This window comes from Curtobacterium sp. 8I-2 (assembly GCF_902506155.1).
Lineage (GTDB): Bacteria > Actinomycetota > Actinomycetes > Actinomycetales > Microbacteriaceae > Curtobacterium > Curtobacterium poinsettiae.
The window spans coordinates 1-56,267 of sequence record NZ_LR732830.1 but is presented as its reverse complement, the minus strand read 5'-3'; the positions used below and the strand labels follow the sequence as shown (position 1 = coordinate 56,267).

Sequence of the window (56,267 nt, the reverse complement as noted above, 5' to 3'; positions counted from 1 at the left end):
GGGTAGACACGCCCCTCCCGGCCGCTAGGCGGTAAACCGCCTTCTCGGCAAAAAACGAGGAGGGGACAAGGAGAACGGAAATGAAGTTGATGGGTATTCGAGCGACCGCAGATGGTGCGGTTGAGGGCGTCGTCGTGAACGCGGCGCAGTCGACCCTGCAGGGCACGCGGGAGCAGATCGGGTGCCGCCTGGTGGACGTGGTTCGCCTCGACGGCCGGATCGATGCGTGGATCGATGACGAGGGTATGTACGCGGGGGGCCGCAACGACCTCGCCACCGTCGCGGCGGTTGCTCTCGGGCGTTCCCGGGCGGCGTCGCCGCTGTACGGGACGGTCCTGTTCCTGACCTACGACGAAGCCGGGGACACCCGGTCGCTGTCGCCGGATCAGTACACGGCCGTCATGCGCGCCTTCCAGCACGCGTCCGCCGCGCTCACCGCGGCGCTTCGCCAGCAGTAACACCCAGCAGTCCCACCCATAGAAAAGACCGGGTGCGGAGTTCCCGACAACCACTAATTGCCAGGACCCGCACCCGGTCACTACCGGAAAGCGTAGCAAACGACATGACCATGACCGAGAACACCCAGACCACCACCGCCGCCGAGGGCATCGACCTGGTGCACGTCCCCGCAGCGGACGTGGTGATCGAGAACAACGTCCGCACCGCGGCCGACCTCGACCCCGCGTTCCTGGCCTCCGTGAAGCGTCACGGGGTACTCCTGCCGAGCATCGGCTACCGGAACGCTGACGGGGCCGTGGTGGTCCGCGACGGGCAGATGCGCGTCCTCGCCGCCCGCGAGGCGGCCGTCACCGTCCCCGTGTTCGTCACCGCCCGTGACGACAGCACCGCAGCGCGGATCGTGGAGCAGTTGGTCGCCAACGAGCGCCGTACGGCGCTGACCGACGGGGACCGGCTCAACGCCTACCGGCAGTTGGAACTCGCCGGACTCTCCGTCGCCGGGATCGCCCGCGAAACCGGCACCAACAAGGAGCAGGTGAAGGCGACCCTGACGGTGGCGAAGTCGGAGGCCGCGACCGCCGCGGTGATCGACCGGCAGGTGTCGTTCGACGCGGCCCTGCTGCTGGCCGAGTTCGACGGCGACGAGGAAGCCACGGCGGACCTGAACGAGTACATCAGCGAGGGCAACGACGACGAACTGCAGTTCGTCGCCCAGCAGCACCGCAACCGGAAGATCGCCGAAGCGGAAGCCGTCAAGGTGGCGGACCAGCACCGGGAGCAGGGCGTCACCGTCCTGGACGATGACGCCACCGGGTGGAAGTACCTCGACACCCTGTCCGACGAGGCGGTGTCCGAGGACGACCCGTGGGCCACGCTCGCCGCGATCGAACCGGACGCCCACACCGCCTGCCCGGGGCATGCCGTGTTCGTGCGGCCCCTCGGTGACAGCGCGGTAGTGACGGCCGTGTGCACCACCCCGGAGCAGCACACCGCCCGGCACCCCTACGACCGCCCCGCGGCCGAGTTGACGCCGGAGCAGGAAGCCGAGCGCGCGGCCGAAGCCGAAGCCGCGGAAGCCCGCCGGGAGCGGAACAATCGCCTGCAGGACGAGTGGACCGCCGCACGCGAGGTTCGGCGGACCTGGCTCGCTGGACTTGTCGGCTCGAAGACGCTCCCGAAGGACGCCGCACGGTGGACCGCGTCCGTGCTGATCGGCGCGACGAAGGACTACTACTACGGCAACCGGGTTCGCGCCACCGACCTGCTGGGGGTTCCGGAGGACGCCGACCCGGCCGAGTGGGCCAGCAAGCGCCCCGGGAAGGCGCAGCACGTCGCGTTCGCGTTCGCCCTCGCCGAGGTCGAATCGGGCGTCGGCCGGTACGGGTGGAGCATGGCGGACACCGTGGCGGTGCCGTACCTCAACCAGTTGGTCGCGTGGGGCTACACCCTCTCCCACGTCGAGCAGATCGTCACCGGCGCCGCCTCCGCCGACGACGAGGAACCCGCCGCAGTCGAGGCCACGGAAGCCACAGAGGACACCGCGAACACCGATCAGGACGCCGAAGCGGACACGGCTACCGAGTAGGTGAACCGGCGTGGGGGTCGCAGCCAGCGGCCCCCACGCCCACCCAGCGCCGGTTCGTGCCCCATCCCGACCCGAACATGTCCCATCCCGGCCCGCAGGTGTCCCATCGGGCCGTCCTGGTGTCCGTGGGCTGCGCGACGGCTCCGCCGCCGCGGCAAGGGGCTCCGCCCCCTCCCCGACCCCGGCGCTGCTCGACGGAGCTCGCAGCGCGACGACACCGCAGAGCGGCGCCGCGATCAAGAGCGCTCAGGGGGAGACGAGATCCCCGCTGGGCGACGTCGACTCACGCCGGCGGGTGATCCAGGCAAGCTGATGCTCGTCGCAGAACCGGCCCGGCAGCTCGTCGCCCGTGTCGAGGTCGACCGGTTCCCAAGCCTCCGGTTCCGCCGGGTCGGTGCACCCGTCGACGTAGCAGGGGACCAGGTCAGCCGGCTGCACCCAGAACGAGTGAAGGACTTCGATCGTCCGAGCAACGCCTGAGTCGACGCCGGCGGGTGCGGATTCCGGGGGAGTGGTGTCGTCCTGCTCGAGCAGGACGTCGATCGGGTTGCCCTGGTTCCTGGGCCGGCCCTTCCGCGCACCGCGGCGGGTTCTCATGCTCCGGATGCTGCCAGCAGCACCGGCACCCGCCATGCCGGACCCGCCGGAGCCAGGTACGTCCAGAGCTTCCGGCCAGAGGCCGGGAGTCGCTTCGCTCCGGGTGGAACCGGCTTCGCCGGCACTGTCTGGGCCTCCGGCCCGTTTCTTTGCCGTGAAGCCTTCGGCAGCGTACGTCCGTCCGGGTTCCGCGCAAGCGGCAAGCCGCCGGATCCTCCGAGATTTTCGGCACGCGGTCGCTTCGCTCCCTTATTTCGCGCCGAAATTCTCTCCCCCTCCGCCCTTCGGGCCGCACTACACCCTCCCGTCCTAGCGGCGACAAGTCGCCTTCACGGCAAAAAAACGAGAGGGAGAGGAAGAACAAATGCGATATCAGATCGAAACAATTGTCACCGCGGTCAGTAAGGCGGACGACGCAACGGAAGCGAGGACGGCGGCACTGCGAGAGCGGGAGGCGGAACTCAAGACCGCCGCGTCGCTGGGCTGGACGCTCACGAACACGGCCGTCCTGGAGGGCATCGAACTCGCGACGTTCGTCGACACGATCACCTACACGCCACCCGCGGAGTGATCCAACGCGGGAGGGGACAACCGGTAATTGCCCCCTCCCGCTCCACCCATCATCACCGATCACACCCACCGAAGGGCACCCCATGACCAGCACCATCATCCCGACCAAGGACGTCGCCGCCCTGCTCCGGAAGGAACTGCGAACCACGTTCCCCGGTGTCCGCTTCTCGGTGCGCTGCTCCACCGGCACAGCGTCCGCGTGGATCAACGTCCACCACGAGGACGGCCCCACCAGCGCCCAGGTCGACGACATTTGCGGCAAGTACGAGGGCCGCTCGTTCGACGGCATGACCGACACCTACACCGACCACGGGACCACCCTGGTTGCCGGGAAACCGGGGGAGATGCCGACCGAAGTCCTGTACGGCTGCGACGGCATCAACACCTCACGCGACTTCACCGCCGCCGGGCACCTCGCTGCACAGCGGATCATCCGCGAGTCCAGCAACATGCCGCACCTGATCCTCTGCGACGACGCCGGCGAGCTCGTCGAGGGCCGCGACATCACCGGTGGGCAGGGCTGCGAGTTCAACGACGGACACCACGCCTGGGACCGTCCGCAACTCCCGGCATGGTCCGCGGTCCGGTTCCTGCTGCAGCACACCGACCTCACCTCCACCCCGGCCCACGCGTAGCCGGACGGGCCGCGCCGCCGATAGCGACGGCGACGCGGCCCCTTTCCCACAGGGTGCGACCGCCGACCAAGCGGGCACCCGGCCACGGAGCCTAGAGAGGAACGCCCCTCATGCACATCACCTACGAACGCCCCGCCACCATCGGCGAGCAGATCGACCCGGCAGCTCCCGCCGCGGACCTCGACCCGACCGGCGCCGAGTGCGCAGCGACGACGTACGACGTCGGCGGCCTCGAATGGCACTGCAGCCGCCGCCCGAACCACACCGACGACGAACACCGCGCCGCATTCGACGTCCACGGCGGCGGCCCCACCGGTGAAGTCGGCTTCGCCTGGCAGTACGAGTGGGGCGGGGCCGGACACGGCCCGTCCTCCACCGAACCCATGACCACGGTCACCGTCACTGTGTCGTTCCCGTCGACGGCATGGACGAACGAGCAACTGCCCGACGCGATCGCCGACGAGATCCGATCCGTGTTCTGGGAGTGCGACCACGACGACGTCACCGTGGCCACCACCGCGACCAGTACCCCGCACCCCGTCACGGGCTGAGCCGCGGCCGGCGGTGGGGGTCTCCGACATCGTGAAAAGCGCCGGGACGACACAGCCAGAGAATGCATGGAACGCTATTCCTGTCGGGTGGCAGTAATAGCAGCACGGCGTTCATGCTCCGGGGGATTCCCAGCCCTCCCGCTGTTATCGATGCCCCAGCCGTACGTTCGTAAACGTCATGCCCTGGTGCCAAACAATGCGCATGCATACGATGACAACAGGTGTGCCGACCGGCAGAAAAAGGTTCAAAGAATGTGCGGAAAAGGGTACCGATATAGGCCCGCGCGTTATAGAATAGAAGCATGCAACGGGGGAGGGGCCCCCGGCATCACAAACTTTACGAAAAGGTGATTTCGATGAGCATCACGGTTTACACCAAGTCCGGGTTCTGCGGCATGTGCAAGGCCACCGAGCGCGCTCTCGACTCCGCCGGCATCGAGTACACCGAGGTGATCCTCGACGACGTCGACCAGGCGCAGATCGAAGAGTGGAAGACCACCCTCGGCACCAACGCCCCGATCGTCGTCACCGACACGGAGACCGGCTCCTGGAGCGGGTTCCGCCCCGACAATATCGGCGAACTCGCCTCGAGCGCGGCCGCGTGATGACGATGACCCTCGAGCGTCAGACCACCGGCCGCCCTGACATCGTGCAGCAGTCCGCCCGCGACGCCGTCGACGAGCTCTACGCAGGTGACACCGTGGCCGCGTTCCGCGCGATCGACGCCGCCACCGCTGACCCGACCGAGCACGTCCGCGAGTGGGAACTCACCGACGAGCAGCGGCAGGTGTGGGAGGCCGGCTACATGGTCGGGTTCCAGATGGCCACCCCAAAGCTCATGGCCGAGGTCCTCGAACTGCGGGCCCGCCTCGAGCAGGCCGAGCACGACGCAGACCGGTACTACGCCGAGATGTGCCGTCGCCCTGCCCCCGCAGAGCCGACCGCGTCGGGTCCGACGTTCGCGGAGATCTCCCGCGCCCGCGGTGAGGACGACCGTGCCGCCCGCCACGAAGCGACGATGGACCGCATGTTCCCCCAGTACGCCGGCGCACGCGCCTGAGCACGGAGACTAGAACCATGAACACCGCGGCAGAGCTCCCCGCGTATGACACCGACACGTGGGCCGTGTGTTCCGGCGTTCCAGAACCACTTCGAGGGCTCGCGTCGTGACCTCGCTGTGGCAGCAGACGAAAGCAACGACCAACGGCAGGGCGGGGCTTGCGGCGTTTCTGGTAGAGCTCGCGTTCATGCTCGCGGGTGCGGCACTGTTCTGCATCGCCATGGTCGTCGGCGCTGTCACCCTCGCCGTGATCGCGGGCGCTTGCACTCTGGTGCTGGCGCTTCTCACTCCTGCCGTCACTGCGTACGCGCAGGGGTACCGGCGAACTCCCGATGCGGATGCAGTGTTGGGATCAGCTGAAGGCATCTGGCACGTCACAGCCAGGCGGTGGGAGGTCGGCGACTCCGTCACCCTCGACCATCGCCGGTGTCGTCTGCGGTCCTGCGTACAGCGCGCCGACCGCCCGTTCGCGCTACCTCGTCGCGCGGTCTACTTCTTCACCACCGACCCGGCGCACGCGCACGTGCTCGGCAACGTTGCCCGTAGCCGCGCACGCTACGTCTACCGCCTCACTGACCCGAGGACCGACGGGGACATGTTCTCCCGCGGCATCGCGGTCGCAGTAACTGGAGACGTACGCGCCGTGATCGCCGAGCGGCACGAGTGGGGCGAGTGATGGCCGGACCGCACCCCACGCCCGCCGTCGACCGCTTCTTCTCCCACGTGGAGCAGGGCCCGTCGTCGTCGGACTGTTGGATCTGGACTGGCGCTGTCGGTGACGACGGCTACGGCCGGTTCTGGGTGCCGCAGCCGGGCGGTGGCCAGCGGGCAATGCGGCCGCAGCGGTGGCTCTACGAGCACCTCACCGGCATCGCCTTGCACCCGTCGACGCTGCTCCTGCATACGTGCGACGTGCCGCTGTGCGTGCACGTCGACGTCGACTCTGCGGTGTCGCATCTGGCGCCGGGGACGCACCGGGGGAACATGCTCGAGCGGGTGCAGCGCGGCCGGCACCGGAACGGTGCGACCGCGATCCGGATGGCCGGACTGAAACGCAGCGAACGGGTCGCGCTGTCCCGCGAGCTCCGCGCCGCATTCCGCGATCACGGCTGGGACGAGGCCGCGATCCGCGCGTGCCGGACCGGCATCGCGTCGGACACTCCCACGCTCTGGTAGCCCCGACCCCTAACGGTCAGAAGCCCCACCCCGGCCCCCGGCGACAGCCGACGCGGCTGCTCGGTGGGCGGCGGTGTGGGCTGGGCACAGGTCGGTCCAGCTGGGGGAGCGGTCGGCGGTCGTCCACCCGTGCTCGCGTGCGTAGGCGCGTGCTTCGGTGCGGCTGCTGTTGTCGTCGACGCCGGCCATTGGGACGACGACCTGGTCGCAGCCAGCCTCGTCGCAGGTGATAACCATCGCAGCCCGTGCGCCCATCGTCACCCTCCTACATCACTGCGGTTTTGAGCACTGCACTGCTAACGGCTAGCAGGCAGTCCTCGCCTTTGGTGCTACGCGACCTCGTCGGGCTCGACTCTGACTTCGACCTTCTTGTCGCCGTGCCAGCGCTCGATGGTGAAGAGCACTTTGTACTCGCCCCACGACGCCTTCGTGACAACGCCCTTCGAGCCCTTCGGGATGTGCTCACGCAGTAGCCCGCCGATGTCCTTGACCGCGACCACTGTGTCGCCGGCGCTCATTTTTGCCATGGTGTCCCCCTCGTTTTGTACTTCTATCGGACGTGGTCTGGTGCGCGTCACACGCGTTCGATCTCGCCGTCCGGGATCCACCGGAAGACGGTGCGTCCGGTCATGACTCCGTCGACGCGGCCGGGGTGTCCGAACGACGGGAATGGCTCAGCGGTGAGGGCGACGAATGCTCCGCCGGCGGCGTCGATACCGGCGCCGAGCCGCGGGTTGGCATCGGACGTGAAGGTGTCGACGAGGATCGTCGCAGACACCTCGTCCCGCGCCAGCCGCACGGTCACCGGTAGCGCCTTCTCGTCAGTAGTGTCGCCCCCTGCGAGTGCGTCATCGAATGAGCGGAACCCGCGGCTCTCGTAATACGCGAGTGAGTCACCCCAACCGCCATCGACCCGGGTCAGGGAGAAGACGTCGCAGCTCGGCTTCACGACGATGACCGGCAGGTAGGCCCGTCGGTTGAAGAGCTTGTTCAGGAGGCCAGGTGGGCGGCCGTCGATAACGAACGCGCCCGCAAGCCAGGTCGACGGCGGGACGATGAGCACGCCTGTGCCGGGGAGCACTCCACCACCGCATGTCGCGTGGATCGCGGCGACGACCGGGTTCAGTTCTGACTTCTGCGCACTCAGCCGGAGGGGACCAGTGCCGAGCTGCTTGCCACACATGAGGCAGTCGCCGACCGGTTCAACGGTCCGCTCCAGCGAAGCACGAGTCTCATCGCCGATCAGTCGTTCGATGGCCGGGTCCTGCACGAACCGTGCGGCACTCATGCTGCCTCCTCGTGAGGGTCGTCTCGCTCGACGTCGTCAGGCGCACCGGCCGCGCCTCCGTTGCTCGCCGTCACCGCTACCGGGGCCGCGCTCGCGCCGAGCTCGCGCAGTCGGCGCACTTCCGCCGCCGGAATGTCAAGCAGCTGGGCGATGCGCGGGTTGGTTTCCTTCAGCTCCACGAGCGCCTGGATTGCGAGTGCGCGGTCGAGGTCGATCGCGTCGAGCTTGGCGAGGAGTTCGTCGCGTGCGTCGTTGGCGTCGAAGAACGTTGATGCGGCGTCTTCGATCGCGGCGTCACGTTGGGCGCGCTCTGCATCGAGCTCTGCCCGGCGCTGACGTGCTCGTTCTCGGTTGTCCTTCTTGGTACTGGTTCGAGCCATGGTCCTGTCCTCTCGTCCGTCCCCTCAACGAGTTCCAGCGTCCGCAACGGTTGCTCCTCGTGGTGCTTCCGCAGTCTGACCGTCCGCCTACTCTGAACACTATCGAACTTACACACCTCTTGCACTAACAGTGTGTGGCCCTCCAAAAGCCGCTACGGTGGGTGTGTGGGAGGAGGTGATCGCTCGTGATGACGGTGCACGTCCTGCACGCAGGTGACGGATACTCATATCTGACGAACCAGGTTGCGGCGGGCGATCAGCAGGTCCGGCGAAGCGAAGACCTCACGGACTACTACACCGCTGAGGGTGCCAAGCCCGGCCAGTGGTGGGGCAACGGCCTGGCCTCCCTGGGGGTGTCCGGGCAGGTGTCCGCAGAGCAGATGCAGGCCCTCTTCGGAGAGGGGCTGCGCCCTGACGCAACCGCCTTCATCCAGGAGCAGATCGCCGCCGGCGCGTCCGCCTCCGAGGCCATCGACGCTGCCCGGCTGGGCCGTCGGTTCATGACCACGAACGACCCCGACACCGAGTGGCAGGTGCAGATCCACGCCGCGTCCGTCGCGTTCGAGCGGGACAACCACCGCGCCCCTGCCGACGCCGAACTGTCCGGCATCAAGGCCGACGTCGCGTTCGCCATGCTGCAGAAGTCACTGCGTCGCCCGGCCACGTCGGACGAGGTGTCCTGGTTCGTCGCGCTCCGTGTTCCGGACTGGAAGCAGCAGGTCTCCCGCGGCTACCAGGGGTTCCGCGACGAGGTCGGCCGGAACCCCGAGACCGGTCCGGAACGCGACCTGGTGAAGCACAACCTCGCCGCCGATCACCTGCGCGGTGCGCTCGGCCGCGAGGCCACGGCAGGTGAGGTCGCACGGTTCCTGACCGAGCGCGGCACCCCGCCTCGCCAGCCGGTCGCGGGCTACGACCTGGTGTTCAGCCCGGTCAAGTCGGTCTCCCTGCTGTGGGCGTTGGCGGACCGGAACGACCCCCGTGAGGCGCACATCGCACGTGAGGTGCACGCTTCCCACGAGGCTGCATGGCAGGGTGCGATGACGTTCTTGCAGGAGGAAGCAGCGTTCACCCGCACCGGCGCCGGCGGCGTCGCGCAGGTCGAAACGAAGGGCCTCCTTGTCGCTGCGTTCGAGCACCGCGACTCCCGCACCGGTGACCCCGACCTGCACACCCACGTCGCCGTCTCGACGAAGGTCGAGGGCGTCGATGGGAAGTGGCGATCGCTCGATGGGCGCATGCTGCACCGCCTCGGCGTCGCTGCCTCCGAGCGGTACAACTCCCTTGTCGAGGAGGAGCTGCGGAACCGTCTCGGTGTGCAGTTCGTCGACGAGTCCCGGGGCGCTGGCAAGCGTGACGTTCGCGAGATCATGGGCGTCGATCGCAGCCTCCGCGAGGGCTTCTCTTCACGCCGCGTCGGGATCGAGCAGGCGTACGCGGAGCTCGTCGACGAGTACGTGGCCGCCCACGGCCACACCCCGCCGAAGAACATCCAGCACAAGCTCTACGAGCAGGCGAACCTCGCCACCCGTGACCACAAAGCACCGCCGTCGTCGGAGCAGGACCAGGTCACCGAGTGGCGTCGTTCTGCCTCCGAGAAGGTGCATGTCGACGGGTGGGCGGCGGGCATCGTCGCTCAGTCGAACGCGATGCCGGCGCAGGATCTGCTTGCCGGGCAGAGCGTGCAGCAGCTCGGGAATCTGGTCGTCACGCGGGTTGAGCAGGACCGCTCGACGTGGAAGGACTCGCACCTGCAGGCCGAGGCAGAGCGCGTCGCGCGCCGCGTCGCGCAGGCCAGCGGGCAGGACGTCCAGGCCCTCACCCGCGACATCACCGCCGCCGCGGTGCAGCGGTCGATCTCCCTCACTCCGCCGGAGCTGAACCCCACGCCGGCGCAGCTGCAGCGCAGCAACGGTGAGAGCGTCTTCCGGATCCACCGTGCCGAGGAGTTCACTTCCGAGAAGACCCTCCGCACCGAAGATGCGATCCTCCATGCTGCCCGCACCCGGGGTGGTTTCGCGATGGAGCAGCAGGCGTTCGACGACGCGATGCGTCGGTTCAACGACCGCGCGATCGCCGACGGACAGCACGAGCTCAACGCCGGCCAGATCAAGCTGGCACGGCAGTTCGCGACCGGTGGCCACCGGATCGAGACCGGTATCGGCCCTGCCGGCACCGGCAAGACCACCGCCATGCGCGCCACGATCTACGCCGTCGAGGCGGGCGGCGGGCGCGTCCTCGCGCTCGGAACCACCGGCAAGGCAGCGGAAGTTCTCGGCCGCGAGCTCGGCACGACCGCGGACACCGCAGACATGCTCCTGCAGGCCCACGCCAACGCGAAGCGCAGCGGACGACCGGTGGCAGAGCAGCACCGCATCGACGCGAACACGCTCCTCCTCGTCGACGAAGCATCCATGGCCGGCACACCGCTCATGGGACGTCTCCTCGCCCTCGCTGACGAGCACGGCGCCGCGCTCCGTCCCCTCGGCGACCCCGCGCAGCACGGCGCCATCGGCGCCGGCGGTGTCCTGCGCCTCCTCGAGCGCGAGACCGACGTCACCCGCCTGGAAGAGGTGCACCGCTTCACCGGCGAGCACGCCACCGCTGAAGCCGCCGCCTCCCTGAAACTCCGCACCGGCGACACCACCGGCCTCGACTTCTACATCGAGCGCGGCCGGGTGTTCGCCGGCACCCGCGACGAAGTCATGGACCGGATCTACACCGACTGGCACGCCGACACGACCGCCGGGAAGTCGTCGCTGATGATCGCCGGCACCAACGAGGAAGTGTCCGCGCTGAACGCCCGGGCCCGCGCCGACCGCGTCGCGCAAGGCCAGGTGCAGGAGGACGGCCGGCTTCTCGCCGACGGGAACACCGTCGGCACCGGAGACATCATCCTGACCCGCAACACGGACCGATCGCTTCGGGTGAACCAAGGCAAGGACTGGGTCACCAACAACGCCATGTGGACCGTGACGGCCGTCGGCCCGTACGGCGTGATGGCGAAGTCGCACGTACACGGCGGCACCGTCACGCTTCCGCTCGAGTACGTCGACGAGCACGTACAGCTCGGCTACGCACGCACCAGCCACGGCACCCAGGGCGACACCGTCTCGACCGGCGGGGCGGTGATCGACCCGGACCGCACCACCCGCGAAGAGCTCTACGTCGACAGCACCCGCGCCAAGGAGCAGAACCGCCTCTACGTCGTCATCGACAAGCCACTCGACTCCTCCGGCCACACCGACGACGAGCGGGAGAACTCGATCCGGGGCGCCCTCGAGCAGGTCCTCGGCCGCGAGGGCGCGACCAAGAGCGCCACCGAGACGCTGCGGGCCGAGCAGGACAACGCGCACTCCCTCACGACGCTGCTGCCGCAGTACGACCACGGCCGCGTCGCAGCACTCGACCCGAAGGCACTCGAGCGCGCCGAGAAGGCCGTCTGCGACGCGCTTCCCGCTGAGCTCGCCGGGAACATCATCAACGACGAAGCCTGGTCGACATTCGCCGCGCGCCTCGTCGACCACGATCTCGCCGGCACCGCACTCCACACTCGGCTGCAGGGACTTGTCCGTCCACGGGATCTCGACGAGATCTCCCCGATCCAGTCGCCGGCGCGCGTCTACTGGTACCGGCTCGGACCGGTCACCGCGATCGGCACCGACCTCGAACCCGTGCCAGGGCTGCCCAAGTGGGTGACGCCGTTCAACGACCGCATCGGCGAACCCGAGGTCCGGACCTGGCTCCACGGCCAGCAGGAGCTGATGCGCGACCGCATCACCTCCCTCGTCGACCAGGTCGTTGCCGAACCGCCGGCGTGGGCGGAACCATTCGGGCAGATCCCCGCGGACCCCGCGCAGGCGGAGCGGTGGCGGGAGAACATGGGCCGTATCGTCGCGTACCGGGAAGCGTTCGAGGTCCCCGCGAGCGAAGCCGTCCTCAGCGAGGAACCCCGCGGCTCCCACGCCGTCCAGGCATGGAAGGACGCCCGCGCAGCAGGGCTCGACATCCGTACCCAGCAGGACCGCCTGGCGCGTGAGCAGGCGTCCGCGGAAGCCCTCGAGCGCATGGGCATCGACCCGACCGCACGCACGGCCGCGACGTCGACCGCCACGCTGCCCGAGACGGCGGTCGTCGTCGACGTCGACCGGCTCCTCGAGCAGAGGCCGGCCTGGTTGGCGCAGTACGGCATGCAACCGGCCGACGGCGACGCACGCGACACCTGGCGCGAGCAGGTCGCCACCGTCGCCACGTACCGCGACGCCAACGGCATCCCCGACGAGGCCTACCGCCTTCCAGACCCGGGAATGGTCGACCGCGACAGCCGGCACGCGTTCGCGGAAGCGGACCAGGCCCACGAGGACCTCCGCCGCACCGGATGGATGCGCGATCGCGACGGCGCCGAACGGAACACCGCCGGCCCCGTTCCCGTGGCCGAGACGACTGTCGAAGCGGCCCCGCCGGCGACCGACCGCACCGCGGCCGCGGACGCCCCCGAGCGCGCCGCAGGCGTGCCCAAGGCCGTCAGCCCCGGCGACGGTCCTGCGGATCCTCCGGTGGCCACTCCCGCGGTGGAACCCGTCGAGAAGCCGGCGACGCCGGCGACGCCGGCGACGCCGGCGCCGGCGCCGACGCCGGCGTCGGCCGCCGACGAGGTCGCACGGCTCGCCGCCGAGCTCCGTGCACGGCAGACGGCAGCGCAGCAGGCTGACCAGACCGCCGAGCAGCGTGCCGCCGCTGCCGCGGCTGCGCAGGAGCGCGCCGAGCAGGTCCGCAGGCAGCAGGAAGCCGCCGAACGACAGCGGCAGCAGCAGGACCAGCGCCGGGGACCCCGCCTCTGACCAGCGGCACCAACGCCGAGCAGGCCGCACGCGCCGCGGTCATCATCCGCCCGCCGACGGGTCCTCGCCCGGAACGACACGCCCAACGTGCATCACGGCGAGGGGGCGTGCAATTCGCATTCCCTGTTAGGTGCCTCGACTCATCCGGGGGCACTTCCGCAGAAACACGCGGATCGGCCGTTATTGAGTCGAGCTAAAGGCCCCAAGGGGATGTACCCGGGTACAAGACTTTCTTGCACAACCCTCCTCCGATGTGCGGGGGCGGCTGTATCTTAGGAATGCACCTGGTGCAGCAGAACGCCCCAGCACTCGGCTGGGGCGGCTGCTCTAACAAGCCCAGTGGTACGCCTTCACTTGTCACGGCGGAGCGTACCGCTGGCGGAAAGTTCCACGTCATGACTGTGTTCAGCCCTGAACCGGGTCCGATTCCGTGGCTCCACCGTACTACACGCGTCCGCGGATGCCTACGTTATTACGGTTTGAAAATCACGAACGAGTTCGTGCAAATCATAACCGTCATAACTTCCATAGTTACCGCCGCGTCTTACGCGTACGCAGCGTGGAACTGGTTGGAAAACATCCATACGGTGTGGTGAACGTAGACAACGAGACGCCCCGTGCAAACTGCACGGGGCGTCTCCCGTTGTTTCTCCCGCCTGTAAAACGTCGCGGTTCCGTCCCAACTACGGCAGCGTGATCGGTCCGGTCGGAGCGCTATGGAGGTCAGCGGCCGTCGGCGCGTCCGCCGCCGGCGCCGCGTCGTCATCGGCGAGCTCGCCGGCGAGGAACGCCCGTGCGTCGTCGTCGACGTCGACGTTCCGGCTCCGTGGTTTGATCTCGCCGTTCGGGAACAGCGCGAGCGCTCTGATGCGATCGAGTGCGGGCCAGAGGATGTGTTCGTGCCAGTCCGCGAGGTCCCGGCTCGGCTCGGTCTTGTAGTCGGTGTAGACCGCCTGGTGGGCGACCATCACGCCGGTGAGGATCTCCACCGCGATCGGGTTCTCGAACCAGCGGGCCGCGAACGGGTACGTTTCCGCGCTGAGGTGCCGGAGGTACCGGTCCGTCAGGTACGTGACGAACGCGGTCAGTTCGCCCGCGAGTGCCTGCCGTCGCTCATCGTTCACGCGGTCCCAGGCCCAGGGGCCGCCGGCGTCCTCTTCGGCGGTCTCGGAGACGGCGCCCGCGGTCCCGACAGCGGGTCCGTCGTCTTCGCCGGTGTCGCGGCTGGCCCAGTCCTTGAACATGGGCACGACGAGCTGCTCGAGTGCGTGGATCCGGTCCTCCGGCGTCAGCGGCGTTCCGCTCTCGCCGGTGTTCTCGCCCTGCTCCGGTGCTGCGCCGTCGACGTCGCTCATGCTGCGATCCCTTCCTGCTCGAAGGCCCAGTTCTGGCCCTCTTCGATCGCAGCTTTGTCGTCCTCTTCCCACCAGCCGGGCAGGTCGACGATCGCGACCGGCAGCTCTCGGTAGAACAGCATCCCCTTGCCGGGCTCGAGCTGACGGATCGCGCCGGCGGTCATCACGCGTTCCTTGATCGTCGACGTCGACGTGGACATGCCGTTGACCGACTCAGTGGTGCCGATGCGTTCGGCTTCCTTCTCCGCGCACAGCTTCGACAGGCTCTCCAGATAGTCGTCGTCCTTGATCCCGCCCAGGACCATCAGGATGTTCGAGGACTTCAGGATCTTGTTCCCGCCGGCCTTCCCCCATCGGGTCTCGGCGTCCTTGGGGTCCTGGTGGAACGACCACGTGATGATGCCGCGGTCGCCGCCGTCGGTGACGAGCGCCGGCAAGCCCGGGATCGGGGCGATGTTCGCGACCTCGTCGAGGACCAGCGTCAACGGCTTCGGCAGGCGTCCGTTGCGGTACTTCGTCGCGTGCGCCTTCGCGCGCCGCTCGATCGTGGACACCAGCGCGGTGATGACGGGCGCCGCGAGCGATGCTTCTCCAGACTCGCTGAGCAGGTAGAGCGTGTCGGTCGACTCGAGGAACGCGTCGACGTCGAACACCGGGTCGCCGTCCTTCGGGCAGACGGCGTCGAGGATCTCCTCGAGCGCCAGGGTCTCCAACGCCAGGCGGAGAGTCATGTCGGTGCTGTCGACCGTGTCGTGAGCCTCGGATCGGCAGAACCGACGCAGGTCGGACAGCCACCCCGGGTTCGCGTCCGGGTGCTCCCGCAGTACGTCGTAGGGGGTGTCGATCGAGAAGTCCTTCGACCACAGCACGACGTCGCGCATCGAGTGGCCACCCAGTGCTGCTGCGTGCAGCAGGCACTGCAGCACGTTCTGCGCGGTGCCAGCGAAGAACTTCGCGTTGCCGGCATCCGCGAGCGGACGGGCCGCGATGATCGTCTTCGCCCGCCGGGTGGCCTCTTTCGCGGACTCGCACCCGGCGACGATGTCCCACTTCACCCGGGTCGGCCAGTTCGTCACGCCCTCCGGGTCGAACACGTGCACGGTGCCGACTTTGGCCCGGAGCCAGGCCGTGAGCCGGACGACGTCGGGCTTCGTCGACGTCGACACGACCGGACCGAACGCCTTGAGGATCAGCCGGATGACCAGGCGCATCGTCTTGCCGGACCGGGGTGGTGCTACGACGGTGGCCACGTCCTCGGTCGTCGCGCGGATCGGGTGGTCACCCATGTAGGCGTAGGGCGCGGTCGTCTCGACCTTGTACCCGATCTCGGCGCGGTCCTGCAGCTCCTGCACGCCGGCGAAACCTTCCTCCGCCTTCGGCTTCGACGGCCCGAACACCTTGTGCCAGATCGCCGGGAGGGCGAACCAGAGCACCATGAGGATCACCACGGCGACGATGACGGCGCCGATGGCGAACACGATGCCGCTCTCCGGCATCCGGAACCGGCCCTTCAACGCGTCCATGGCGACGTCGAGCGGGTTCCACGACAGATCCCGCACCTTCGGATCCTGGACGGATGCGATGTGCAGTCCGGTCCAAGCCGCGACCACCACGACGGCGAGCCACACGTACACCTGCACCGTGGCACAGAGTTCCTTGAGCGTGTCCATCAGCGGTTCGCTTTCTTGTCGAAGAACGACACCCTGCCGGCGGCGGGTGCTGGTTCGGATGATGCGGCTCCAGGACCGGCCGGTGGCCGCGTCCTCGCGATGGCGCCGGGGCCGGGCTCGGCGAGCAGTTCGGGCAGGTCGGCGGCGGCGATCTCCCGGTTGTCGATCCACCACCGCGCCGCCGTCACACGGCGCGCTGCCTCGAGCACGTCCCGCTGGAACACCGCCGCGTCGACCAGGTTCGTTTCGACGAGCTCGCGGAACGATGCCCGCAGGAACTCCTGCCGGATCCGCACCGCCCACCGCACGGCGCCGTCGTTGCCGATCAACTCGGGCATGCCATCCCGCTCGGCTTCCGCGCGGAACTCGGCATCCTCCGCGGCCCGCTGTTCCGCTTCGCACGCGGGGCACTGACGGTTCTTCGCGAACCACCGCGCCGTGCCTGCACGCTGGCCGGCGGGCTTGTTGGAGAGGTTCTTACGGACGGTGTGCCCGCAGGTGTGGGTGATGTCCCACTCCGTGGGGATCGGGGTCATAGGAGGTCCTCCAGCTGCCATTCCCAGTCGATGCGGTTGAACTCGGCGACGACGAGCGCGTTGCCGGCGATGAGGAGGGCGATGCCGAGCAGCGCCCACACCGCTTGAGCGGTCAGGTGCAGCTCCGGTTCCGTCGCAGGGCCGCCCGGAAGTAGCTGCACGACGGGCAGCCCCACCAGGGTGGCGGCGATCCCGCAGACGGCGCCGAGGAGCAGACACAGCCGCGCGATCGCCAGGCGACCACGCCGCACCGTCGCCCGCGGCTCAGGGACTGTCGGCCGCTTCATGCGATCGCCGCCAGCAGGAGGAAGAACAGCGCGGTCATCACGCCGTAGACGCCGGCGATCGACGCGGCGGCGACGAACGGCTTCGGCGCTGTGGCACTGATCGCCGTTCCGGCGCCGACGCAGATTGCCGCCACGCCCGCGATCCACCAGGCGGTGGCGGTGTCGTTGGCCGGAACGGCCCGCATCGCGGCGCCCCAGTACGGCACGTAGGACTGCCACCCTGCGCGGAACGACTCGATCCCGCAGCCGATGCCGGCGATCATGGGCGCCGCGGCGAGGACGAGGAACACCAGGCGGGTGCGGGTCAACCCGAACCGCGGTGCGTCGGAGGGAGCCGTGTCAACGGGCTTGTCGGTCATCGTCATGTCCTTCAGCTGCAGGTTGCCAGGGTGCGTGCGAGCGCGTGCTCGTCGGCGGTGGCGATCGACAGGTGCCACTTCGTGGCCACGGTCACGAACGACACCGCGTAGCTGCAGGCGTCGGCCGTGTTCGCCGGCATCCACTCCGCGGGCCCGGAGTCGGACTTCTCTTCGTTCGCGGGCCCGTCGACGGCGACCAGGTTCGTCGCTTGGTCGTTGGCGAACAGCTCCCGCTGTTCGGCCGTCCACGATGCGGCGCCGTGCCGCCACGCGTAGGACAACGGGACGCGGTGGTCGATCTGCACGGCCACGCTCGACGTCGGCCCGCGGTTGAAGGCGATCGTGCGGCCCGTGTACGGGTCGTGGAGCGTCCCGGAGAGCACCACGCACCCGTTGGTGCCCGGCTTCGTGACGACGGCCGTCAGGTCGCGCCGGAGGACGTCGTTGCGGGTGTCGCAGCCGTTGCGGTCGACGTCGGCCCACGCCGGCCCGAACGCGTCGCGGTCGTAGCGCGCCGGCACGTACGCGTCGGAGATCTCCAGCGTGCGGAGATCTCGCAGCGCCTCGGCCGCGGACACCGTGCTCGAGGGGGAAGGCTGTCCCGTCGACGTCGACCAGATCTCGCCGGTCGCGGTCGTGGGGTGCACGTAGGGTGCGGCGATCGTGCCGACAGCCGCGGCCGCGAACAGGGCGGCCGCTGTGACGAGCTGCTGTTTCGTGCGGCGTCTCACTGGGGGTCCCCTTCCCGGGCATCGTGGTGGTCCTGCGGTGCGGTGACGTCGTGGAGGATCTGCCGCACCCGCGATGGGGAGAGGCCGGCTTCCTGCGCGACTCGGTGGTGGCCGACCGTCAGGGCGGCCTCGGCGATCGCGAGGTCGCGTGCTTCTCGGGCGGCCTTGTACGCGGCGACGGTCCGGTGGACTTCGTCAACCCCGCCCGTGACAGCGCCGACGATCTTCCCCACGACGCTCACCAGACCCGCACCGTCATCGGCTGCCCGGCACCGGCGCAGGACACCACGAACGAGTTGACGGTCATCGGGTACGCAGAGCCGTACGCGGTGTGCAGCCACTGCTCCGCCCACGTCAACACCTCATCGAGGGTGCTGAGCTCCGTGGCATGCTCGTGCACCTGCAGGTCCTCGATGACGTGCGAGCCGGAGCGGAGCACCCACTCGCCAAGAGCAGGCGTCTGCTCGAGGATGAGCTTCTCCCACGCCTCCATGCCCGGGTGGTCCTCGAGGACGTTGGTGCGGTCGGAGAGCCGTCCGCGGAACACCACGCGGCCACCGCGAAGGTCCGGGCCTGGGCCCGTCGCCGGCACGTCCGCGGCGTCGATGACGGGGCCGGTCCAGACCGACAGCGCCGGGAGGTCGCGGGAGCCCTCCGGGTCGAACGGGTCGACTTCCTGGCTCGCACGGAACCGGCACACGGGCTGGCGCGTGTGGAGGTGGTCGAGCGCATCCCCGACGGTGCGGCGCGGCAGCCGCAGCATCGTTCGGCCACGCTGGCCGTCTTCGTCGTACCAGCGGTCGAGGACGAGCACCTGGTCGACGTCATCCCGGTCAGGGAACACGGTGTAGTCCGGCCACGCTTCGCCCTGGAGCGGTGAGTACGACCGCCCTGCTGCGGCGGTCAGCCCGCCCCAGCTGATGGGTGTGTGCTCCTGCAGCTGGTCGAGGATCTCGAACGTGACGGTGCCTGCGTCGAGCGGCATGGTCAGGGTGCTCATGAGGCGTCCTTGCCGATGGTCAAGGGCTCCGTGGTGGAGCCGAGGTCGATGTGCTGGTGCGAGCACGGGTCTTCGAACTGGCGGAAGTTCTCCAGCGGCGTGTTCGGCCGGCACTGCACCTGGCCCGCTTGGGAGCCCTTCGGCATCACGGTGTCGAGCCACTTCAGGAACTCGATGTCCTGCTTTCCGGAGCCGAGGAGCACGTTCCCGCCGACGGTGTTGAAGTCCACGGCCACGGCCGGGTTCTTGCAGTGCAGCGACCCGGACTCGCAGTGCGTGCCGATCCCGACGCACGGACGGTTCATGTCGCTGATCTGCACGGAGCCGTACTTGTTGAGCGCCGCGACGAGCAGCTGCAAGATCCGGGTGTCGACCTGGCAGCCGTCCTTGGTCGTCCCGTCGACGATGGGCAGGATCTCCTGCTCCACCATCTGCGGGTGGTACGTGTCCGTGAAGGTGCCCTTCTCCCACGCAGCCTTGAGGGTCTTCGCAAGCTCGACCTGGTCGCCGGAGACGTCGCAGCCGGACGTGGTCGCAGCGCCGGTGACGGCAGCGACCATCTGCTGCGCGTCGGTCCAGAACTTCGCGTAGTGGTACGGGTCGGCGTTGACCTGCACCTTGTGGGCGGCGAGCGTCGGCTCGAGCGTCTCCCAGTCCGGCACCTTGACCAGCTTCGCCAGGAACGCCTTCGCAGCCTTCTCCGGGTTCAGCCGGTCGGCGCGCTCTCCGTAGCTGTCGTCCTGCTGCAGCACGCCGATGGTGGTGTTGTCGACGGCGTCGCCGTGGTTCAGGTTCGTCAGCGACGACTCACCCATCGCCGTCATCACGACGATGGTGGTGGCCTGCTCGTTGGCCTTCACCTCGTGCGCGGCTCCCACGAGACGTGCGGCCATCTTCACCTGGTCGGTGTCCCACGTGCCGACCTTCTTCGGGAGGTCCTTCGTGACCGCCGCGGTGTCGCCGGCGCCGGCACCGCACGCCGCGGCCGCGGTCGAGCCGCCACCGGAGGCGCCGAGGAGCATCCCGATGAACAGGACGATGACCGCCACGGCGCCGACAACGAACTTGACCATGTCAGTCGTCCTCGCCGGGGAGGATCGCGCGGAGCACCTTCCAGGAGCCGTTCACCTGGTTGAGCTGCACCGTGTACGTGCCGGCGTCGGTGGGGACGTCGACGATCGCGGCGCCGTTGGTGCCACCGTCCTCGAGCTGCACCGTGCCGGAGAGGGTGGTCCCGGGGACCACCTGCTGGCTGGTGCCCTCGTACGCGGCCTGAGCCTGCGTGGTGAGGTACGGCATCCATCCCTTGGCCCACGCGTCGCCGGTGATGCTCTTGTCGACGTACGCGGACACGAACCCGGACGCCGTCCCGGTCGCGGCGCCCTCCTGCGTCGACGTGATCGGGTCCTCCGCGTTCACCGGTGCCGTCGGCTGCGCGGACGGGGTCACCTGGCCGGGGCCGGTGACCTTCGGCTGCCCGTCGTCGCTCGTGGCCGCACTGGTCGGTGCCGCTGCGGGGACCGACACGGACGGCTGCGCCGGCGCGCTGGCGCACCCGGTGAGGGCTGAGGCGATCACCACGGCCGTGGCGATCGCGAGGCTGGTGCGGTTCACAGTGCTGCTCCCGTCAAGCCGGCGCTGGTGTCGGTGATCTGTCGCTCGAGCTCGGAGCGGAAGTGCGCGATCCGAACCTCCGCGGCGAGGCCGACCTTCTTGAAGTGCTGCCCCTTCGGCAGGGTCATCAGCTGCTCGGCCGCGCCGGGCTTCAAGCCGGCGATCTGCGCGGCCGCGACCGCGTCGTCGGCCTTCGACTGCCGGAACAGGTGCATCGTTCCGGCCTCCTTGATGAACGCCACCGCGGGGTCGTCGGAGGGGATGTCGGAGATGTGGTGGATGTTCACCACGTTCGACAGGCCGAGCGCGCGGGAGAGCTTCGCGTTGGACTGGATGACCTTCCCCATCGGGCCGCCGACGAGGAACCAGCCCTCGTCGACGCAGAACGTCGTCTTCCACCCCGGCTCGGAGCGGCGGATCGTGCCGAGGGTCCACGCGTTGGCGAGCATCATCGCCAGCGGGACGGCGGGGCCGTCCTCGGGCAGCTGCGAGATGTCGAACACGGTCAGCTTCTCGCCGAGCTTGACGTTCTCCGACGTGTCGCCGTCGAACAGGCCCGGCATCTCCTCCGGGAGACGTTCGAGGATGAACCGCAGCGTGAGGCCGGCTTCGTGCATCCGCTCGAGCGCCGTGGGGCTCATCTGCTTCCGCAGCTCGTCGCTGATGACGCCGCAGTGGTCGAGGACGTCGTAGATGTTCACCACCCGCTGGCGGGCCCGCGCCTGGGCGGCTCCGTCCCGGAGCGCCACACGGAGCGCCTTCCGCTCCCACGTGTCCAGCGGGGTGCTGTCGTTCAGGAGCGCGGCGGCCTGCTGCAGGACCATGAGGGCGCCGGTGTCGCCGGCGATGAATCGGGTCTGCGACAGTGCCGGGTCGAGCATGTTGATCCGGGACCCGTCCGGGTCGCCGAGGGCGAGACGGATCGGGTCGACCCCGGCGGTGTGGGCGACGTTGGTGTACTCGCCCCACGGCTCCGTTGGGGACTGCTGCTTCTTGTCGACGACGACCACCCGGCGCCGCAGCAGCGTCAGGGCGCGGAGGACGTAGTCGCACTTCATCAGCGTCGACTTGCCCACGCCGACGTCGCCGGCTTCGACGACGTTCGGGGAGTCGACCAGACCGAGCGCGTACGCCTGGAACTGGTCGTTCACGCTGGGCGTCTTCGACAGCGTCTCGACCCCGGACAGCAGACCCTCGAACTGCATCGGGGATTCCAGGATCCCCTGGTTCAGCACCTCGACCTGCCGCGACGTCGACGGGGCGCCCTTGACGGGGCCGCCGTAGTAGCTGGTGCGCTTCAAGATCCGGTTGCGCGGTTCGACGTACCCGCGGGGCTCGAGGCGAGGGAACTCCCAACTGCCGACCGGGAGTGTTGCTTCGTCGGGCGTGAGCGTTGCAAAGTCACTCATCAGATGGCCCCCGTAACGAGCAGGTTTCGGGTCTTGTCGCCGAGGACGAACCTGTTCGGCGTCGCGCCTAGCGACTCGAAGAACGCGGCGTACTCACTCCGGCCGCCTGCTGACGGCTCCAGCGTCACCGCCATCGTCCGAGGCATTGGGTGCACGAGCTTGCGGAGAAGTGCCGACTTCCCCGCCCGCCGTGCCATCACCGGCGGTTCCGTCGACCGGGCAACTGCCCGTGCGACTGGAGAGCCATCGATACCGGTGCACTTCATGAACGTGGCGCTCCCAGAAGCCGGCATGAAGATGTCGCGGCCGTCGTCGTCGCGGTGGGTGGTGTTGGTCATAGCGCTTCCTTCGCTTCCTTGCCTTGCGCGAACTGCTCGACCTTCGAGCCGATGGATACGTTCGCCGGCGCGATGCCACGGCCGACGGGCCAGGTGAACGCGTTGGCGGTTGCGGAGTCGACCTCCAGCCACTCGAGGGTGCGGATCCCGGCCCGGCTCGCGGCGTCCTCGATGAGCTCGGAGACGTCAGCCAGGCCCCGTTCGGTGCCGTCGGTGACGGTGATGTAGCCGACCCAGTTCGCGCCGACGTGGCCGGTTCCCGGGATGAGGTCTTGGTGGCGGCGCCGGGCTGCGTCAGCTTCGACGTTCAGGGCGACGTCTTCCATCTGCCCGTCCTTGGCGCGCTTGATCTGGTCGGCCATGTCGGAGACTCGGTCCTGCTCGGAGAGGTGTCGGGCTTCATCCTGGGGAGATCCTTCGATGTGCCAGGCGATCGTCCGGACCACCTGGGACTGCATCCCGCCGAGCAGCGGCGCCATCCACAGTGCGTTCCGCTCGACCACTTCGAGGTTCTTCGCCGTGATGCGCGCGGTTCGCGACAGCGACACGGACACCTGGCCGCCCTTGGGCGCGCCGACGTACGTCGTGTACGACCACGCGTCCTCGGAGGGCAGCCACCCGGTGGTCGGGGTGACGTCGGCGACTTGCTCCATTGGGAAGCCGGGGTGCTGCATGTGCCGGATCACCGCGGCGGTCTGCCGGGCGCTCATCGCGTGCACGTTCTTGTAGCCGGCGCCGACGAGCATGCGCCGCATGCCTTCGATCTCGTTGGCCATGAACCGCCGCCACCCGAGGGCTGCGTCGCCGTGGCGGGCGGCGCGGCGGGCGAATCGGTCGGAGACGGGCCAGGAGACGGTGAACATCGGCCGCTGCATGAGCTGACCGGCGGCGACACCGTCGACGACGTCCTTGTAGGAGTGCAGCAGCACCGCGGGGACGCTGTTGTCGCCGTTCTCCGCCATCCACGCTTCGTGCTGTGCGGAGTCGGTGGGCATGTTGCGGCTGATGGTCTGGATGCGCTTGGCGAACCCGAGCGGGTCACCGAGTGATGCGACGACGGCGGAGAAGCCGGCGGAGGCGACGTCGAAGACCTGGTCGGTCTCGATGCCGGTGACCTGCCCGGTCGTGGTGAAGGTGACTGCGAGGTACTCCTCGCCTTCCGGGGTCTGGTGCCACTGGATCCCCGGTTCGCCGACACCGTCCTGCAGCCACAGCATTCCGGTGACCCCGTCCGGGGTGTCCCGCATCGCGTGGAGCTCCTGCATGCTCTCCCGCTTCTCTTCGCGGGTGCTCGCCTCGGCCCACCGGTCGGTGAGCATGTCCCAGCCGTCCTGGTCGAACGGGACGAACTTCGTCGTTCCGCGGCGGAGGCGTTCCTTCCATCGGGCGGCCTTCATCCGGCGCTGCAGGATGGTGTTGTTCGCGGTGTCGATCGTCGCGAACCAGGCTGCTCCGACGAGGACCGCGCCGACGAGCAGGGCCCAGAGCCCGATGACGAACACGGAGACGAGCGTCACGGTGATGCTCGAGCCGAGCGCCCAGAGTCGGGGCTTGGAGATGCGCCCGCCGAACAGGCCACGGTGGGCGCTGTCGCCGCCGATGATCGAGGTACGCATGCTCATGCCTCCTGGTGGGTTCCGTGGTCAACGGCCTGCTCAGCGGCCGTCGACGCGGCCTGGGAGGCCTGCTGCGCGACCTTGAGTGCGGAGTTGGCCAGCAGGATCCCGACGGCAAGGGGCGCGCCGACACCGGTCGACGCGGTACCCGCCGCCGCGGCGCCCGCTCCACCGGCCGCTCCGGCACCAGCGCCGGCGCCGGCTCCGGCACCCGCGCCGGCGGCTCCGGCCTTCCCGGCCGCACCGGCTGCACCGGCTGCGTGCTTGCCAGCCGTGCTCGCCGCGGACGCGGTCACGTTGACCGAGCCGCTGCCACCGCTTGCTGCCGCGTTCCCGGCCGCACCGACCTGGGACGCCTGCCCGCCATACCCACCGCTGACCTGCGCGGGGGCGGTTGGCATGTTCCACTGGTAACCGCCGCCCCCCTGGCCTGCCGGCTGCGATGCCGCGGTCTGGTGGGCCGTCTGTGGGGCGTGAGAGGGCGCGTTCGGGACTTGTGGTGCCATCTGCGGCGGGTTGAAGCCGCTCGTGCGGGAGGTGCCGCCACCGCCGCCGGGGCGCGGGATCCACTTCAGCATCGACAACGGCGCGAACACGACGATGAAGGAGATCACTGCCGGCACCGCGAGGTTCACGAACGTCTGGATCGGGTTGACGAGCTTGCCGAGGGTGCCCGGGTCAGCGGTGATCGAGATCCCGTTGATGGCCCGGAACGCCAGCCCAACGAGAAGGATCAGTGCGACCTGGGTGAGACCGATGACGACCCAGATGACCGGGACGGCCTTGCCGAGCTTCCGCGTGTCCGGGTCCACGATCCACACGAATCCGAGCGGCAGCACCGAGCCGACGAGGTACTGGGTGGCCAGCTGGATGATGAAGATGAACGCCACACCCAGCAGGCTGAGGAACAGGGTGCCGAGGACGAACATCGACACGATCGACGAGCTCAGGAGCGATCCGGCGTCGTCGGCGGATGCGAGCTCGGCGATCTTGGTGAAGAACTCTTGGGTGGTGGAGTTCACCGCCCACGCAGCCATCGCGTCACCGGCTGCAGTGAAGAGCTTGGTCAGCGCGATGCCGACCACGGGACCGAACGCGGCACCAATGAGGAACGCGGGCGCCGCGATGAAGATCGACTCGAGCATCTCCTTCGGACCCAGCGATCCCCTCTTACGGCGTCCCATGATGAAGAGCAGCTGCACGGCGAGCACGAACATCGACACCGAGAACGACATCGCGTAGGACTTCAGCCACCACTGAGCGTCGTAGTTCGGGTGCAGAGCGCTGAGCAGCCACGGGATCAGCACCCCGGACACGGCGTGCACGGCGTCCTGCATCTGCTGCGTGATGAAGCCCATCGGGTCCTGGGCGAACTCGATGCCCTTCTTCACACCCTCGACGGCCCCCTTGCCCTTGGCGAACACGCCGGAGACCCACGACAGGCCTTTGGCGAGTGCGTCACCGCCGCCGCAGACGATTGCTCCTGCTTGGCATGCCATCAGCAGCCCTCCTTGTACTTGGTGCCGGACGTCAGGCCCTCGTCCCAGCCGGGAGAGGGATCGGCGTCGGAGATGACCCAGCCCTGCGCGCTGGTGGTGAGGGTGAAGGTGCCGCCCGTGTACTGGTACTTGGAGGCGCTGTCCTCGGCGGGGTCGGGTTTGCCGTTCGTCGTGGTGAGGCCGGCGAAGGCGATGGTGACGGTGGTGTCGGTGCTGTCCCGGACCAGGTACGCCGAACCGGACAGGTCGACGCCGTGTGTCTGCCCGTCGTCGTAGCCCGACTTCGACAGATCGGACCCGGCGAGCATCGAGTGCGCGGTGCCGTCCGCGACGTCGTCGACGGTCTCCCGCAGGTTCGGGCGCCGGTCGGGGTCCGCGGCGCTGTAGAGCTGCATGAACGCGCCGAGGAACTCCGCGGCCCCGGCCGGGGTGAACTGCTTCTTCTCCCGGAGCTCGAGTAGGTCCTTCGATGTGATGTCCGGGCCGGCGACGCAGCCAGAGGCGTAGTCGACGCCCTGGACCGGGGCGGTGCTGCCGGTGCCCGTGGGGGCCTCGGTGGCCGCCCCGGCCGGGGTGCGGGTGGTGTTCGGCGAGGCGAGGTTCGCGATGGTGACGCCGACCGCGACGAGTGCGATCGCCGCGAGGATCCCGACTGGGATCAGCCACCACCGGCGGCGACGCCGGGGCTGGGATGCGGTCTGCTTGCTCATGTGCGATTCCCCTCGCTGGTGTGGACGGATCAGCCGTTGACGGCGTTGAGGATGAACCCGAAGATCGCCGGGACGATGATGATTCCGCCGGTCATCAGGGACGTGCCGATCACCTCGCCCTTTGCGGCCTCGGCCTTCTGCGGGTTCTTCGCGTTCTTGAAGTGCCGCAGCCTCGAGACGGCCTTGAGCAGGAAGAACGCCGATCCGAGGATGAAGAGGAACCAGATACCGCCAAGCGCGATCTTCCACTGGGTGGTGAAGTTGTCGCCGAGCCACGACGGGTCCGGCTTGACGCCGTCGAACGGGTTGATGTTGGCGCCCTTCGCCGTCACCTCGGACGGCGTGTGTGCCGCGATGACGGCGCTGGTGGTCATGTTGATGACCGGGGCGAGGAGTGCGCTCATGAGCGGGACCTTTCGGGGTTAGCCGGCGACGACGGGGAGCGTCGTTCCGGGGTTAGGGGTGTGCCGGGGAGTCGTGGCGGGAGTGTTGGTGCCACGCGTCTGGGACGCTCCGGTGGAGCGAGGTGCAGGGGCCGGGGCAGGTGCCGGCGAGCTCGCGCCAGCAGCCGGCGTGGACGTCGGAGCGGGAGCCGGAGCCGGGGTAGGAGTCGGCGAGGGCTGTGCGGGTGCGGGGTCGGTCGGCTGCTCGGGTGCCGGCGTGCCCGGGTCGGTGGGCTGCGTGGGGTCCGTGCCGGGATCCGCCGGAGCGGGATCCGGGTCGACTGGCGCCGGGTCCACAGGTGCGGGCTCCGACGGGTCTGGGATCGGGTCGGTCGGGACCGTCGGGTCGGTGCCCGGGTCGGTCGGGTCCGTTGGGTCGGTCGGAACCGGGATTGGGTCGACCGGGATCGGGTCGACCGGCACGGTCGGGTCCCCGGGCTGCGTGGGGTCGACCGGCTGGGTGGGGTCGACGGGGACGTCGACGGCGATCGAGGCGTCGGGGGCTGCGGTGTCGGCGTGGCTGACGGCGGCGGGGCCGAGCGTCATGGTGGCGATCGCGGCGGTGGTGAGCGCGATGCGGGTGCGGGTGTGCATGGAGGTCCTTACTGCTTCGTGGTCTGGTCGGCGGTGGCGTAGGTGCTGATGCGGCCGTCGGTGACGGCGATGAGGTCGCCGGAGCCGTTCTCGGCGACCGGGACGACGGTGGGTGCGGGACCGGTGCGAACGGCCGTGCCGGCGACGTATGCGGTCGTGCCGTCCTGGTCGGCGCCGTAGAGGTGGTTGCCTACGAATCCGTCCGCGACGAACCCCTTGGGTGTGGCGACGGTCTTCCCGGCGGCGGTGAATGCGGTCCCCTGCACCAGGAGGGTCTTCCCGTCCTGGCTGGCCGTGACCGGCTCATCCGAACTGGTGCCGGTGCTGCTGATGGCCTTGCCGTTGCGGACGTCGTGGGCGGCGAGCACGGAACCCTTCGCGCGGGTCTTCCACCGCACCCATACCGTGCTGTCGGTGGCGACGACCCAGGAGGAGATCTCCGTCGCGTTCTTCGGGGCAGCGAGCTTCGCGGTGCGGGTGACGGTGCCGTTGGTGGCCGCGGTGAGGACTTCGCCTCGAGCGGAGGCCCACAGCACCTGTCCGTTCGCGGTGCCGCCCATGATGAGCGCGCCCGGCCGCGGGAAGGTGACCGGGACGGCGCCGTGGCCGGTGAGCATCGCCGCGGTGGTGTCGGTGGTCACGAACGGCACGCCGGCGCGCACCTGGAACTCGCCCCCAGTCGGGATCCCCGCTTCGAGCTGCAGCTTCCCAGCACCCCAGACGGTCACGGCCGTCTTGGACGCGGCCGCGAGTGCGGGCTTGCCGTCGACGGTCACGGCGGACACGCCACCGACGGCCTTCCCAGGCAGGGTCAGCGTGGCGGCGGTGCGGCCGGAACCGGCGTGCAGGACGGTGACCGTACGACCGTGGGCGTAGCCGACGTAGTTCCCGTCGCTGGTCACGCCGACCGCGCCAACCGCGCCGCTCTTCGCCCACGTGGGCTTCTTCGCCCACCCAGGCAGCGTCGTCGCGGGAGTCGAGGCGACTTGCGCCGTCGAGCTCTGCTGATCCTCGTGTCCGCTGCCAGCCACGAACAAGGCCGCTGTACCCACCACGACGACGACGAAAGCCGCAACCCAGACCCACCGGCGGTGACTCTCGTCGAGAAGCGGGGCAACGTTCACGCCCCCTTGCTCGTCCTTCTCGGCCGAGGGGTCCTTCGGTGCGCGGTGGAACCAGCTAGCGAACAAGGTCCGCAGGCTCGGGTTCTCGCCCTCGGAGCTCGAGTCGGCCTCACCCTTGACCGCTGGCGCATCGTCGGCCGCGTCGGTCGGGCGAGCGCCGCGACCGAACAGGCCACCGAACAGCACGCGGAGCGTCGGGCGGGCATCGGGTTCACCCACGGGCTCGTCGTGCTCCACCTCGGGCTCGTCGAGCACAGCGCTGTCGACGTCGCCGGTCCGGGCCAGCGGTGTGCGCTGGTCGACCTCGGCGTAGCCGGCGGCCCGCTCGGAGGAGGTGAAGATCTTCGTCAGGTCGAGCTGGCCGATCTGACGGCCGCAGCGCATGCAGAACGTTGCCTGCGGCACTGCCTCCGTGCAGAACGGGCAGGTGACGGCGGGACGCTCGTCGACGTCTGCGGAGTCGTGTGTGGTGTCCGTCATCGTGCTCTCACTTCGTGATCGTGATCGGAGTACCCAGCGGCAGTCGGTTGACTGCCGTGATCGCTTCGGCGGTGAGCCGGATGCATCCGTGCGAGACCGCACCGGAGCTGGTGGTGTTGAAGTGCACCCCGATCAGGCCGCCGTCCGAGCCGCCGAACGGCTCGTCCTTCGCCGCGGAGTGCAGCGACGTCAACTCGATCGGGTGGACGCTCTGCCCCTGCTTCGGGTCGAGGTAGCGGGCCTGCAGGTACCCAGTGACGCCGGTCGGTGTCGGGGTTGTCTTCGTGCCGATACCCACCTGGTAGGTGGCGACGTCCTTGCCGGTGATGATGCTGAGGGTCTGCTCGCTCACGGACACGACCACGCGGGACGGCAGGGCCTCCCCCACGGTGAGGGCGTCCGTGCGGATCCACGCGGCGGTCTGCGCTGCAGCGTCACCGCTCGCACTCGAGGGGAGCTGCTGGCGGGCCGGTGTCAGGGTCAGCGTCCACGCGCCGTCCGTCCGGACCGGGACGACGGTCGTCGGGTCGCCGAGGAAGTTCGTCGCAGAAAGGTGCGCCACTGCACTTTTCTGCGCAGCACCGTAGAGGGCGACGTCCTTCGCGAGCGTCGCCGAACGGGCCAGCGCCGTGGTGTCCGTGCTGGCGTAGCGGATCAGGCCCGGGATCACCGCGTCATACCGGGCCTCCGGCAGGGAGGCCACCTGATCGGCGGTCAGAGCGCGGAACGGGCCAGGACGCACCGGGATCGACACCGTCGTGCTCGGCGACTCGGTCGGTGCAGAAAACTGCTCGGTCGGACGAGACACCACGGCGACCGTGATGCAGGTACCAACGACGACTGCAGCCGATGCAGCCACGAGAACGTTCCGCACGATGCTCGCGTGTGTGTGGTGGGCCAGGTGCAGGCGCGCGAGGGGTCGACGCGTCTGCACCTGACCGTCGTCGCTGTTGCGGACGACGGACGCGGAACCAGAGCCGTCAGAAAGCGCGGTCCGCGAGCATGGACGGGAAGCACGAATCGGGCTAGACCCCATATCCATCGTGTCCCTTCTGCTGGGGTAGAAGTACCGTTCCGTCAGTATGCCCTATTTAGAGCGAGTTGTGTTGCGATGTGCTCCAAATGAGGCGAACAAAGTTCCCTCAGTGCGCCAATAGGGTCATCGGGTGGGTAGACAGGGCAGCGGCGAACCGAACGAGTTCTCGAGGGCGTTCGTTGACGCGGTCGATGACCTGCGGATCCAGCGCGGCATTACGACGCCAGCCCTGATCACGCAGGCTGGGTTCAGTCGCGGCTACTACTACAAGCGCACCCGCGGCGAGACCTCGTTCAACACGAACGACGTGCAGACGATCGCCGAAGCGCTCGGCGTCTCCGTGGGCGAGCTCCTGGCGCCGGCCATCACCGAGATGGAACGGCTGCACGCTCCCCGGGATGAACGCCTGGAGCCAGCACTTCTCGGCTACCGGCTGCGGAAGCTTGTCGCCCTCCACGTCGCTCGCACCCCTGCTCCCCCGGTCGACCGTGCGGTGCGCGCTGCGTTGGCGAAGCGCGGACGGCTTCTGGCTGGTGCCGACTGGGAACGGCTCCTCGCCGGCGAGCCCACAGACGTGACGAGTGACGACCTTCGTGCGATCGCGGACTTCTTCGACGTGCCCTCGGAGTACCTGCTGCGCATCGCACTCCCCGGTGTCGTCGATCTCGTCGACGCGCGGCTGGAAGTGGAGATCGCCTTGGCAGAGACTGGTGTTGGGATCGCCGCGCGCTCGGTCAACGCAGCATCCGCGGCCGAGCTCCTGGCGATTGCCGAAGCGATCCGCGCCGCGGCGCCGACCGAGCGGGGAGGTACCGAATGAAGAAGATCCGAACGCAACGACTCACCACTCAGCTTGCTGAGGACGCCATCGCCCGGCTATCCCTGCCCGCCGGCCCGCTCACCTTTGAGACGCTGAGAACGGCCGTTGCCACCTGGCTCGGTAAGCCGCTCATCATCGACCCGCTGAACTCACTCCCTCCGCGTGACCACCCCGCGAGCGTGACGGGCTTGTACCTCGACACTGCAGACGCCGGATGGGTGTACTTCCACCCTGACGACCCCCGCCTCTACCAGCTGTTCGTGATCCTCCACGAGTTCATGCACATTGCCGCAGGCCACGGAGGGTGCCACGTGCCCGTCGAGGTCATGGAACGGGGCTATGCCGGCGTGACCGCGGAGATCACCGCGGCACGTGCCCGCGTGCCGGTGCGGACCTCCCTCGAGGATGCTGGCGCTGTCGACGTCGAAGAGCTCGTAGCCGAGCGTGGAGCGATGCTCCTGCTCGAGCGCCTCCAGAAGTCCACGCTGTCCGCAAGCGAGGAAGCCTTCGCGTGATCCCAGCTGCGTTCTGGGCTGCCGTTGGACTCCTGCTCCTCCGCGTCAATGCGATCGGTAACGCAGCGCGCCGTCCGGCGTTCCTTGCCGCAGCGCTGGCCGTCGTCGGCATCGCCACGGTGGGCGTCGTCTGGCCGGTCGAACCCCTCGATGCGCTCCTAGGCGACGTCAATGCCATCGATCTGATCCAGGTACTCGCAGCCACTGCAGCCTTCTGGTTTCTGCGGGACGCCACACGCGCTCACGCTGGCTCGGAGGCCCGGTCACGCCTGCCCATCCTGATCGCCGTGCTCGTTGCGGAGACGGTCACCTTCATGGCGATTCCCGATCACAACGGGGAACCGACGACCTACATCCACGAACACTTGCAGTACCCGGCCACGTGGGTGCACATCGTCATCTACCTGGTCGCGATGGGCTGGTTCGCCGCCGATTCCATCGGCGTGCTCCTGCCCCAGCCCCGCGGCGTGAACATCCTGTTCATCATTGGCTTTGCGCTCGTGGTACTCGCGATCATCGCCGAGCTCGTCGACGTCACCAGGGTGTTCATCGATGGACAGCAGACACCGTTCTCACGGGTGATGCTCGTCGTGTTCAACAGCCTCTTCTACCCCGGCATCGTCGCCATCGGTGTCGCACACGGATGGCGGACCCTGCGCCGGCTCATCACTGTCCTTCGGTGGCGCCTGATCTCGCTCCGCCTGTTCGTCATGTCTGCCCGAGACCAAAGCGCGGGCAGGCCCACGCTGCGCCTCCAGGGCAGCGCAGAGGTGGTTGCCGCGCAGCGGTACATCGAGCTCCGCGACAAGATCGTCGCCGGCCGCCTCGAGGTCACAGAACAAGAGCAGCGCTACTTACAGCGAGTAGACGAACGGCTCGCGAAGGGAGTCACCGCATGGGCGCTATCGGTGTAGCAGCAGGGGCAGCCACTCTGACGGTCATAGCCGCGGCGACCGCCGCGGGCGTGGTGGTCGCGAAGAAGGCGATTCACCCACGCCCGAAGCGAACCGTCACCGTCGTAGCCGTCGACGATGCCAGCATCACCGTCCAATCGGACGAGCAGACACGGTGCCCTGGTGAGTACCGCGCGTACTTCCACGACGGCCAGCACAGCATCCTCGTCGGGGACGTGCTCGACGACGACGACCGTCACGTCCGCCGGACTATCCTGGGCGAACCCACGGCCGTTCCAGTAGCAGAGGACAAGCTTGTCTGGAGCGGGTACCTCCTAGACACTCCAGCATCTGTGTCGTCCTCCTTCGAAGAGGTTGCGATCACCGCCGACGGCGACACCCGGAAGGCGTGGTACTTCCCCGTGGCCGGCGCCACGACCTGGGCCATCCATGTGCACGGAATCCACTCGGGCAGGCAAGCCATCCTGCGCGCCGTACCCGACACCCTCTCGGCCGGAATGAGCTCCCTCGTCATCGGATACCGCGGCGACATTGAAGACGGCCGTGGCCTGCCCGCGACGTTCGGCACAGACGAGTGGCACGACTTGGACGCGGCGATGCACTACGCCGTGGACCACGGAGCCGAGCGTCTCGTGCTCGTCGGATGGTCGATGGGTGCGACGATCGCTCTTCACGCGGCCGCGCGCTCCACCCTTCGCAACCGGATCGACGCCATGATCCTGGTCTGTCCAGCCCTCGACTGGTTCGCGGCCCTGCGTGCCGGCGCGTCCAAGGCAGGCTTCCCGGGGTTCCTCGGGTCAATGGGCGCCCTCACGCTCACGATCCCGGGTCTCGCTCGCTTCGCCGGCCTCAGGAAAGCCATCCCCATGCGCTGGATGCGTCCCACACCACCAGCTGGCCTGCCGATCCTCCTCGTCCACAGCTCCGGCGACCGCGACGTCCCCCTCGAGGTCTCCAGGCGATTCGCGGCCGTGCCTGGCGCGGCAGTCACCCTCGTGGAGATCGCGCCCTGCCCGCACGGCATGGAACTTAACCGCGAGCCCCAGCTGTTCCACGGCGCGATCTCACGCTTCCTTTCCCGAAACGCGGCTCTATCCACGGCATCCAAGGTGCACGGATAGGGTACCTTGGTGGTCGTTAGCGCTTCGGACAGGCTGCGACATTCAGCGCCACGGGGTCGTGCTGGCCAGTCGTTCGAGTCGCCTACCTCGCAAGGAGAAGGAACATCCATGCAGTCTCGCGACACGCCGTCCCAGGCCGCCGCGCGCATGCATGTTCCCGCCAAGGTGTGACTATGAGCGACTTTGGACGACGCGCCAGCCGAGCGCAGAACGCCCCTACGGTCCTTCTGCAGGGCCGTGTGCTTCCTGAGACCCGCCAGGCGTTCAAGGACGCCGCTGAAGAGAGCGGCGTCTCAGTCGCCTACTACCTCGACGCGCTAGCGCGCTCGCTCGTCGCCGAAAACGGCGCGATGCCGCTCGTCGAGGACCCCCGTCGGCTTAACCGAGTGGAGTTGCCGATCCCAGCCGCTTAACGACAAAACCCCCGCCAGAGGCGGGGGTTCGGGGCCAGGCCCCAAGTCATGTTTCTCACTACCTGCTACGTCGCCAAACAGATCAGGTCGTGAGCTTCCGAGAGAAGAAGCCCGGTTGGAGCCGGGAGCCTTCGTCGTACCACCACCCCGAGAGGAGGAGGTGTCGCCATCGTAACGCACGTTGCTGCGCCCGGTATAGATCAATCTGCCCGCGTGTCCTCTTCGGATAGCGCCTGGGCGTTGACGCGCTCGATCGCGCCTCGTCGGTACGTGAACCGCATGATCGCGGAGGCGGACGGGACGATCCGGTCGAACAGCTACCCGTCGAAGTTCCCGACTGCAGGGCACACTGCCCCGTCGACGCCGTGGACCATCGATCTCACCGACCTTGACGGGCGGTTCTGGTTCGCCGCGTTCGACCTCGACGCGAAGACCCCGGAGGACTTCGACCAGGCGGCCGAGGATCTCGGCGTGCTGGTCCGGATCCTCCGCGACGCACGGGTGCCGCACGTGGTGTGCCGTTCGAGCCCCACCGGCGGGTTCCACGTCTGGGTGCCCCTCGCCGGCGTCGACAAGGCCACGATGGTGCAGCTCGCCGGCGCCGCGCGCGCTGTCCTGCCGTCTCTTGACCACGGGTTGCTCTGCAACGACCGCACGGGCGCCGTCCGCCCGCCGCTGACCCCACACGCACGCGGTGGCGCGTCCGAGGTGATGGCCGGCGCCGACGACGTCGACGTGCTCCGCACCCCGACCGTCACCGCCGGCGATCTCCTCCGCGTCACGGCCGCGTTCCGTGAGCTCCGCCCGACCGTGGATCCCGCGGACTCCTCCCCCACCGGTCCCGTCGACGCCCGTCACCGGGTGCACCGGTCCCTGCCCGCGTGGGGTGAGGCGCACATGGGAACCGTCGCCGGCGGCCGCGACCCGTCCCGCACCGCCTACTTGTGCCTGCTCGCGGCCGCGGTGTCCGGGTGGACCCTCGCCGACGTCGAGCACGCCGCGAAGACCGCACCCGGCATGGAGCACTACCGCACCCGCAACCGTCCCACCGGCGGCCGCGAGCCCCGCACCGCGGCCGAGGCTGCAGCGCGCCTTGAACGGCAGTGGACGAAGGCGCAGGAACGGGCCGTGCTGTACCGGTACGCGCCCGAGGAACGCCAACAACGCGACTTGACCCAGCTGACCGGGATCGTCGACGTAGTCGAGGCCATGCTGCAGGCGTTCACCGCCTCCCCCGGACGCTGGACCCGCACCGAGTCAGACCTGCACGACAGCACCGTCCTGACCTACCTCGCCTGGATCTCCCTGCGCTCAGGCTCCCGCGACGTCGGGGCCGCACTCCGGTCCGTGGCGATCGCCACCGGGATCCCCTCGAGCACCGTCGACCGCTCACTCCGCCGCCTCCACGCCGCCGGATGGATCACCCGCCGGCGCCAGGCAGACGGCCCCAACGCAGCCGTCTGGCGACTCACAGACCGGTTTTCCACACCCCCCGTACACGTCGGGCCACTTCACAATGTGACCGCCCGCCCCCCGGCCGAGCTCTTCGACGTGAGGGTCACCCTCCTCGACGCTCTTGAAGACCGACTCGACGCCGGACGCCACGACGTCTTCACCCGTGCAGGACTGGGACCCACCGCCCGGCGTGTGTACGAGAGCCTGACCACTGATGAGCATGCGGTCGAGGTGGTTGCGGACCGTGCTGGACTCCCCCGCGGCCGCGCACGAGCAGCCCTCGCACGCATGCGCCGCTGGACACTCGCCATCGCCACACCCACCGGCTGGCGCCGACGGCTCCAGGACTTCCGCACACACGTGGCCAAGCAGCTCGGCGTCGACGGGATCCTCCGGCGACGGGAACAGCAGTACGCCGACGAGCGAGACCTCTGGGCCTGGTGGCAAAACCACCTCATCCGCAAAGCCGGCAGACGCGGCCGCGACCGCACCCCTACCAGGCAGGTCGTCATGTTCCGATCCGTCGACGACCACGGCGGCCCCGAGGCATACCCGGCATACCCATGCTCGAGCGACGGCCGAGCCGACCACCAAGAGGCCATGCGGTTCGTCCGACGCGGACTTCTCCAACAGCTCCGGGACTTCGAGTTGGCAGCTTGAGCGTGCGTTCCCGGCTCATCAAAGCGGTAAACGCAAGCATTTATTGTGTTACAAGGGTTGCAACCCTTGCGTGCGTTGCAAGACTTGCGTATCCGAGCTCTACCCCTTCCCGGGGAAAGCACGTGTTTATTGGGTTGCTTGTATTACAACCCTTGCATTTGTTGCAAGACTTGTGTATATTGGATCGCATGGCTTGCAACCAAAACAAGCCTTGAAACGCTTACCTCGGAGGGCTGATGACGCACATCACAGCGATTGCCAACAACAAGGGTGGTGTCTCCAAGACGCAGGTGACTTGTCAGCTCGCTGCTGCTCTTGCGCGGGCTGGACGCCGCGTTCTTGTCGTAGACATGGATCCCCAGGCGAACGCCACTCGACGTCTAGGGGTCGAGTGGGATCCTTCTGCACCGATCCCCACCATGTCCGAGGTAATCGCGGCCGCTCAGGATGGCGCAGGGGAGGCGGCTGTAGTTGCCTGTGGCTGGGATACAGATGTGGCACCAGAAGGAGAACGGATTGATGTGCTCCCGGCCCGCTTTGATCTGATCAATCGTGAATCCGAGGCTGGGGTCGTCGGCGCCGTACGTCGTCTCACCAAGGCACTGTCCGGTTGGACAGACGTGTACGACGTCGTCCTGATCGACACCCGGCCTGATCTCGGCCACCTCGTGCAAATGGCGTTCGCCGCTGCAGACACCGTGCTCATCCCCTCTGACCCGAACTACGACTCTGTCGAAGCCGCCATCCGGGTTCGAGACTTCGTCTCACTTCACGCCGCCGACCTGATGAACCCGGATCTGCGTGTGGCTGGCGTTGTCGTCACGCGGCGGAAGCGAACCAAGGAACATGATTTCCAGATCGAAGGCCTCGCTGACGCCTTCGGCGAGCTCGTCTGGAAGCTTGGGGGAGTGGTTAAGTTCGACGACGGGACCGACCTCTTGAATCCGAAATACCTTCCCGAGTGGTCTCGCTTTGCGGAGGCTGACGCCGCCGCAACATCACTGGGTGCCTGGCCCGGTGTTGACGGCCGGAAGGCGGTCGCGCTCTACGACGCACTCGGTCAGATGTACGCACAGCGCATCCTGGAGAAGGAGAAGAACGCCGTATGAGTGCGCCAGAACGCCGCCGCCCCGGTGCGAACAGCCCAATCAGACTCACCGCCAACGTTGAACCGGTTCGAACAGGCGTCGAGGCACCCGTGACGCCTGAGTCGCCGAGGCGGGAGGCCCCGCCCGCCGAGCCAATTAAGGAAGCGACAATCCCCACGACCGTGGCGCTGCGGGAAGGTCTCAAGCGTCGCGCCCAGACGGCAGTCCTCCACACAGCTGCCTTGCCCGGCGGCTACCGGTCCTTCGCGGCGCTGGTCGACGGGGCGCTCGAGCGAGAGCTTGAACGACTCGCGAACGAACACAACGGCAGCGTTCCGTTCGAACCGAACGCCGGCGGGTTCCGCACCGGCCGACCGTTCGGCAGCTAAGGCCCAGGCCGGCCAAGCGACCGTCGTCCGCATCATCGTGCTCGAGAACCCGGCCGTTACGTGCGCGGCGATCTCCAGAAGGACGAGACGCCCACCCGCCACAACGTCGTGGTGTGGTTCGACCTCGGCGAGAACGCTCCGACCACCCTCCGCTCCGGAAAGTCAGTGATCATCGTCGGCGACGAGCGCGCCGAGTCGTGGGGGTGAGGGCAAGGAGCGCCAAATCCGCCGTGTCCTCCGCGCCAGCGCTATCGGCCCGGATCTCCGCTTCCAGGTCGGGCGAGTCCGCAAGGTCTAGCGCGATGGTAACGACCTCTCCCGATAGGTCTCGATAGGCCCGCCGACGCGGACTCCCTGCCGGTATGGACGACAACGCCCCGGCTATTCTCTCAGGCCAGGGCGTTGTCTACTTGCCGAAGATCAGGGGTGTTGCTGCCGCGACTAGCCCAGGGAATGTGAAAACTGCGGTGTAGACCGAGCACACGATCGCTGCATCCGTGAACGGCTTTTCGGCGGTGCCGGCGTTCTTGCGGTCCTGCGCGATTGCGCTGAGCATTTCTTTCGCCACTGCGCAGGCGGCCCCGAGGCAAACCGAGAGGAACGCGATCCAGGGCGACCCGGGCACCTTGAAGATGACCGGAAGGGCCAGGGCTACGCCTACCGCGACGACGAGGAAGATGATGGTCGCCGGGTGACGGAAGAACCCCTCGACTCCGCGGCCGAAGCGAGCAGCAAGAGGGGGAGGGGCGACGGGTGAAGTCATGGACGGACCCTATCGGAATGTGACAGCGCCTCATACCAGCGCCATGACCCACTTTGGTGAGCGCCCGTGGTCCATCGCCGCTCGGAAACGATCTTTAGGCGGGGATCACCCCTGAACCAGCCCAGCGGCGTCCAGTTCGGTGCGAAGCGAGTCTTTCCAGTTCGAGCCTGGGTACTCGACGTAGCTCAGTCCGGCCAAGTCGGAGGGTCGCTCCACGTCAGCGTCGACGACCACTATGTTTTCGCGACCGATGTTGCCGATGAAGTAGCCCAGTTCGAGGACGACGTTTTGGCGTGCGCGCGCCTTCGGCTCGGTACCTGCCTGGTGGTCCCCGATGGTCTGGCCCACGTCGTCCGGCGTGAGCAGGACGATCACGAAGGACGCGGCCACGCCGTACGCCTCGAACTTCTCGATGATCGTCTGCCCGCGGCCGGCTTCTTCCGCAAGCGAAATAGGCATTAGGCCCGTGACCCTGTGGGCGAAGAGCTTGATCGAGTTCAACGCCGCCTCGTCGTGACCGTGAACGATGAAAATCGACTTCGGTGCATCGGCGGCGGCGGCGACTTCGGAGGCAGGCGTAGCGGCTGGCGTGAGAGCAGGGGTAGCGGTCGATCCCAACGGTGGGGCGACCGGATCCAGGTCGTCGAGGAGATCATCCGCCCAGTCGACCGGAAGTCGGTTTGCCCTCGGCGAATCCGTCAACCAAGCGTCCGGGTCTTCCTCCACTTCGTTCGCGGGCGTGCTCCGCCAGACAGCGGGGATCTCGGAGGCAACGCGCGATTGCAGGTAATCATTGAAGAGCTTCCTGGTCCGGTTCGGTGCGTGTTCCTGCACCCACATGACCAAGTTCGGCATCGAATCGGCGAAGAGCTCCATCCGGCCTGCCTCGCCGGAGTTCTGTTCGACCGCTTCGGAAGCGAGGATCTGGCCGACAACCTCGGATGCGGCGTCCGGGTAGTCCGGGTCACCAAAACCCAGCGAGCGATACAACCGCGGGTGTCGATCGATGATGTCGCTCGTACCGGTCTCCCGTCCGAGCACGCGCCAATCCGAGTCGTTCCAATTTCCGGCCGCGTAGGCAGCAACAGCGATTTGCAGGGGATCCACACGAGCCATCCTCGAATCATACGAGGTAATCGCGAACGACCGTTTCTGGGATGTCTCTCGTCCGACATCCCCGTGACCGGCGAGGGCTTGCTGTTCGTGTTGCAGAGGGCAGTACCGCAATCAGCGTCGTGTGACGGGAGGTGAGACAAGTGTCGCTACATCGCACGTGAGTAGACGGGGTGCAGCCCGGCGCCGGAGGGATCTCCGGCGAGCATGGTGCTGCGTGCGTGCGACGTCCCTAGTCGCTTCCACCCCCGCCAAAACGTTCCGAGAATGACTATTATCGGAACTGACGCGGTCAGTGGCACAGGCCCGTTCTGAACACGCAATTGGCAGCGAGGCGACGCCGAGCCGTCCCGCCGAAGGGAGAGCTGTGCACACGAAGTCCGAGGCGCACCGGTGAACGGCGAGCCCGGGGAGGATGTCGTCCTAGCCAGCGACGCGCGCGACGATCTCGTCCCAGAGCTCATCGCTGACGACCGGCTGACACGCCGGCCGCTGCGGGCAGTGTCGGGCAAGGCGATGACTGCCGAGCAGCGCGCGGCCGCCGAGCGCAGTCGCACCGCGGCAGCCGTTCGTCGTGCTGCAGCACGGGGGCCGCGGCCGCCGGTCGTGGCGAAGACGGCTGAGCAGCTCGCCCTCGAGGCGAAGTCCGAGAGCACCGTGCGCGCCTACCAGAGTGACCTCCGCCAGTTCGCGCGCTGGCTCGCTGGCTTCAAGGACGACGAGGTTCACGATCCTGCCGACATCGCCGACGTGCGCACGGCGCCACGGACGCCCAAGGAGGTTGCCGACTTCCTGGCCGCCAAGGCTGCCTCGGAGGTGGCACCAGGGGTCCGCCGCTACGCGCCGTCGACGATCGCGCGTTACCTCGCAGCGATCAACTGGGAGCACGAGCGCCGCCACTTCGACCCGCCCGGGAAGCACCCGCGGGTCCGCGACACCATGCGGGGCATCCGTCGCGACGACCCACCGCCCATCCGACGTGCTGCTCCGCTGACGCTGAAGCTCCTGCAGCGCACCCTGCGAGCAATCGACCTGACGAACTTCGAGCGCGGGGCCATCAACACCCGCGACTACGCCCTGATCCTGTTCGGCTTCGTCGGTGCGTTCCGCGAGAGCGAGCTCGTTGCGACCGATGTCAGCGACTATCGCCTCGTGCCCGACGAGGGCGTCCGTATCCGGATGCGTCGATCGAAGACTCAGCAGGATGGCGACGGGCCGCCGAAAGTCATCCGCTTCGGTTCGAACCCGCTCACCTGTGGACCCTGCGCCTTCGTGCGGCTGTACCGGCTGCAGGTAGCGCAGCGTCACCACGGCGAGTCCGGGATGTTCGTTGCGCTCAAGGACGCCGCGACCGACGTCCACATCTGCGACGAGGGGCTCCCGCCGCACGAGGAACGTCTCGACCCCGCAGCCCCGTTCTTCCCATCGGTCAGCAAATGGGGCCTCTTCCGCGAGACCCGGCTCACCCCAACCGCGGTCGGCAAGGTGGTCCAGTCCCGGATCCGGAAGACGGGCCTCGACGCTGCGGGCTTCAGCGGACACTCGATGCGCGCCGGCTTCATCACCGAGGCGCGCAACGCCGGCGCGACCGACGACGAGATCATGAACCAGACCGGCCACAACTCTGCAGCGACGTTGCGGATCTACGACCGCGAGTACACCCCGTTGGTCCGCAACGCCTCGACCCGGATCAAGCTGTGACCGTGACGCCGCAGCTCGAGCGGCACTGGGCACGCTTCGAGGCCTGGTGCGCGGCGTCGGGGAGGGAAGCCCTGCCGGCGTCCCCGGAGACTGTGGAAAGATTCCTTGCGCTCTTCCCTGGCTCGAAATCCAAGCAGCGCCTTCGACGGCGCGCGATCACCGTCAAACACCTGGACGCGGGGGAGCCGTCCCCAATCATCCTGGTCCCGCCCGCCCGCGTCTGGAAGGGTTCGGCGGTGGTTGCTGACATCGAGCAGGCCCTGGCTGAGATCCCGAAGTATCGCCACCCTGTTGGGCTGCGCGGCCGACGCGACGCCTTCTTGATCGTGCTCGTCGGCTTCCTGCAGCTCAGCCGGCAGGAAGCGCGACAACTCTCACCAGCGGCGATCGAGCTTGGCAGCATCGTGAAGATCTGCGGTCGCGTCATCCCGAGCAACGATGACCCGGTGACGTGTCTTGCCTGCGCTGTGACGCGCTGGCTGCGCGTGGCCGGTAACGCCTACCTCGGCCACCGTGCTGAGACTCGCGGGCTCCTGGATCCCACGAAGGCAGACCTCACGAAGCACGACTGCGGTCAGCCGGTCACTGAACAGTGGCGCCGAGCTACCGAGCTGCTCGTGCCGTTGGACACTTACGGCTGGGTCCGGACCGGTGTGCCGCTGTCGAAACGCTCGATCACGTCGATCATCCCGGCGCGACGTCTAACGACTGGGTTCGCGGAGGAGGTCGGCCCGCACACCAGGAAGCCGACCCAGTTCGACGACCTGAGCGCGACCGACACCTACCGAGCTGCCGGAGATCTCGAAGCGAAGGCCGAGGCCGCGTTCGTGCGTTCCGCCGAAGCCCTCGCAGAGGCGCGTCGGCTCGGCATGGCGATCGATGACCTGCTCGTTCCTATGCTGGACCAAGACGATGACGAGCTTGGTTGAGCGTCGAACGCGGCAGTAATACAATGCGCTGTGAAAAATGCACCGGATTGGGCGGCTTCAAAACATCTTATTCCGGAACTACGTCACTCCAGCCCTCGCCCGCTCTAAGCAATGTGGCGACCGGGGTATCTGTGCCCAACCCTTTGCAGTGGTATCTCAGGCGGCAACGATAATCCGTGAAAAATTGGGCCCCATCCCGCTGATGCGGCATGGGGCCCAATGTAAGGTTATGCAGAATCAGCGCGATTCGTCATCTGAGTTGTTCGAACGATCAATTCTGATTATGTTCACGGTCCACAGTAGGCCGAACACGGACATTGCACCAATGATCCATCTCGATATCGGAACACCCACATCGAACGATACCCACAGCACGAGGCCGATTATGGTAGTTATCGCCATAGCCGCAACGTATAACGAGAGAAGCCGACCGGACGGAAATGATAGTTGCTGCAGCAGTTTAGGTGATCCCTTGTCATTGTCGATATTGTTCATTTCCTCACCGCGAACGATTTGACCAATTCAACACAATTCCCGATACCTAGCAACTCAAAGAGCCCGGCACCAACCAGTGAGATGATAGTCCCCCAGGCGCCAACCTTCTTCTTCGACAGGCTGGACTTGTTGGCAACATACTTCTTCAGTGACTTCATGACCTTATCAAGCTTGCCACCAAGCTCGTTGTAGGCCTTGATGACCTTCTTAGAGCTTTTGATAATCTTTTCAACCTTCGCAAGCTTTTGTACTGCCTTCGCGGCCGGTAGGGTCCAAGACGCGATATCGAGAGCGCAACCCGCTACATTCTTGATAGTGGTCCAAAGATCAGGGTCGGCAACCACGGGGAAGCTGTCCACATTGCTAATGTCGACCACCTGCGTAACGGTGTCACCATCGACCTCGTAGCGCGTTGGAACGTCAGCGCCTCGTGCATCCTTCGCCCACGGCGCGTTCAAGGAGCCGATAAAGAAGCCGGAGCTATCCGTGATAACCAGCGCCCCGTCTTCGGTCGTCGCGATTTGGCTACCTTCCGGCAGGCCCAGAGGATACGCGAAGCGGGTCGGGGCTTGAGCTGTTTCGATCACGGTGGCGACTTGAACGGCGCCGTCTGAGTGCACGATGGGTACGGTGCTAGAGCCGTTTTGATTGTTGTAGGAAACGACGCCGTCTGTTTCGGACACAGCAGCGGTTGCTCCGGCGGCGAAAGGAAGGGCCGCTGAGAGGATGGTGCTTGCGGAATCGGAGGCGGTGGGATCCAAGGTGATTCTGTCCGTGGCGCTATTCGGAACCGTTACGGCTACCTCATCGGTCGTCTGGATTGCCACTGCGCCGCTGGTGGTCTTTTTCAGAGATGACAAATCCATGAGGGACTCGGGAGTGGCGTTCTCGATCGCCGTGAGGGTGGCGCTTGGGGCTGTTGCGTTTAGTCCGAATGCGAACTCTTGCTCTTCGGTGTCGCCCATAGCGTTGGTGATGATTGCCGTAACGCGATGCCAGCCGGGTGTGCCAGGGATGGTGACGTTGACCGACGCACCGTTGTCGCTGGTGAGTGGCAGGGTGTCGATCGGGTCGTCGTTCAAGAGCGTGATCAGGTAAGAGTCTGAGTCCGCTGAGGGGTGCGCTGTGACTTTGCAGACGATGTCAGCGCCATCCGAATGCGTCGTCCAACTGCCAGCTTTGTATTCGGTCGGGCAGGAGATTGTCGGGGCCATCGTGTTCACATACCAACCCTGAACGTCCACGATGTAGTGCGTCGCGTCCGCTACGTTGTTGAGGTCGATTTTGCCGTTGGCGCCGAGGGGGACAGTGATGGTGTTGGTGCGAATATCGTCTGTCTGGAAGTTGATCGCGGTGGTGTCGGGTTTGGTTGTGCCGTCAGCCCAAACGGTGGCACGGCCGTCGCTGCCGCCGTGCGAGACGATGAGGGTCAGCACTACGGCGGTGATCCCCGAACCCATCACGGGAACACCAGCTTGGCCGGCAATCTGGATGGAACGGGTTTCGTTCTTCGCTAGCGGGGTATTTCCGGTTGCGCGTGAGTTGTAGGCGCGGCCGGTGGCGGGCGTGAAGCTCGCGCCGGACTTACCTGCGGCAGTGAAGTAGCCCTGCAGATCCACGACAAGGTTGATCGTGGTCGATGAGTTCGCAATCGTCATCTTGCCGGTCGGAGAGAGGGCAACTTGCGCCTGGACTGAGGTGGTCTCCGAAGGGGCGTAGTGCAGCGAGTTCTGCGGTCTCGGTGAATCGGCAGCGTAGGGCGTGAGGTTGCCGTCCAAGTTCGTAGAGTTGATAGCGATCAGGTTCACGACGGCACCTGATGCGTCTGATGGAATGCTATTGGTACCCGCTACCTGCACGTCGATGCTCTTACCCGGCGCGATCGATGCCTTGGCGGTGCCGAGCCCGGAGCGGGTGTCCACAACCCGCTTCCCTGCGACGGGGATGAAGCCGCCAGCAGAGGTGCCGTCGATGTTCGCTGTGTAATACCCCTGCACGTCGAGGATCACGCGAGCCGTGGTTTCGGTCATGATCTGGATCGTTCCGTCTGCACCAACCGCGACCGTCGCCGTGTTCGAAACGTACTCGCCGGTGTGGTCGTTGTAGATCAACATCGTGGTGCGTGACGTGTCAGCGTTGGGGCGACCGAACAGCGTGCCGTTGTCTGGGGTGGTGCCTACGGTTGCGTTGAGGGAAACGGCGCCAACGGAGCCGTCCTCCGGCAAACCAGCGAGACCAGCGACCTTGATCGTGCGGTACTTGCCCGCTTCCATCGGCGTACTGAAACCGCCAGTACCCTTCGCCGTGTCGAGAATCCGGCCGCTCGCGGGAACAAATACTCCACCAGTTCCGGAATCATTCAACGCCTGAGCCGGCGTGGCGACCAGTAACGAACCAACCAGTGCAATCGCGCCGAGGATTGCGGCAGCGATGCTGCGCTTTCCCATACGCGGAGCGTGCAGCATCGAGCGCACGGAACCCCCTAGATCGATCAGACAGCACGAGCTGCTGTCAACCCCCGAAGCTTAGGAGGAAGCTGAGTACGACAGGGTGGCACCCGTTTGGGGGCGCTGAGAGAAAGACCCGATCAGAGGGGTTAGTACCGCTGTGGGCTTAATGGACGCTCAGATAGGCGGGGTGCGAGGAAGCACAGGAGGGCGACCTGCGGCGGTCTGGGAGTCTAAATCCCTACGGTTGCCTCACTTTGAGCGAAGCCGAGCCGGCTGAGGAGCATCGCGAATGCGTGACTGCTGAGTGCCGCAGCCCTTCCGCTCGTCAGACTCGACGGGATGCTGCATGAATGAAGGCGTCTTCGCTCGAGTACTCAGCGGGTGAACTCAGTAATGAAGTTGCGTTCGCCGGCCCCGCCGTAGTTGAGCTTCTTCTGCTCCTTGAACCCCGCATTGCGGAGGGCCGCCGCGACCTGGTCGAGTTCGGCTGGGTTGTCGCCGATGTACCAGACAGTGCGGAGACCCTTGGTGTCGTTCGCTGCGTTGACGGCGCCGTGCATGCGCGCGAAGAAGTAGTTCATGTCCGCCGCGCTCGTCTTCGTCCAGAGGTCCTTCAACCCCTCGACGGATGACGGGTAAGCGATGGTCAGTTGGTCGGCTGGCCGGTGCATCTTCCCGAGGATGAGTCCGGCTGGGCCCCGCTCGTCCTGGCGTGCCTCGGTGAGCTCCCGTGCGGCGGTGGCGAGATCGGTGCTCTTCGGGGATGCGTACCGGATGCTCCACCACACCTGTCCGGCGGGGATGAGGAATGCGATGAGGAGCAGGCCACTGATGATGCCCTTCGCGTAGGGGAGGAGGGCGACGATGCCGGCGGCGATGAGGATCGCGAGTGCCGGCGCGGAGTACGTGACGTAGCGGGCGTTGTAGACGGGCTTGTAGAAGTGCGATGCGGCGAGCAGCGCCACGGTGGGCACGATTAGCCACGGCAGCATCACCACCAGCGCTTCCCTTCGCTTTCGGAGCGCGAACGCGACACCGACGAGGACCAGCAACCAGGACACGACGGCGACTGCGGTCACGAAGGACCTGGTGGTGGTGACGAGCGCGAAGTCGAAGAACTGCAGCCGCCATCCGTTTTCGATGGCGCTGTGCCAGGTGGGTGCCTGCAGCCATCCGATCTGTCGGGACTGCGGGATCGTTGCGCGAACGAACGGCACGACGGCGACGCCGAGGATGGCGATCGTCCACGCTGCGGCCGCGAGACCGATCCAGCGCTGCTTCGGTGCGAAGAGGAAGCGGAGGAACACCGTCAGGGCGTGCGCGGCGACGATGAGTGCCGCCCACAGGAACACCAGCACCGACACGTAAGCGAAGACCGCGTACAGCAGCCACCACAGGGTGATCAGCAGCGGCGGTTTCCGCCCGTCGGTGGCGTCCAAAGCGTGGACGAGGAGCACAGTGGTGAGTACCGCCAGCAGGAGCTCGAACGCTGGGGAGCGTCCGGACGTGCCGGCCGATGCGACGACGGGTAGTAGGGGCAGGATGATCGCGGAGATCGTCGCCGTGGCGAGGGAGAACAGCCGCTCAGCGAGCAGGACGACGAGCCCGCCTGCCAGTCCGATCGCGACGGCGGACGGGAAGCGGAGCGTGAAGGGGCTGTAGCCGACGAGGTCGAACCAGAGGTGCATGCCGACGTAGTACGCCGCATGCACCAGGTCGATCCTGCCGATCAGGTCCTGCAGCGCATCCCACGACCGGGTTGACGCTGCGATGGTCGCGGTCTCGTCGAGCCAGATCGTCCGGTGGGTGATCGCAACCAGGGTGATGAGCGTGCCGAAGAGGGCGGCCCCGCCGGCGATGACCCATCGGGCGTTCCTGCGGGTGTCCCGCTTCACGTCAGCATGCACACCCGCCAGCGTATGGGCAGCCGCACTCGAGCCCCGACTCTGATGTCGGCGAGTGGTCGAGCATCCAGCCGTGACTGCGGTGCTGCGCGCAGGCTAGGAGTGGGTGTTGTTCCGCACGGAGGGCAGCTTGCGGTGGTCCTTGACCAGGGAGCGGGTCTCGCGGATGCGGCAGTCGATGCCCCACTTCGTCACGAGCGTCAGGCTCTCGCGGACGATGTTGCCGCTCATCTTCGAGACACCGAACTCCCGCTCGGTGAACATGAGCCCTGTCCAGGGGCGCATGCCGACAGGAGCCCCGCAGTGTCCCAAGGAAGGACGGCTACTGAGACTGATTGTTTCAGCACAAGGCGTCTGGCGTCCGATCGGGGATCGCCAGTCGTGACGGGCGTGCGTCGGCTGAACCGACACGTCAGCCCCACGGCTCTCGGGTCATCTTGCGGGGCGGGGCGTGGTGGAGATGCCTTCTGCACGGGCGTTTGCCGACGACAGGGGTCACGCGACCGTCGATGGCGCGCGACCCCTACCGCGTGCGGTGGCTGTCGATCAGTCGCAGATCCGGTGATAGATGTACGCGGTGCAGATCTGCCGCTTCTTGTCGCAGTTCTTCGCGTGGACCGTCTCGGTCCACGTGTGGCAGACGACTGGTCCAGCATGTGCCGGAGCTGCAGCAGTGGGCAGGACCACACCCACTCCCGCCAGCGCAACTACCATCCCCATGCCGACCAGTGCCTGTTTGATCTTGCTCATCGTGCATCCCCCTGTTGTTCGAGCCGTTTGGCTCCTCATCGTAAACGAGCGGCTGTGTCCACACCATCGCCGGGAAGGGTGGGTTGCGTTGCGTCGTCCGCAGCGTGCGCTTCGATGATCGGGAGGTGGAGACGCTCCAGGTCCAGGTCCAGGTCCAGGTCCAGGTCCCTGCCCGCTGCTGACGGTGTCAGCGTCGCGCGCACTCGGGTCGCGAATCCGGGCGGTGGGAGCGTGCTGGAGGCCAGCATCCGATAGAGCGTCGTGCGGTCGACGCCCAGGTCACACGCCACGGCAGCCTTGGCTACACCAGTGCTGATCAGCCGCCGTGCTTCGATGAGCTGGTCGTCCGTCAGTTTCCGGGCTCGTCTCTCGGTTGACGTCGCCGATCGCCTCGAGCTGTCGATCGAGGTTCTGATCGGACGAGCTCACTCGAACGTAAGCGACGGTCTGCATCTTGTATTGCACCACTCCTAGACTCTCGCGCACTTCTGCCGCAAAAGGCCGAGCAGGCACCCGAGAACCACGCGAAACCGCCCGACGGTCGTCTGTTGCGCTGGGGTATGCCCCAGCGCTACATAGCTGCACATGCTGAGCGAGTCAAAGATTCGAGAGGTTCGACGACTGATCGCAGCGCAACCTGCGACGAAACCGACCCCGCCTTGACAACCGTAGGGTTTACCGCGGACCCTCCTCGGCATCCCTAGTTCACCCGTCCCATGGGACCCGATCAGCGACCTATGAGCTTGGTGACCGCAGCGAGGATTTGCGAGAACGTCGATACCGGGATGGCTTCGTCGTGGCGGTCATCGATAGCACGTGGTCCGAAGGCACGGTCCACGAACTCCAGCCGAGCGGTGTCGGACTCGGACTTGTCGACGTTCGCCAGGAACGGACCGAACGCCCGAAGCTCCAACTCCGTGCGCTTGCTATCTTGCCCAGACGACACGAACCGTGACCCGAGCCGGATCGCTACGGTGGCGGCGGATGCAGCCAAAGCCCCAATGGCGGCGCGGACGGCGAACGTTGCCCACAGCGCCTCGCCGGCGCCCTCTTTCACAGGCTGGGTCAGCAGCAGGATCAGTGGTACCGCCGCTGTGCACAGCAGCACGAACCCGAGACCGTAGAGGCATAGTCCGACAACACGAGTGGTGAGCGCCTCCCGTGAGAAACTATGTGCAAGGGTGTTCGCTGCCGCCGCTGCAGTAAGAGTCTCGTACTCCTTGTTTGTCTCCCGCAGTCGTTGAAGCGTGCCGTCGGCTTCCTGGAGTTTTTGCTCAATTGCCGCCTTGAATGGGGCGAAGTCCTCATCGAACCGCTCCCCTTGCGCTTGCTGCCACGCCGTGTAGTTCTTCGTGTTTGTCGACTCAAGTTCGTTGATTCGTTTGGTGCCGTTGTCGACGACTGTGTCAACGCGCGCCTCGTACCCGTCAACGGTTTCGCCGGCACTGCTCGCCGTGTTCTGCAACGATTCCAACGCCGTAGAGACCACCGTAAACCGCTGCTCCGCCTCCTCGCCGAGCTCCTCCAGCCGTTCGCCGAGCGCAGTTCGTTTCTCGTGTAGGAGGGCGATGTCCACGTCCTGCTGTTCGACGAGGTCGTCGTAGAAGCTCCGGAGCTGCGCCTGTTGTGCCGGAGGCAACGGAGGCGTCCACATCGCGTACAGCGGTTGCAGGGTGCCCTCCGCATAGATGACGGCTTGATCGGTGTAAGACGGACTGGCGGTGGTGGACCGGTTCTGCAAGTAGGACAGCGCGGAGGTCCACGGGCTGTGTAATTCGTCTAGAAGTGCCTGGTTGAACCGGCGGGCGTTGTGTGCGCCGAGCGGTTTCACCGCCTGCGAGAAAGCCAGCAACTCTCGCACCCGGTTTAGCTCGCTTCGTTCCGCATCGCTCACCTCATCATGAAGAGAGCCGATCAGCGTCGACGCGGTCTGCAACGTGTCCCACAGCGGATGCGCCTGGAATTCCGATTTCAACACTGGGTCCTCCGATCAGCGAGCTTCTCTTCAATCTACTGGTCGGCACCCACATACTTGGAACCGCCGCCGGTTCCCTCGTGGCGATTCCGCTGCCCGCTGCTCGGCCGCCAGCAGGATCTGTGACGTCAGTTGTAGTCATCGACGACAACGAGCTTCGCGCCGTCGCTGTCCTCCGGGAACTCGTCTGCCTCACAAGCGAAATCCCAAGAGTCCGTAGTGTCCACGAGCGACGGAACCCTACGTGGGTCATCGGCTTCACACGTCAACTCTGTACCGTCGCTAAACGTGATCGTCGACACCGGACTGAACTTGATCCCGTTACTTTTGAGGATCGTGAACCCGAGGGTCAGTTCGGTGTCAACGGATGTCGTGTTCAACACGGCCGAGTCGACTGTGTAGAAGCCCGTGTCTGTGTTGTCCGTGATGTCGTTGATCGTTGCAGTGTTTGTGACCTCGAGCGGGTCAGCTTGTTCCTGGGCGCACCCGGCGAGGGTGACAGTGAGGCCTGTAGCGACAGCCAGCACAGCAGCACCTCGGCGTACCGGTATTTGCGACCTCATCATGGAATAAGACTGGCAGATGGCAGACCGATACTCTTCGTTTGAGCAGGTCGAGTTGCCGTTAGAACTACCAACTGGTGCGGAACGCGACCGCTGGTCGTCATGCCAGGTCATGCGTGGCCACTTAACGGACGGCCGAGAGTGTGACACACGAGCGCCGTATCGGCGCCAATGAGAAGAGCCGGCCGCCCTCGAGGGCGCCCGGCTCTTTTTGTGGGGGAGTGGCGTCAGTGTGCGGCGTCGTATGCGTCGCGGACGGTCTGGCTGATGCGGCCGCGGGAGGAGACTTCGTGGCCGTTCGCGTTCGCCCATTCGCGGATCTTCGCGAGCTCTTCCGAGTTGCCGCGCTTCGGCGCGCTGCCCGCACTGGTGCGGCCAGCGCGGCTGGTGACCTTGCGGGCGGCGGCGATGTAGTCGGAGAACGCTTCGCGGAGCGCGTCGGCGTTGTCGTCGGTGAGGTCGATTTCGTAGTAGGCGCCGTCGAAGCCGAACGTGATGGTACGGCCCTTGCCGTCTTCGATGGTGTCGCCGGTGAGGTCGTCGACGAGGTGCGTGGTGACTTTTTGCGCCATGGGAGGTCGCCTTTCGCTCGGGGATCCTCTCCACCCTGGCATAGCTGATCCCGTAGAACGCTTCGTTCGTTCTTCTTCCGATCGGCTGGTCGGGCAGACTGAGCGGTGATGTCTGATTCGTCGCCAGCCGTATCCGGGTATGCCGCTGCTCTTGCCGAGCTGAAGCAGCAAGTGCGTGCTGCCCGGTTCACGGCGCAGCGCCGCGTGAACACGGAACTCATCCGCCTCTATTGGGGAATCGGCGCAACGATCCTGCAGCGTCAGGGCGAGGATGGATGGGGGAGCAACGTCATCGGTCGGCTCGCGACGGATCTGCGTGCTGAGTTCCCGGAGATGAAGGGCTTCTCCCCGCGGAACCTCGCCTACATGCGAGCGTTCGCGGCGGCGTGGCCGGACGAGCAGATTCTGCAACAGGCTGTTGCACAACTGCCCTGGGGGCACATCACCGTCCTCCTCGACCGGCTCGATGACCACGAGCTCCGGGACTGGTACGCCGGCCAAGCGGCCGCCCACGGGTGGTCGCGGAACGTCCTCGAGCACCAGATCCGCTCCGCAGCGCACGCCCGGCTGCAGGCGGCGCCGACGAACTTCGCTGAGGTGCTCCCGCCGGGGGACTCGGATCTGGCGCAGCAGATCACGAAGGACCCGTACGTGCTGGACTTCCTCGCGCTCGACGGTGACGCGAAGGAACGCCACCTCGAGCAGGCACTGGTCGATCGGATCATCGATACCCTCCGCGAGCTCGGGGAGGGGTTCGCGTTCGTTGGCCGGCAGGTGCACTTCGACGTCGACGGGGACGACTTTTACGTCGACTTGCTGTTCTTCCACGTCGAGCAGCTCCGGTATGTCGTGATCGAGCTCAAGACCGGAAAGTTCAGGCCGGAGTATCTCGGCCAGCTCGGCTTCTACGTCGCACTCGTCGACGACAAGCTCCGCCGACCTCAGCACGCGGACACGGTCGGCTTGCTGCTGGTCGCGGACAAGAACGACACCGTCGTCCGCTATTCACTCGCAGGCCAGCAGACGCCGATTGGTGTGGCCAGCTACGACCTCCTTCCGCCGGCGGTGCGGGCGGCTCTGCCTTCGGAAGCTGACCTGGCTTCCGCGCTCACCACGGCGCAGGACCCAGCGGACTCCTAGCGCCGGCTCGTCAGCGCCTTACGTCGCTAGGGAGACGTCCAGAAGCAGATCCGTTGTCGAGACGACGGCACTGTTCCGTGTCCGATGCTCACTCGGCGAGGGACCGCGGCGATACCGCAACCCGCTCGTCTTCGATTTCGATTCCGGTCAACGCAAGCGCGAGGCCGCGGTGAGCTCTCGTCTTCCACACAGCAATGATCGAGGCGATCGCGAGGCAGAACGCGAGGAACCCGGAAAACGGGAAGCCGAGTGCGAGCAATGTGGCCCACCCGCCGGATCCGAGTGCCCAGCGCGCCAACCGCTTCCCGACGTTCGGGACAGGCCGTGGCCTCAGACGCACGACGTGCTCGCCCAACGTGCGGCCGGACAGGAGGACGACGACGAGTTGCAGAAGAGGCGCAACGAGCGCGGACACGTCGACGAGTGCGGTGAGCTGCGGTGACTGTGGGTTCCGCCCGGCGGCTGTCCAGGCCAGCGCCGTTCCAAGGCTGATGGCAGCTGACACGAACCAGATAGCCAGGACGTCGGACAGGATGCCCGAGAACCTGCGAGCTGCTGTTACCGGTCGCGGCGCTTCAGCGTCGTCGGTGCTCGAGCTGCTGGCTCCAGCGAGGAGTCCGACGAGCGGCGCGAGGAGTGTGCCGAGCAGAGCGCCGGCGGTGTTCGCGAAGAGGTCGTCGAAGTCGAACAGGCGATACGAGCACGGGTAGAGGAACCAGTCGCCGGTGAGCTGCGTGGTCTCGATGAGCAGCGACACGACCAGCCCAGCACCGAAGCCCGCGAGGAGCCCCATGAGGAGTCGGTGTCGGGCGAGGGCGTGCTTGGCGAACGCACCCAGCGGTAGGAACAGCAGCACGTTGAAGATCACTTGCGCGGCCGCCGGGTTCGAGACAAGGGAGCGCGGGCCGCTGATGCCCCCTTCCTTGGCGATATCGGCGAGGAAGGAGAAGGGACGCAGCTGGGGCCCGGCTGATGCCTGGCACATCGTCGAGACGTCCGCGGGCAGGGGCAACAGTGTGTACGTCAGCAATGCGAGAGCGTAGACAAGCGCGCCGAACGCGACGAGGGAGCGGCGGAACCGAAGTTGGCCGTGCGTCCGGTACTCGCGTGCGATCCATGGCACGAGTGCGGCGACGCTGAGCGCGAAGCCGATAGCGAGCGCGATGACGCCGGGAAAAACTGTGCCCATACCACGTAAAATACCGGAACTATCCAATCGCGAATATCGGCCTTGAGATGTATTCCACATCCCTCGATCGGCTCACTGAGTGGCGCGGTGAGGTTGACGACATCGGCCCCCTCGTCCTCCACGCTGAAGCCATGAAGACACGCACTCGTCGTTCCATTCGTCTCGCCGCAGTGAGCCTGCTCGCCGGTTCTGTCGTTCTTGCCGCCTCGGGGTGCGCGTTCGTGCAGCAGCAGACGGGCGATGCCTGGGCGGTGACCTACGAGATCCGCGTCGATGACCCAACCGGCTCGACGCTTTCCGATATCCGCGTCGAGGGAGCGGAAGCTCGAGGTGACGAGTCGAAGCTGCACAAGATCGGAACGGAAGCCACTACCCGCACGGACGGTGCAGGGTCGGCGTGGGTGCACGAAGCCGTGGTCCTCGCCAAGCAGCGGGCTTCGGTCAGTGCGACGCCGGCGCCGGGAGTGACAGCTGAATGCCGGATCTTGCTCGATGGCAAGCGGGAGATCGCCAAGCAGACCTCTGATGGGCCGGGTGAGCCGGTGGACTGCTCGGTTCGCACCCCGTCCTTCAAGTAACTGGTCATTCGCGCCCGAAGCATTGTGTGCCTCTGCATCGAATAACCAAGCAGGCCCGCCCTTTAGGTCTCTGACACGACCGAGAGCGACCCGTGTGATGCGGGGAGGCCACTCTCGACGAGCGGACGAGCGGACGAGCTCACGACGTCGCTGGCGATTTGCTCGCTCCGGCTGACGAAACAATCGATTGGCCCGAGACCGCAGGCCTCACGGAGCTGGTCACGAACCAGCCGCGAGGATCTGACCCAGAGTCGTGGCGACCTCCGGTCCACCCCTCCTCAGCGAGCATGAAGAATGCCTCCCTGAGGAGGCACTTCCCACGCCCATCAGAAGCACGAGGGCGAATCGGCGCAGCGCCATTCCTGCTTCCGAAGATCTCGCCTGAGCTCCTCTTCACGGCAGCTGTCCAATCGGTTCCGGCGCCGGGATCGGTCGTGCGAGACACGCGACATCTGATCGAGAACCGCGGAAAGGGCGGGACCAGCCGGCGGTGGCGTTAGTGCATCGTTGTCGGGCTGGTGAGGATGTCAGTCCGATCGAATCGAAGTCGCCGGTCCGACGCGCGTGCCGGTTGAGGCAGCGGCCTCAACCGTCCGCGCGCCTTCACCCGCAACAGTGACCGTCCCCTTGCCGGCGCGATCGGTGAGCACCGACCCCTGTGACTGGCCGTCAACGCGAATCGCGTACCGAGTCTGAGCGGCACCTCGAACTGTCACTGTCAGACCGTCGCGCGTGCTTGACAGGAAGACCATGGGGGCGGTGATTGTGACGGTCTGCGCTGCAGTGCGCTGCCCAGCTGCAGTGGCATACACCTGGTATGTCCCCGCGGGAACAGCGACAGGTGGCGTCGACCATCTTCCGGAAGCATCTGCCTGCACAAGCGTGTTCGCACCACCGACAGACACCAACACCGAACCCCCGGAGCTAGCCGTCCCAGACACGATCGGCAGGAGAAGACCTCCTCCAGCGTCGATACCGCTGATGCTTGGGCTAACGGCGAGGGGAGAGGTCGGAACAGGCTCGGAGGTGGGGGCAGACGACGCCTTTCCCTGCGGCCGGTCTGGCTTGCCGGCCACAGGCGGCTCCGAGGTCGGGGAGGCGGCAGGAGCCGGGCTGTCGGTGGCTTTGTTCGTCGGTGGCGATGTCGGTCGCCCGGACGACGAGGGCGAGGGCGAGGGGTGAGCCGCCGTCGGGGTTGACGCGATTTCGGGCGTGCCATTCGGCTGATGCCCGTCAACAGCGAAACCGACACCTGCCCCGATCAAGATCACGGCTACGACTGCTCCTGAAACGAGGAGGAGACCGGAACGTCTGCGGCGAGAGCCTGGCTCAACCGACGACCGGTGAGCGGTGAGCGTGTCCGCATGGGCGGATTCGCCCGAAGTGACGAAGGCACCGAGCCCGGTCGCGCCGAGCGTGCCCACCGCGAGGGGCAGCAGCGCAGGGGCTCGGACGTCAGCTCGACCGTGCCTTGCGAAGTCGTGGCACCACAAGGCGCGGCGAACTGCCCCGAACTTCGTGCCCGTACCCGCGTCATCAACTGCTCGAGCCGCCGTCTGAAGGAAGTGAGAGCGCAAGTCGAGCCTTGCCTCTCGCCCAGTGAGCGGCAACTTTGTTGTGCTCCTGGGCGGGCCGCCGGAGTTCCCTGGCTCCGGCGGCCCGAACCAAGCATCCCGTCCAAGAGGAGCGGTGATCGTCACACGCCATGTTGCGGTGCGTTGACCGTCTGAGTCGGCCTACACCGCGTGGCTTCCGGCTCTAACCGAAACTGGCGGCGTCAACCACTTCCCTTCGGCGTCTGCCTGAACTGAGGTGACTACGTCGCCGACAGTCACCATCACCGAGCTGCCAGGGCGGGCCGTCCCGGTCACGATTGGCAACAGGATCCCGCGCGTCGTGTCGATGCTGTTCAGCCTCGGACTGAGTGTCGAAGGTGTTCCCTGGGGCGGCGCTCGCTCAGCAGCTGGGGATTCAGGTCCGCCCGACGGCGCGGACGCTGGCTCTTCAGCCTCGCTCGGAGGCGGGCCATGACGGCGGCATTGCAACTCTTTGCCGCGCTGCGCAGACCTCGTCGTTGATATCGGCAAGACCGGTGCCCATGGGCCCGGGTAGGGGACCAGGAGCGGTGTCGAGGGTCTGCTCTCGTCATCCGCCAGACCGGTCTGCGTCAGCGCCCACACGTGGGCTAATCTCCCGGAGCCTGAGTAAGAGCTCGTCTGGATTCGTCGGCGACACGTTCCCTGCAGTGCGCAGCCCGCTGAGGAACCCACGAGTCTCGCTGAGAGCATCACGGCCGAGCGCTCCGATGCTCTCGAGTGCTGCGGCGACCTGTTCGGTCGCGGAGCTCGACGCTGCACGCGCGAACTGCGCTCCCTCGGCCAGCGCAAGGATCGCCGCCAAGCGATGCGCAATAACGTCGTGCATCTCACGAGCGGCCCGGAGACGCTCTTGCTCGATCGCGACTGCGTGCTCGGCTCTCGCAGCATCCCGCTCCGCGAGCAGTTGCGCCCGACGTGTGCTGCTCCGGGCCGCGCGCGTCCGGCCGACGGCGAGCCCTGTCCGAGCCTGCCCACATTCTTCGGACGGAGTCGGATGAGACAACGGTTCTGTGCGCATCCCGCCAACGGTAAGTCGCGCGTCCCCGCGAGGCATCATCCTCGGGGTGGACCGCCGTCGGCTTATCGAACGATCATGCGCACCGCGCACCGCGCACCGCGCACCGCGCACCGCGCACCGCGCACCGCGCACCGCGCACCGCGCACCCCGCACCCCGCATGCCGCGGCCCTCGGCCGCTTGGGAGCCCGGCCCGGTCGGAGAAGGCGAGTG

57 protein-coding genes are annotated in these 56,267 nt (G+C 67.1%); 23 read left to right on the top strand and 34 right to left on the bottom strand.

Features of this window, described 5'->3' with window-relative positions; genetic code table 11:
• Window positions 1-80: 80 nt before the first annotated feature.
• Window positions 81-458: a DUF3846 domain-containing protein gene (locus tag BOSE127_RS17210; RefSeq protein WP_159558317.1), complete on the top strand. Its 378-nt coding sequence runs from the start codon at window positions 81-83 to the stop codon at window positions 456-458.
• Window positions 459-562: 104 nt separating this feature from the next.
• Window positions 563-2,044 (top strand): ParB/RepB/Spo0J family partition protein, encoded by a 1,482-nt coding sequence (locus tag BOSE127_RS17205; protein ID WP_159558315.1) that lies wholly within the window; start codon window positions 563-565, stop codon window positions 2,042-2,044.
• A 246-nt stretch (window positions 2,045-2,290) separates the two neighbouring features.
• Here the strand turns inward: BOSE127_RS17205 and BOSE127_RS17200 are convergent, their stop codons facing one another.
• Window positions 2,291-2,641 carry a hypothetical protein gene (locus BOSE127_RS17200; RefSeq protein WP_156155421.1) on the bottom strand — a complete coding sequence of 117 codons (351 nt, stop codon included), beginning with the start codon at window positions 2,639-2,641 and terminating at the stop codon, window positions 2,291-2,293.
• A gap of 364 nt (window positions 2,642-3,005) precedes the next feature.
• On the opposite strand from BOSE127_RS17200, the gene BOSE127_RS17195 reads away from it, so the two are divergent.
• The 7 genes from BOSE127_RS17195 (at window position 3,006) to BOSE127_RS17165 (ending at window position 6,633) form a co-directional block, all read left to right on the top strand.
• On the top strand, window positions 3,006-3,212 hold the full coding sequence (locus BOSE127_RS17195; RefSeq protein WP_139179847.1) for a hypothetical protein: 207 nt from the start codon (window positions 3,006-3,008) through the stop codon (window positions 3,210-3,212).
• 82 nt (window positions 3,213-3,294) lie between these two features.
• On the top strand, window positions 3,295-3,846 hold the full coding sequence (locus tag BOSE127_RS17190) for an LPD29 domain-containing protein (RefSeq protein WP_159558313.1): 552 nt from the start codon (window positions 3,295-3,297) through the stop codon (window positions 3,844-3,846).
• 110 nt (window positions 3,847-3,956) lie between these two features.
• Window positions 3,957-4,397, top strand: a complete 441-nt coding sequence (locus BOSE127_RS17185; protein WP_159558311.1) for a hypothetical protein — start codon at window positions 3,957-3,959, stop codon at window positions 4,395-4,397.
• A 356-nt stretch (window positions 4,398-4,753) separates the two neighbouring features.
• Window positions 4,754-5,002: a glutaredoxin domain-containing protein gene (locus BOSE127_RS17180; RefSeq protein WP_159147484.1), complete on the top strand. Its 249-nt coding sequence runs from the start codon at window positions 4,754-4,756 to the stop codon at window positions 5,000-5,002.
• Between the two features lie 5 nt (window positions 5,003-5,007).
• The gene (locus BOSE127_RS17175; RefSeq protein WP_159558310.1) at window positions 5,008-5,457 is read left to right on the top strand and encodes a hypothetical protein; all 450 of its coding nucleotides are present in this window, start codon (window positions 5,008-5,010) and stop codon (window positions 5,455-5,457) included.
• A 106-nt stretch (window positions 5,458-5,563) separates the two neighbouring features.
• The gene (locus BOSE127_RS17170) at window positions 5,564-6,133 is read left to right on the top strand and encodes a hypothetical protein (protein ID WP_159333583.1); all 570 of its coding nucleotides are present in this window, start codon (window positions 5,564-5,566) and stop codon (window positions 6,131-6,133) included.
• Complete coding sequence (locus BOSE127_RS17165; RefSeq protein ID WP_159558309.1) at window positions 6,133-6,633, top strand: hypothetical protein; 501 nt, start codon at window positions 6,133-6,135, stop codon at window positions 6,631-6,633. Before BOSE127_RS17170 ends, BOSE127_RS17165 begins: the two co-directional genes overlap by 1 nt.
• Before the next feature lie 329 nt (window positions 6,634-6,962).
• Here BOSE127_RS17165 and BOSE127_RS17160 read toward each other — a convergent pair whose 3' ends face one another.
• From BOSE127_RS17160 to BOSE127_RS17150, 3 genes are read right to left on the bottom strand one after another with little or no spacing between them, the layout of a single operon-like run.
• Window positions 6,963-7,160, bottom strand: coding sequence for a hypothetical protein (locus BOSE127_RS17160; RefSeq protein WP_159558308.1), 198 nt, complete (start codon window positions 7,158-7,160; stop codon window positions 6,963-6,965).
• A 47-nt stretch (window positions 7,161-7,207) separates the two neighbouring features.
• Window positions 7,208-7,921, bottom strand: a complete 714-nt coding sequence (locus tag BOSE127_RS17155; protein ID WP_159147488.1) for a hypothetical protein — start codon at window positions 7,919-7,921, stop codon at window positions 7,208-7,210.
• Window positions 7,918-8,301 (bottom strand): hypothetical protein, encoded by a 384-nt coding sequence (locus BOSE127_RS17150; protein WP_159333572.1) that lies wholly within the window; start codon window positions 8,299-8,301, stop codon window positions 7,918-7,920. Before BOSE127_RS17150 ends, BOSE127_RS17155 begins: the two co-directional genes overlap by 4 nt.
• Before the next feature lie 188 nt (window positions 8,302-8,489).
• Between BOSE127_RS17150 and mobF the strand changes: the two genes are divergently transcribed.
• On the top strand, window positions 8,490-13,142 hold the full coding sequence (gene mobF / locus BOSE127_RS17145) for a MobF family relaxase (protein WP_159558307.1): 4,653 nt from the start codon (window positions 8,490-8,492) through the stop codon (window positions 13,140-13,142).
• 683 nt (window positions 13,143-13,825) lie between these two features.
• Here mobF and BOSE127_RS17140 read toward each other — a convergent pair.
• From BOSE127_RS17140 to BOSE127_RS17050, 19 genes are read right to left on the bottom strand one after another with little or no spacing between them, the layout of a single operon-like run.
• A complete protein-coding gene (locus BOSE127_RS17140) occupies window positions 13,826-14,497 on the bottom strand; it encodes a hypothetical protein (RefSeq protein ID WP_159558306.1) in 672 nt (223 codons plus the stop codon).
• The gene (locus tag BOSE127_RS17135; protein ID WP_159558305.1) at window positions 14,494-16,167 is read right to left on the bottom strand and encodes a type IV secretory system conjugative DNA transfer family protein; all 1,674 of its coding nucleotides are present in this window, start codon (window positions 16,165-16,167) and stop codon (window positions 14,494-14,496) included. The genes BOSE127_RS17140 and BOSE127_RS17135 overlap by 4 nt, the downstream gene beginning before the upstream one ends.
• On the bottom strand, window positions 16,167-16,703 hold the full coding sequence (locus tag BOSE127_RS17130) for a hypothetical protein (RefSeq protein WP_159558304.1): 537 nt from the start codon (window positions 16,701-16,703) through the stop codon (window positions 16,167-16,169). The genes BOSE127_RS17135 and BOSE127_RS17130 overlap by 1 nt, the downstream gene beginning before the upstream one ends.
• The gene (locus BOSE127_RS17125; protein WP_159558303.1) at window positions 16,700-16,990 is read right to left on the bottom strand and encodes a hypothetical protein; all 291 of its coding nucleotides are present in this window, start codon (window positions 16,988-16,990) and stop codon (window positions 16,700-16,702) included. The genes BOSE127_RS17130 and BOSE127_RS17125 overlap by 4 nt, the downstream gene beginning before the upstream one ends.
• Complete coding sequence (locus BOSE127_RS17120) at window positions 16,987-17,349, bottom strand: hypothetical protein (RefSeq protein ID WP_159558302.1); 363 nt, start codon at window positions 17,347-17,349, stop codon at window positions 16,987-16,989. Before BOSE127_RS17120 ends, BOSE127_RS17125 begins: the two co-directional genes overlap by 4 nt.
• An 11-nt stretch (window positions 17,350-17,360) precedes the next feature.
• Entirely contained in the window at window positions 17,361-18,080 is a 720-nt protein-coding gene (locus BOSE127_RS17115) for an HNH endonuclease family protein (protein ID WP_159558301.1), read from the bottom strand.
• Window positions 18,077-18,313, bottom strand: a complete 237-nt coding sequence (locus BOSE127_RS17110; RefSeq protein ID WP_156155348.1) for a hypothetical protein — start codon at window positions 18,311-18,313, stop codon at window positions 18,077-18,079. The genes BOSE127_RS17115 and BOSE127_RS17110 overlap by 4 nt, the downstream gene beginning before the upstream one ends.
• Window positions 18,314-18,318: 5 nt before the next feature.
• Window positions 18,319-19,080, bottom strand: coding sequence for a hypothetical protein (locus BOSE127_RS17105; RefSeq protein WP_159145857.1), 762 nt, complete (start codon window positions 19,078-19,080; stop codon window positions 18,319-18,321).
• Window positions 19,077-20,153, bottom strand: coding sequence for a hypothetical protein (locus BOSE127_RS17100; protein ID WP_159558300.1), 1,077 nt, complete (start codon window positions 20,151-20,153; stop codon window positions 19,077-19,079). The genes BOSE127_RS17105 and BOSE127_RS17100 overlap by 4 nt, the downstream gene beginning before the upstream one ends.
• A 1-nt stretch (window position 20,154) precedes the next feature.
• A complete protein-coding gene (locus tag BOSE127_RS17095; protein WP_159558299.1) occupies window positions 20,155-20,694 on the bottom strand; it encodes a hypothetical protein in 540 nt (179 codons plus the stop codon).
• Entirely contained in the window at window positions 20,691-22,103 is a 1,413-nt protein-coding gene (locus tag BOSE127_RS17090; RefSeq protein ID WP_159558298.1) for a hypothetical protein, read from the bottom strand. Before BOSE127_RS17090 ends, BOSE127_RS17095 begins: the two co-directional genes overlap by 4 nt.
• The gene (locus BOSE127_RS17085; protein WP_042539544.1) at window positions 22,103-22,441 is read right to left on the bottom strand and encodes a hypothetical protein; all 339 of its coding nucleotides are present in this window, start codon (window positions 22,439-22,441) and stop codon (window positions 22,103-22,105) included. The genes BOSE127_RS17090 and BOSE127_RS17085 overlap by 1 nt, the downstream gene beginning before the upstream one ends.
• Window positions 22,438-24,063 carry a hypothetical protein gene (locus BOSE127_RS17080; protein ID WP_159558297.1) on the bottom strand — a complete coding sequence of 542 codons (1,626 nt, stop codon included), beginning with the start codon at window positions 24,061-24,063 and terminating at the stop codon, window positions 22,438-22,440. Before BOSE127_RS17080 ends, BOSE127_RS17085 begins: the two co-directional genes overlap by 4 nt.
• A complete protein-coding gene (locus BOSE127_RS17075; protein WP_159558296.1) occupies window positions 24,060-25,556 on the bottom strand; it encodes a hypothetical protein in 1,497 nt (498 codons plus the stop codon). The genes BOSE127_RS17080 and BOSE127_RS17075 overlap by 4 nt, the downstream gene beginning before the upstream one ends.
• Complete coding sequence (locus BOSE127_RS17070) at window positions 25,556-26,266, bottom strand: hypothetical protein (RefSeq protein WP_159558295.1); 711 nt, start codon at window positions 26,264-26,266, stop codon at window positions 25,556-25,558. Before BOSE127_RS17070 ends, BOSE127_RS17075 begins: the two co-directional genes overlap by 1 nt.
• Window positions 26,267-26,295: 29 nt before the next feature.
• Window positions 26,296-26,670 carry a hypothetical protein gene (locus BOSE127_RS17065; RefSeq protein WP_052481832.1) on the bottom strand — a complete coding sequence of 125 codons (375 nt, stop codon included), beginning with the start codon at window positions 26,668-26,670 and terminating at the stop codon, window positions 26,296-26,298.
• An 18-nt stretch (window positions 26,671-26,688) separates the two neighbouring features.
• Entirely contained in the window at window positions 26,689-27,303 is a 615-nt protein-coding gene (locus tag BOSE127_RS17060) for a hypothetical protein (protein ID WP_159558294.1), read from the bottom strand.
• Between the two features lie 8 nt (window positions 27,304-27,311).
• Window positions 27,312-28,907, bottom strand: coding sequence for a hypothetical protein (locus BOSE127_RS17055; RefSeq protein ID WP_159558292.1), 1,596 nt, complete (start codon window positions 28,905-28,907; stop codon window positions 27,312-27,314).
• Between the two features lie 7 nt (window positions 28,908-28,914).
• Window positions 28,915-29,715, bottom strand: coding sequence for a L,D-transpeptidase (locus BOSE127_RS17050; RefSeq protein WP_159558290.1), 801 nt, complete (start codon window positions 29,713-29,715; stop codon window positions 28,915-28,917).
• A gap of 358 nt (window positions 29,716-30,073) precedes the next feature.
• Here BOSE127_RS17050 and BOSE127_RS17045 point away from each other — a divergent pair, with 358 nt between their 5' ends.
• The 8 genes from BOSE127_RS17045 (at window position 30,074) to BOSE127_RS17010 (ending at window position 37,525) form a co-directional block, all read left to right on the top strand.
• On the top strand, window positions 30,074-30,763 hold the full coding sequence (locus BOSE127_RS17045) for a helix-turn-helix domain-containing protein (RefSeq protein ID WP_159558288.1): 690 nt from the start codon (window positions 30,074-30,076) through the stop codon (window positions 30,761-30,763).
• Entirely contained in the window at window positions 30,760-31,278 is a 519-nt protein-coding gene (locus BOSE127_RS17040) for a hypothetical protein (protein WP_159558286.1), read from the top strand. The genes BOSE127_RS17045 and BOSE127_RS17040 overlap by 4 nt, the downstream gene beginning before the upstream one ends.
• Window positions 31,275-32,192, top strand: coding sequence for a hypothetical protein (locus BOSE127_RS17035; protein ID WP_042539529.1), 918 nt, complete (start codon window positions 31,275-31,277; stop codon window positions 32,190-32,192). Before BOSE127_RS17040 ends, BOSE127_RS17035 begins: the two co-directional genes overlap by 4 nt.
• Window positions 32,174-33,313 carry an alpha/beta hydrolase family protein gene (locus BOSE127_RS17030; RefSeq protein WP_159558284.1) on the top strand — a complete coding sequence of 380 codons (1,140 nt, stop codon included), beginning with the start codon at window positions 32,174-32,176 and terminating at the stop codon, window positions 33,311-33,313. Before BOSE127_RS17035 ends, BOSE127_RS17030 begins: the two co-directional genes overlap by 19 nt.
• 692 nt (window positions 33,314-34,005) lie before the next feature.
• Complete coding sequence (locus tag BOSE127_RS17025; RefSeq protein WP_159558282.1) at window positions 34,006-35,841, top strand: hypothetical protein; 1,836 nt, start codon at window positions 34,006-34,008, stop codon at window positions 35,839-35,841.
• A 236-nt stretch (window positions 35,842-36,077) separates the two neighbouring features.
• On the top strand, window positions 36,078-36,950 hold the full coding sequence (locus tag BOSE127_RS17020; RefSeq protein WP_159558280.1) for a ParA family protein: 873 nt from the start codon (window positions 36,078-36,080) through the stop codon (window positions 36,948-36,950).
• Between the two features lie 161 nt (window positions 36,951-37,111).
• Window positions 37,112-37,318, top strand: a complete 207-nt coding sequence (locus BOSE127_RS17015) for a hypothetical protein (RefSeq protein ID WP_159558278.1) — start codon at window positions 37,112-37,114, stop codon at window positions 37,316-37,318.
• Window positions 37,319-37,378: 60 nt separating this feature from the next.
• Window positions 37,379-37,525, top strand: a complete 147-nt coding sequence (locus tag BOSE127_RS17010; protein WP_159558276.1) for a single-stranded DNA-binding protein — start codon at window positions 37,379-37,381, stop codon at window positions 37,523-37,525.
• A 199-nt stretch (window positions 37,526-37,724) separates the two neighbouring features.
• On the opposite strand, the gene BOSE127_RS17005 is transcribed toward BOSE127_RS17010, so the two are convergent.
• Both BOSE127_RS17005 and BOSE127_RS17000 read right to left on the bottom strand, forming a co-directional pair.
• A complete protein-coding gene (locus BOSE127_RS17005; protein ID WP_159558274.1) occupies window positions 37,725-38,081 on the bottom strand; it encodes a hypothetical protein in 357 nt (118 codons plus the stop codon).
• A 105-nt stretch (window positions 38,082-38,186) separates the two neighbouring features.
• A complete protein-coding gene (locus BOSE127_RS17000) occupies window positions 38,187-39,188 on the bottom strand; it encodes a TIR domain-containing protein (protein ID WP_159558272.1) in 1,002 nt (333 codons plus the stop codon).
• A 399-nt stretch (window positions 39,189-39,587) separates the two neighbouring features.
• Between BOSE127_RS17000 and BOSE127_RS16995 the strand changes: the two genes are divergently transcribed.
• Both BOSE127_RS16995 and BOSE127_RS16990 read left to right on the top strand, forming a co-directional pair.
• Window positions 39,588-40,895: a tyrosine-type recombinase/integrase gene (locus tag BOSE127_RS16995; RefSeq protein ID WP_159558269.1), complete on the top strand. Its 1,308-nt coding sequence runs from the start codon at window positions 39,588-39,590 to the stop codon at window positions 40,893-40,895.
• Between the two features lie 2 nt (window positions 40,896-40,897).
• Window positions 40,898-41,824, top strand: a complete 927-nt coding sequence (locus BOSE127_RS16990; RefSeq protein ID WP_159558267.1) for a hypothetical protein — start codon at window positions 40,898-40,900, stop codon at window positions 41,822-41,824.
• A gap of 491 nt (window positions 41,825-42,315) precedes the next feature.
• Here the strand turns inward: BOSE127_RS16990 and BOSE127_RS16985 are convergent, their stop codons facing one another.
• The 7 genes from BOSE127_RS16985 to BOSE127_RS16955 all read right to left on the bottom strand — a co-directional run bounded on the left by BOSE127_RS16985 (window position 42,316) and on the right by BOSE127_RS16955 (window position 50,533).
• The gene (locus tag BOSE127_RS16985; protein WP_159558265.1) at window positions 42,316-44,766 is read right to left on the bottom strand and encodes a hypothetical protein; all 2,451 of its coding nucleotides are present in this window, start codon (window positions 44,764-44,766) and stop codon (window positions 42,316-42,318) included.
• A 377-nt stretch (window positions 44,767-45,143) separates the two neighbouring features.
• A complete protein-coding gene (locus tag BOSE127_RS16980) occupies window positions 45,144-46,676 on the bottom strand; it encodes a glycosyltransferase family 39 protein (protein WP_159558263.1) in 1,533 nt (510 codons plus the stop codon).
• 93 nt (window positions 46,677-46,769) lie between these two features.
• Entirely contained in the window at window positions 46,770-46,958 is a 189-nt protein-coding gene (locus tag BOSE127_RS16975) for a hypothetical protein (RefSeq protein WP_236558890.1), read from the bottom strand.
• Window positions 46,959-47,219: 261 nt separating this feature from the next.
• Complete coding sequence (locus tag BOSE127_RS16970) at window positions 47,220-47,423, bottom strand: hypothetical protein (protein ID WP_159558261.1); 204 nt, start codon at window positions 47,421-47,423, stop codon at window positions 47,220-47,222.
• A gap of 727 nt (window positions 47,424-48,150) precedes the next feature.
• The gene (locus BOSE127_RS16965) at window positions 48,151-49,401 is read right to left on the bottom strand and encodes a hypothetical protein (RefSeq protein WP_236559608.1); all 1,251 of its coding nucleotides are present in this window, start codon (window positions 49,399-49,401) and stop codon (window positions 48,151-48,153) included.
• A gap of 125 nt (window positions 49,402-49,526) precedes the next feature.
• On the bottom strand, window positions 49,527-49,925 hold the full coding sequence (locus BOSE127_RS16960; RefSeq protein WP_159558257.1) for a hypothetical protein: 399 nt from the start codon (window positions 49,923-49,925) through the stop codon (window positions 49,527-49,529).
• A gap of 263 nt (window positions 49,926-50,188) precedes the next feature.
• The gene (locus BOSE127_RS16955; protein WP_159558255.1) at window positions 50,189-50,533 is read right to left on the bottom strand and encodes a histone-like nucleoid-structuring protein Lsr2; all 345 of its coding nucleotides are present in this window, start codon (window positions 50,531-50,533) and stop codon (window positions 50,189-50,191) included.
• 108 nt (window positions 50,534-50,641) lie between these two features.
• Between BOSE127_RS16955 and BOSE127_RS16950 the strand changes: the two genes are divergently transcribed.
• Window positions 50,642-51,673, top strand: a complete 1,032-nt coding sequence (locus BOSE127_RS16950) for a PDDEXK nuclease domain-containing protein (protein ID WP_201296720.1) — start codon at window positions 50,642-50,644, stop codon at window positions 51,671-51,673.
• A gap of 88 nt (window positions 51,674-51,761) precedes the next feature.
• Here BOSE127_RS16950 and BOSE127_RS16945 read toward each other — a convergent pair whose 3' ends face one another.
• A complete protein-coding gene (locus tag BOSE127_RS16945; protein ID WP_159558253.1) occupies window positions 51,762-52,862 on the bottom strand; it encodes a VanZ family protein in 1,101 nt (366 codons plus the stop codon).
• Window positions 52,863-52,993: 131 nt separating this feature from the next.
• Between BOSE127_RS16945 and BOSE127_RS16940 the strand changes: the two genes are divergently transcribed.
• Both BOSE127_RS16940 and BOSE127_RS17410 read left to right on the top strand, forming a co-directional pair.
• Entirely contained in the window at window positions 52,994-53,440 is a 447-nt protein-coding gene (locus BOSE127_RS16940) for a hypothetical protein (protein WP_159558251.1), read from the top strand.
• Between the two features lie 732 nt (window positions 53,441-54,172).
• Window positions 54,173-54,622, top strand: a complete 450-nt coding sequence (locus BOSE127_RS17410) for a hypothetical protein (RefSeq protein WP_236559607.1) — start codon at window positions 54,173-54,175, stop codon at window positions 54,620-54,622.
• A 963-nt stretch (window positions 54,623-55,585) separates the two neighbouring features.
• Here the strand turns inward: BOSE127_RS17410 and BOSE127_RS17515 are convergent.
• On the bottom strand, window positions 55,586-56,056 hold the full coding sequence (locus BOSE127_RS17515; RefSeq protein ID WP_373562229.1) for a histidine kinase: 471 nt from the start codon (window positions 56,054-56,056) through the stop codon (window positions 55,586-55,588).
• Between the last annotated feature and the right edge of the window lie 211 nt (window positions 56,057-56,267).

Excerpts from the sequence above, each read along its gene's own strand:
- BOSE127_RS16950 (WP_201296720.1), top strand. The coding sequence starts at position 50,642 with ATGTCTGATTCGTCGCCAGCCGTATCCGGGTATGCCGCTGCTCTTGCC.
- BOSE127_RS17025 (WP_159558282.1), top strand. The coding sequence starts at position 34,006 with ATGATCGCGGAGGCGGACGGGACGATCCGGTCGAACAGCTACCCGTCG.
- BOSE127_RS17030 (WP_159558284.1), top strand. The coding sequence starts at position 32,174 with ATGGGCGCTATCGGTGTAGCAGCAGGGGCAGCCACTCTGACGGTCATA.
- BOSE127_RS17040 (WP_159558286.1), top strand. The coding sequence starts at position 30,760 with ATGAAGAAGATCCGAACGCAACGACTCACCACTCAGCTTGCTGAGGAC.
- BOSE127_RS17005 (WP_159558274.1), bottom strand. The coding sequence starts at position 38,081 with ATGACTTCACCCGTCGCCCCTCCCCCTCTTGCTGCTCGCTTCGGCCGC.
- BOSE127_RS16945 (WP_159558253.1), bottom strand. The coding sequence starts at position 52,862 with ATGGGCACAGTTTTTCCCGGCGTCATCGCGCTCGCTATCGGCTTCGCG.
- BOSE127_RS17160 (WP_159558308.1), bottom strand. The coding sequence starts at position 7,160 with ATGGCAAAAATGAGCGCCGGCGACACAGTGGTCGCGGTCAAGGACATC.
- BOSE127_RS17130 (WP_159558304.1), bottom strand. The coding sequence starts at position 16,703 with ATGACCCCGATCCCCACGGAGTGGGACATCACCCACACCTGCGGGCAC.
- BOSE127_RS16940 (WP_159558251.1), top strand. The coding sequence starts at position 52,994 with ATGAAGACACGCACTCGTCGTTCCATTCGTCTCGCCGCAGTGAGCCTG.
- BOSE127_RS17090 (WP_159558298.1), bottom strand. The coding sequence starts at position 22,103 with ATGAGTGACTTTGCAACGCTCACGCCCGACGAAGCAACACTCCCGGTC.
- BOSE127_RS17210 (WP_159558317.1), top strand. The coding sequence starts at position 81 with ATGAAGTTGATGGGTATTCGAGCGACCGCAGATGGTGCGGTTGAGGGC.
- BOSE127_RS17195 (WP_139179847.1), top strand. The coding sequence starts at position 3,006 with ATGCGATATCAGATCGAAACAATTGTCACCGCGGTCAGTAAGGCGGAC.
- BOSE127_RS17515 (WP_373562229.1), bottom strand. The coding sequence starts at position 56,056 with ATGCGCACAGAACCGTTGTCTCATCCGACTCCGTCCGAAGAATGTGGG.
- BOSE127_RS17150 (WP_159333572.1), bottom strand. The coding sequence starts at position 8,301 with ATGGCTCGAACCAGTACCAAGAAGGACAACCGAGAACGAGCACGTCAG.
- BOSE127_RS17155 (WP_159147488.1), bottom strand. The coding sequence starts at position 7,921 with ATGAGTGCCGCACGGTTCGTGCAGGACCCGGCCATCGAACGACTGATC.
- BOSE127_RS17065 (WP_052481832.1), bottom strand. The coding sequence starts at position 26,670 with ATGAGCGCACTCCTCGCCCCGGTCATCAACATGACCACCAGCGCCGTC.
- BOSE127_RS17075 (WP_159558296.1), bottom strand. The coding sequence starts at position 25,556 with ATGGCATGCCAAGCAGGAGCAATCGTCTGCGGCGGCGGTGACGCACTC.
- BOSE127_RS16970 (WP_159558261.1), bottom strand. The coding sequence starts at position 47,423 with ATGAGCAAGATCAAACAGGCACTGGTCGGCATGGGGATGGTAGTTGCG.
- BOSE127_RS17140 (WP_159558306.1), bottom strand. The coding sequence starts at position 14,497 with ATGAGCGACGTCGACGGCGCAGCACCGGAGCAGGGCGAGAACACCGGC.
- BOSE127_RS17175 (WP_159558310.1), top strand. The coding sequence starts at position 5,008 with ATGACCCTCGAGCGTCAGACCACCGGCCGCCCTGACATCGTGCAGCAG.
- BOSE127_RS17200 (WP_156155421.1), bottom strand. The coding sequence starts at position 2,641 with ATGAGAACCCGCCGCGGTGCGCGGAAGGGCCGGCCCAGGAACCAGGGC.
- BOSE127_RS17125 (WP_159558303.1), bottom strand. The coding sequence starts at position 16,990 with ATGAAGCGGCCGACAGTCCCTGAGCCGCGGGCGACGGTGCGGCGTGGT.
- BOSE127_RS17070 (WP_159558295.1), bottom strand. The coding sequence starts at position 26,266 with ATGAGCAAGCAGACCGCATCCCAGCCCCGGCGTCGCCGCCGGTGGTGG.
- BOSE127_RS16985 (WP_159558265.1), bottom strand. The coding sequence starts at position 44,766 with ATGGGAAAGCGCAGCATCGCTGCCGCAATCCTCGGCGCGATTGCACTG.
- BOSE127_RS17080 (WP_159558297.1), bottom strand. The coding sequence starts at position 24,063 with ATGAGCATGCGTACCTCGATCATCGGCGGCGACAGCGCCCACCGTGGC.
- BOSE127_RS17185 (WP_159558311.1), top strand. The coding sequence starts at position 3,957 with ATGCACATCACCTACGAACGCCCCGCCACCATCGGCGAGCAGATCGAC.
- BOSE127_RS16955 (WP_159558255.1), bottom strand. The coding sequence starts at position 50,533 with ATGGCGCAAAAAGTCACCACGCACCTCGTCGACGACCTCACCGGCGAC.
- BOSE127_RS17120 (WP_159558302.1), bottom strand. The coding sequence starts at position 17,349 with ATGACCGACAAGCCCGTTGACACGGCTCCCTCCGACGCACCGCGGTTC.
- BOSE127_RS17105 (WP_159145857.1), bottom strand. The coding sequence starts at position 19,080 with ATGAGCACCCTGACCATGCCGCTCGACGCAGGCACCGTCACGTTCGAG.
- BOSE127_RS17135 (WP_159558305.1), bottom strand. The coding sequence starts at position 16,167 with ATGGACACGCTCAAGGAACTCTGTGCCACGGTGCAGGTGTACGTGTGG.
- BOSE127_RS17100 (WP_159558300.1), bottom strand. The coding sequence starts at position 20,153 with ATGGTCAAGTTCGTTGTCGGCGCCGTGGCGGTCATCGTCCTGTTCATC.
- BOSE127_RS17060 (WP_159558294.1), bottom strand. The coding sequence starts at position 27,303 with ATGCACACCCGCACCCGCATCGCGCTCACCACCGCCGCGATCGCCACC.
- BOSE127_RS17205 (WP_159558315.1), top strand. The coding sequence starts at position 563 with ATGACCATGACCGAGAACACCCAGACCACCACCGCCGCCGAGGGCATC.
- BOSE127_RS16975 (WP_236558890.1), bottom strand. The coding sequence starts at position 46,958 with ATGCGCCCCTGGACAGGGCTCATGTTCACCGAGCGGGAGTTCGGTGTC.
- BOSE127_RS17085 (WP_042539544.1), bottom strand. The coding sequence starts at position 22,441 with ATGACCAACACCACCCACCGCGACGACGACGGCCGCGACATCTTCATG.
- BOSE127_RS17180 (WP_159147484.1), top strand. The coding sequence starts at position 4,754 with ATGAGCATCACGGTTTACACCAAGTCCGGGTTCTGCGGCATGTGCAAG.
- mobF (WP_159558307.1), top strand. The coding sequence starts at position 8,490 with ATGACGGTGCACGTCCTGCACGCAGGTGACGGATACTCATATCTGACG.
- BOSE127_RS17055 (WP_159558292.1), bottom strand. The coding sequence starts at position 28,907 with ATGACGGACACCACACACGACTCCGCAGACGTCGACGAGCGTCCCGCC.
- BOSE127_RS17165 (WP_159558309.1), top strand. The coding sequence starts at position 6,133 with ATGGCCGGACCGCACCCCACGCCCGCCGTCGACCGCTTCTTCTCCCAC.
- BOSE127_RS17020 (WP_159558280.1), top strand. The coding sequence starts at position 36,078 with ATGACGCACATCACAGCGATTGCCAACAACAAGGGTGGTGTCTCCAAG.
- BOSE127_RS17190 (WP_159558313.1), top strand. The coding sequence starts at position 3,295 with ATGACCAGCACCATCATCCCGACCAAGGACGTCGCCGCCCTGCTCCGG.